Annotated in this window: 30 protein-coding genes, 1 tRNA gene and 6 pseudogenes (1 of these 37 running past the window's edge); 24 read left to right on the top strand and 13 right to left on the bottom strand. The window is 65.1% G+C overall.

What is annotated here, in order from left to right:
* The 5 genes from dxs to XAXN_RS13725 form a co-directional block, all read right to left on the bottom strand.
* On the bottom strand, nt 1–1,867 hold the 5' portion of the coding sequence (gene dxs / locus XAXN_RS13745; protein ID WP_054319952.1) for a 1-deoxy-D-xylulose-5-phosphate synthase. The gene continues 50 nt to the left of window position 1, outside the view; only the first 1,867 of its 1,917 coding nucleotides appear in the window; it begins with the start codon at nt 1,865–1,867; its stop codon lies off the left edge, out of view.
* A gap of 438 nt (nt 1,868–2,305) precedes the next feature.
* Nucleotides 2,306–2,962 (bottom strand): HNH endonuclease, encoded by a 657-nt coding sequence (locus XAXN_RS13740; RefSeq protein WP_054319948.1) that lies wholly within the window; start codon nt 2,960–2,962, stop codon nt 2,306–2,308.
* A gap of 202 nt (nt 2,963–3,164) precedes the next feature.
* Nucleotides 3,165–4,958 (bottom strand): acyl-CoA dehydrogenase C-terminal domain-containing protein, encoded by a 1,794-nt coding sequence (locus tag XAXN_RS13735; RefSeq protein ID WP_054319947.1) that lies wholly within the window; start codon nt 4,956–4,958, stop codon nt 3,165–3,167.
* Between the two features lie 37 nt (nt 4,959–4,995).
* The gene (locus XAXN_RS13730) at nt 4,996–5,472 is read right to left on the bottom strand and encodes an LEA/WHy family protein (protein WP_054319946.1); all 477 of its coding nucleotides are present in this window, start codon (nt 5,470–5,472) and stop codon (nt 4,996–4,998) included.
* 115 nt (nt 5,473–5,587) lie between these two features.
* On the bottom strand, nt 5,588–6,124 hold the full coding sequence (locus XAXN_RS13725) for a lipocalin family protein (RefSeq protein ID WP_054319945.1): 537 nt from the start codon (nt 6,122–6,124) through the stop codon (nt 5,588–5,590).
* A gap of 180 nt (nt 6,125–6,304) precedes the next feature.
* Here XAXN_RS13725 and XAXN_RS13720 point away from each other — a divergent pair.
* Both XAXN_RS13720 and XAXN_RS13715 read left to right on the top strand, forming a co-directional pair.
* Nucleotides 6,305–6,380: transfer RNA gene (locus XAXN_RS13720), tRNA-Phe, on the top strand.
* A 245-nt stretch (nt 6,381–6,625) separates the two neighbouring features.
* Nucleotides 6,626–6,901, top strand: coding sequence for a hypothetical protein (locus XAXN_RS13715; protein WP_054319951.1), 276 nt, complete (start codon nt 6,626–6,628; stop codon nt 6,899–6,901).
* A 156-nt stretch (nt 6,902–7,057) separates the two neighbouring features.
* Here the strand turns inward: XAXN_RS13715 and XAXN_RS23210 are convergent.
* Together XAXN_RS23210 and XAXN_RS13705 are read right to left on the bottom strand one after the other, a co-directional pair.
* Nucleotides 7,058–7,314: pseudogene (locus tag XAXN_RS23210) on the bottom strand (endonuclease); the annotation flags it as partial.
* A gap of 446 nt (nt 7,315–7,760) precedes the next feature.
* On the bottom strand, nt 7,761–7,961 hold the full coding sequence (locus XAXN_RS13705; protein ID WP_054319943.1) for a KGG domain-containing protein: 201 nt from the start codon (nt 7,959–7,961) through the stop codon (nt 7,761–7,763).
* 374 nt (nt 7,962–8,335) lie between these two features.
* Here XAXN_RS13705 and XAXN_RS13700 point away from each other — a divergent pair.
* A pseudogene (locus tag XAXN_RS13700) lies at nt 8,336–8,908 on the top strand (hypothetical protein).
* 130 nt (nt 8,909–9,038) lie between these two features.
* Complete coding sequence (locus XAXN_RS13695) at nt 9,039–10,661, top strand: hybrid sensor histidine kinase/response regulator (protein ID WP_054319942.1); 1,623 nt, start codon at nt 9,039–9,041, stop codon at nt 10,659–10,661.
* Nucleotides 10,662–11,034: 373 nt separating this feature from the next.
* Here the strand turns inward: XAXN_RS13695 and XAXN_RS13690 are convergent, their stop codons facing one another.
* The 4 genes from XAXN_RS13690 to XAXN_RS13675 all read right to left on the bottom strand — a co-directional run bounded on the left by XAXN_RS13690 (nt 11,035) and on the right by XAXN_RS13675 (nt 15,299).
* The gene (locus tag XAXN_RS13690) at nt 11,035–11,310 is read right to left on the bottom strand and encodes an oxidative damage protection protein (protein ID WP_054319941.1); all 276 of its coding nucleotides are present in this window, start codon (nt 11,308–11,310) and stop codon (nt 11,035–11,037) included.
* 23 nt (nt 11,311–11,333) lie between these two features.
* Nucleotides 11,334–12,407, bottom strand: coding sequence for an A/G-specific adenine glycosylase (gene mutY, locus XAXN_RS13685; protein WP_054319940.1), 1,074 nt, complete (start codon nt 12,405–12,407; stop codon nt 11,334–11,336).
* Between the two features lie 341 nt (nt 12,408–12,748).
* A complete protein-coding gene (gene ftsY / locus XAXN_RS13680) occupies nt 12,749–14,377 on the bottom strand; it encodes a signal recognition particle-docking protein FtsY (RefSeq protein WP_054319939.1) in 1,629 nt (542 codons plus the stop codon).
* 205 nt (nt 14,378–14,582) lie between these two features.
* Nucleotides 14,583–15,299, bottom strand: a complete 717-nt coding sequence (locus XAXN_RS13675; protein ID WP_134812516.1) for an AraC family transcriptional regulator — start codon at nt 15,297–15,299, stop codon at nt 14,583–14,585.
* Between the two features lie 159 nt (nt 15,300–15,458).
* Here XAXN_RS13675 and XAXN_RS13670 point away from each other — a divergent pair, with 159 nt between their 5' ends.
* The 13 genes and pseudogenes from XAXN_RS13670 (at nt 15,459) to XAXN_RS13610 (ending at nt 32,952) form a co-directional block, all read left to right on the top strand.
* Nucleotides 15,459–16,397 carry a proline racemase family protein gene (locus tag XAXN_RS13670; RefSeq protein ID WP_054319938.1) on the top strand — a complete coding sequence of 313 codons (939 nt, stop codon included), beginning with the start codon at nt 15,459–15,461 and terminating at the stop codon, nt 16,395–16,397.
* Between the two features lie 122 nt (nt 16,398–16,519).
* A complete protein-coding gene (locus XAXN_RS13665; protein WP_174515546.1) occupies nt 16,520–17,680 on the top strand; it encodes an NAD(P)/FAD-dependent oxidoreductase in 1,161 nt (386 codons plus the stop codon).
* Nucleotides 17,677–17,922: a 2Fe-2S iron-sulfur cluster-binding protein gene (locus XAXN_RS13660; protein ID WP_054319936.1), complete on the top strand. Its 246-nt coding sequence runs from the start codon at nt 17,677–17,679 to the stop codon at nt 17,920–17,922. Before XAXN_RS13665 ends, XAXN_RS13660 begins: the two co-directional genes overlap by 4 nt.
* Nucleotides 17,915–19,228 carry an NAD(P)/FAD-dependent oxidoreductase gene (locus tag XAXN_RS13655; RefSeq protein ID WP_174515544.1) on the top strand — a complete coding sequence of 438 codons (1,314 nt, stop codon included), beginning with the start codon at nt 17,915–17,917 and terminating at the stop codon, nt 19,226–19,228. Before XAXN_RS13660 ends, XAXN_RS13655 begins: the two co-directional genes overlap by 8 nt.
* Nucleotides 19,225–20,133: a dihydrodipicolinate synthase family protein gene (locus tag XAXN_RS13650; RefSeq protein WP_054319934.1), complete on the top strand. Its 909-nt coding sequence runs from the start codon at nt 19,225–19,227 to the stop codon at nt 20,131–20,133. Before XAXN_RS13655 ends, XAXN_RS13650 begins: the two co-directional genes overlap by 4 nt.
* Nucleotides 20,134–20,343: 210 nt before the next feature.
* Nucleotides 20,344–21,960 (top strand): aldehyde dehydrogenase family protein, encoded by a 1,617-nt coding sequence (locus XAXN_RS13645; RefSeq protein ID WP_054319933.1) that lies wholly within the window; start codon nt 20,344–20,346, stop codon nt 21,958–21,960.
* A complete protein-coding gene (locus tag XAXN_RS13640; protein WP_054319932.1) occupies nt 21,957–23,156 on the top strand; it encodes a M24 family metallopeptidase in 1,200 nt (399 codons plus the stop codon). The genes XAXN_RS13645 and XAXN_RS13640 overlap by 4 nt, the downstream gene beginning before the upstream one ends.
* Nucleotides 23,157–23,295: 139 nt before the next feature.
* Complete coding sequence (locus XAXN_RS13635; RefSeq protein WP_054319931.1) at nt 23,296–25,110, top strand: DUF885 domain-containing protein; 1,815 nt, start codon at nt 23,296–23,298, stop codon at nt 25,108–25,110.
* Nucleotides 25,107–26,960: a DUF885 domain-containing protein gene (locus XAXN_RS13630; protein ID WP_054319949.1), complete on the top strand. Its 1,854-nt coding sequence runs from the start codon at nt 25,107–25,109 to the stop codon at nt 26,958–26,960. The genes XAXN_RS13635 and XAXN_RS13630 overlap by 4 nt, the downstream gene beginning before the upstream one ends.
* A 64-nt stretch (nt 26,961–27,024) precedes the next feature.
* Nucleotides 27,025–28,611, top strand: coding sequence for an APC family permease (locus XAXN_RS13625; RefSeq protein WP_054319930.1), 1,587 nt, complete (start codon nt 27,025–27,027; stop codon nt 28,609–28,611).
* Nucleotides 28,601–30,940: a S9 family peptidase gene (locus XAXN_RS13620; protein WP_054319929.1), complete on the top strand. Its 2,340-nt coding sequence runs from the start codon at nt 28,601–28,603 to the stop codon at nt 30,938–30,940. The genes XAXN_RS13625 and XAXN_RS13620 overlap by 11 nt, the downstream gene beginning before the upstream one ends.
* A pseudogene (locus XAXN_RS13615) lies at nt 30,940–32,563 on the top strand (DUF5597 domain-containing protein). Before XAXN_RS13620 ends, XAXN_RS13615 begins: the two are co-directional and overlap by 1 nt.
* A gap of 92 nt (nt 32,564–32,655) precedes the next feature.
* Nucleotides 32,656–32,952: a hypothetical protein gene (locus XAXN_RS13610; RefSeq protein ID WP_054319928.1), complete on the top strand. Its 297-nt coding sequence runs from the start codon at nt 32,656–32,658 to the stop codon at nt 32,950–32,952.
* Between the two features lie 463 nt (nt 32,953–33,415).
* Here XAXN_RS13610 and XAXN_RS23205 read toward each other — a convergent pair.
* Both XAXN_RS23205 and XAXN_RS13600 read right to left on the bottom strand, forming a co-directional pair.
* A pseudogene (locus XAXN_RS23205) lies at nt 33,416–34,487 on the bottom strand (DUF5694 domain-containing protein).
* 443 nt (nt 34,488–34,930) lie between these two features.
* Nucleotides 34,931–36,425: pseudogene (locus XAXN_RS13600) on the bottom strand (S53 family peptidase); the annotation flags it as partial.
* A gap of 250 nt (nt 36,426–36,675) precedes the next feature.
* On the opposite strand from XAXN_RS13600, the gene XAXN_RS13595 reads away from it, so the two are divergent.
* From XAXN_RS13595 to XAXN_RS13565, 7 genes and pseudogenes are all read left to right on the top strand, one after another.
* Nucleotides 36,676–39,033 carry a glucosidase family protein gene (locus tag XAXN_RS13595; RefSeq protein ID WP_054319927.1) on the top strand — a complete coding sequence of 786 codons (2,358 nt, stop codon included), beginning with the start codon at nt 36,676–36,678 and terminating at the stop codon, nt 39,031–39,033.
* Nucleotides 39,034–39,503: 470 nt separating this feature from the next.
* Complete coding sequence (locus XAXN_RS13590; protein WP_054319926.1) at nt 39,504–42,320, top strand: TonB-dependent receptor plug domain-containing protein; 2,817 nt, start codon at nt 39,504–39,506, stop codon at nt 42,318–42,320.
* Nucleotides 42,321–42,724: 404 nt separating this feature from the next.
* Entirely contained in the window at nt 42,725–47,092 is a 4,368-nt protein-coding gene (locus tag XAXN_RS13585; RefSeq protein WP_054319925.1) for an Ig-like domain-containing protein, read from the top strand.
* Nucleotides 47,089–48,675, top strand: a complete 1,587-nt coding sequence (locus XAXN_RS13580; RefSeq protein WP_054319924.1) for a family 43 glycosylhydrolase — start codon at nt 47,089–47,091, stop codon at nt 48,673–48,675. The genes XAXN_RS13585 and XAXN_RS13580 overlap by 4 nt, the downstream gene beginning before the upstream one ends.
* 313 nt (nt 48,676–48,988) lie before the next feature.
* On the top strand, nt 48,989–51,388 hold the full coding sequence (locus tag XAXN_RS13575; RefSeq protein WP_054319923.1) for a S9 family peptidase: 2,400 nt from the start codon (nt 48,989–48,991) through the stop codon (nt 51,386–51,388).
* 471 nt (nt 51,389–51,859) lie between these two features.
* Nucleotides 51,860–54,746: pseudogene (locus XAXN_RS13570) on the top strand (TonB-dependent receptor plug domain-containing protein).
* Between the two features lie 145 nt (nt 54,747–54,891).
* On the top strand, nt 54,892–57,297 hold the full coding sequence (locus tag XAXN_RS13565) for a glycoside hydrolase family 127 protein (RefSeq protein WP_054319922.1): 2,406 nt from the start codon (nt 54,892–54,894) through the stop codon (nt 57,295–57,297).
* Nucleotides 57,298–57,671: the final 374 nt, after the last annotated feature.

The raw sequence follows: 57,671 nt of genomic DNA, 5'->3' as shown, positions 1-57,671 counted from the left end.
GCCAGCGCTTGAGCACGGCGGCGCGAATGCCCGCTTGGTCGATGCCTGCTTCCGCCAGCAGGTCTTCGCGGCTGGCGTGGTGCTGGAAGCTGTCTGGCAGGCCCAGGTGCAGCATCGGCAGGGTAATGGCTTCGGCGTTGAGCAATTCCGAAACGCCAGAACCTGCGCCGCCGGCAACCACGTTGTCTTCGATGGTGACGAAGCTGTCGTGGGTTTTTGCGAGCTCCAGCAACATCGCCTTGTCCAGCGGCTTGACGAAGCGCATGTTCACTACCGTCAGGCCCAGTTCGCGGCCAACCGCCTCGGCCGCATCCACCGTTGCGCCGAAGCCGAGCAGGGCAATGCGGGCGCCGCTGTGGCGCAGCTGCGCCTTGCCGATCGGCAACGTTGCAAGCGAGGTCTCCAGTGCTGCGCCTGGGCCGGTGCCGCGCGGGTAGCGCACCGCCGCCGGGCCCCGGTATTGCACGCCGGTGCTCAGCATCTGCCGGCATTCGGCTTCATCGGCAGGTGCCATCACCACCATGTGCGGCACGCAGCGCAGGAAGCTCAGATCCAGATTGCCGGCATGGGTGGCGCCATCCGGGCCGACCACGCCACCGCGATCGATCGCAAACAACACATCCAGTTGCTGCACCGCCACGTCGTGCACCAGTTGGTCGTAGCCGCGCTGCAGGAACGTGGAATAGATTGCGACGACCGGCTTGGCGCCCTGGGTCGCCATGCCAGCGGCCAGCGTGACCGCGTGCTGCTCGGCAATCGCCACATCGAAATAGCGCTGCGGATATTCTTTGCTGAAGCGCACCAGCCCCGAGCCCTCGCGCATCGCCGGCGTGATCACCAACAGCTTGGGTTCGGCGGCGGCCATGTCGCAGACCCAGTCACTGAAGACGTCGGTATAGGTCGGCTTCTTGGCGCCAGCCTTGGCCACCAGACCCTTGCTCGGATCGAACGGGCCAACGGCGTGGTAGCCGATCTGATCGCCTTCGGCCAGCTCGTAGCCCTTGCCCTTGGTGGTGATCACGTGCAGCAGCTGTGGGCCCTTGAGCGTCTGCAGGGTCTTCAGTGCACCGACCAGGCTGGGCAGGTCGTGGCCATCGATCGGGCCGGTGTAATGGAAGCCCATTTCCTCGAACAGCGTGGACGGCACGAACATGCCTTTCCAATGTTCTTCCCAACGCCGCACGAAACGCGCGGTGGGGTTGTTCTTCTTGTCGCCGAGGATCTTCTTGCCGCCTTCGCGGATCGCATTGAGCGTGCGGCTGCCGCTGGCGCGCCCCAGCATCTTGGTCAGCCCGCCCACCGCTTCGGAGATCGACATGCGGTTGTCGTTGAGGATCACCAGCAGGTTCGGCTCCGGATCCATGCCGCCGGCGTGGTTGAGCGCTTCGTAGACCATGCCGGCCGTCATTGCGCCATCGCCGATCACCGCCACCACCTTGCGCTCGTCGCCGTTGCGCTGCGCAGCGATGGTCATGCCGAGCGCGGCCGAGATCGAGGTCGACGAATGGCCCACCCCAAACGTGTCGTAGATGCTCTCTTCGCGCTTGGGAAATGGCGCCACGCCGTCCTTTTGCTTGACCGTGTGGATCTGGTCGCGCCGGCCGGTGAGGATCTTGTGCGGGTAGGTCTGATGCCCGACGTCCCACACCAGCTGATCGACCGGCGTCTGATATAGGTAGTGCAGGGCGACGGTGAGCTCGATCACGCCCAGGCCGGCCGCAAAGTGCCCGCCGCTCTTGCCCACCGATTCGATCAGATAGGAGCGCAGTTCTTCGACGATCGCGGTCAGCTCTGCTTCGTCGAAGCGGCGCAAATCGTCGGGAGTCTGGATGCGGGACAGGCGCGGATAGCGGGTCGTGTCGATCATCATCGTGTCAATCTTCTGAAGTCGTATTGTCCTCCCCATGCGAAGGCCCGGCAAGCAAACCGGTTCAGCTATCAGTGGGAAGTGATGGGCACGCACGCCGCCATGCCTGGGGCGCGCGACGCTTACCGACACCTGCGGCAATCTGCCGCACCTGATGATGTGCCGGTTGCGCCGTGTCTCCTTGATCACTTGGCCCCGCGCGCCTGCGTGGAGTGGCGGACACGCCGCGGTAGCACGGTGCTTATGCGTTGGATCGCCGTGGCCGGGTTCGACGTCACGTCGGACTCCCGGTGCGCCAATGAAGCCACCAATGCTGCTGCGCGAGTGAGCCCACGGCACGCGCGTCCAGACTCAACCACCCATTGCTGTCTTGGCGCGGTCATTCGAAAATTGGCGCGGCCACTGACCAGCCAGAAGCGCAACGCCTGGCCTGTCGGCTTACAACGACAACTTCGAGCGCTTGGGCAACTGCGCGCGCAAGAAGGCCATCTGATCGGACAGGATGTTGCGGTTGGACAGGATCAGGTGCTCGATCCAGCTCGGCCGGTAGGGCACCGCCAGCAGCGGCATATGCGCCTGTTGCGGCGTGCGGTTGGCCTTGCGCGAATTGCACTGGAAGCAGGCGGTCACCACGTTTTCCCAACTGTCGCGGCCGCCTTTGGACACCGGCATGACATGGTCGCGGGTCAGGTGCGGGCGGCTGAAATGCTGGCCGCAATACATGCACAGCTGCGAATCGCGCGCGAACAGCGCGGTGTTGCTGAGGGTCGGGGTCGGGTCCAGCGCGCGCGAACGGGCGTGCCCGCGCGCGGCGATGATGGGGTGCAGTTCCAGCGTGCTGCGCTCGCCGGTCAGCCGCGAGATGCCGCCGTGGATCTGCATGCACGGCTCGCCTAGCGTCCACGACACCGCGTCGCGGGCGTACAGGCAGGCAGCGTCTTGCCAGTTGATCCAGTTCAGCACGCGGCCGTGCGCGTCGAGCGACAGCAGGCGAAGCGTGGGGAGTTGGTGGATTGCAGCGACAGCGCCGCCCGCCTCCGGGGCAGCGCTGCCTCCGGGGACGATCACATCACGAGCGTGCGTGTCTGTCTCCATCGGGAAAACAGCTTATACCCGATCGTTGACAGTTTGTGTATCGCAGCGACCGGCTTTGGCAGGTGTCTCGAAAGCATTTGCTCAGCAAGTAACAACTTGGCCGCGATATCGATCGATACCCCCTGTCGCGGCCAGGTCCGCTCCACGACAGCGAGGGACTCGTACGGTTTTATCCGTAGGAGCGCACCCGGGCGCGATGCGCTCAGCCTTCGCTGAACAGTTCCGCTTCCAGCGACATCAGCGGTGCGGCGCCGCTGCGGATGGCGGCGGCATGGGTCAGGGTGCGCGGCAGGATGCGGGCGAAATAGAACCGCGCCGTCTCCCGCTTGGCGCGCTTGAAGTCCTCGCCGCGCGCCGATGCGTCGGCAGCGGCCACGCTGCGCGCCCACCAGTACGCCAGCACCACGTAGCCCGAATAAAACAGGTAGTCATGGCTGGCAGCGCCCAGTTCATCCGGGTTGCGCGCGGCGCGATCGAGCACATCGCGGGTCAGCATCGCCCACTCGCTGCACTTGTCGCGCAGCGGCTTGATGAACTCGGCCAGCGCGGCGTTGCCGTCCTGCGCGTTGGCGAAGGTTTCCACATCGGCCAGGAACAGCTTCAGTCCGGCAGCCTGGCTGGCGGCGGTCTTGCGGCCGATCAGGTCCAGCGCCTGGATGCCGGTGGTGCCTTCGTAGATGGTGGTGATGCGCGCGTCGCGGGCCAGCTGCTCCATGCCGTATTCGCGGATGTAGCCGTGGCCGCCGAAGCACTGCAGGGCGTGGTAGGTGTTCTCGATCGACCATTCGGTCTGACAGGCCTTGGAGATCGGGGTGAGGAAGCTCACCAGGGTCTCGGCATCGGCGCGTTCGCGTTCGCTCTCGCCACGATGGGCCACGTCCACCAGGCTGGCCGCGTGCAGCGCGAGCAGGCGGCTGCCTTCGGTCAGCGACTTGATGGTCAGCAACATGCGGCGCACGTCTGGATGCACGATGATCGGGTCGGCCGCCTTGTCCGGGAACTTGGCGCCGCTGAGCGCCCGCGATTGCAGCCGCTCTCGGGTGTAGCGCAGGGCGTTCTGGTAGGCGCGCTCGGATAGACCGATGCCCTGCAGGCCCACGCTCAGGCGCGCAGTGTTCATCATCGTAAACATCGCCTGCAGGCCCTTGTGCGGCTGGCCGACCAGGTAGCCTTGCGCGCCTTCGAAGTTCATCACGCAGGTCACCGAGCCCTTGATGCCCATCTTGTGTTCGATGGACCCGCAATGCAGCGCGTTGCGCTCGCCCACGGTGCCGTCGCGGTCCACCTTGAACTTGGGGGTGACGAACAGCGAGATGCCCTTGGCGCCGGCCGGTGCGTCCGGCAGCTTGGCCAGCACCAGGTGCACGATGTTGTCGGTGAGGTCGTGCTCGCCGGCGGTGATGAAGATCTTGGTGCCGGTGATGGCATAGCTGCCGTCGGCACTGGGTTCGGCGCGGGTCTTGAGCAGGCCCAGGTCGGTACCGCAATGCGGTTCGGTCAGGCACATGGTGCCGGTCCAGCGGCCGTCGATCAGCGGCTTGAGCAAGACCTCCTGCTGCCAGGCCTCGCCATGCTGGCGCAGCGCCTCGGTGGCGCCATGCGAGAGCAGCGGGAAATTGCCCCAGGCCAGGTTGGCGGAGTTGATCATTTCGTTGAGCGGCACGCCCAGCAGGTGCGGCATGCCTTGCCCACCGAATTCCGGCTCGGCGGTCAGCCCGTTCCAGCCACCCTCCACGAATTGATCGTAGGCGGCGCGGAAGCCGGGCGGGGTGGTCACCGCGTGTGTGCTCTTGTCAAACGCGCAACCGATCTCGTCGCCCACGCTGTTGAGCGGCGCCAGCACCTGCGAGGTGAAGCGGCCGGCTTCTTCGAGCACGGCGTCGATGATGTCGGTGCTGGCTTCGGTGTAGCCAAGCCGGGCGAACAGGGCGTGCGCGCCGAGCACGTCATGCAGGACGAAGCGGAAATCGGTCAGCGGGGCGGTATAGCTGCTCATGCGCAATCCTTGGAAGCGGGTGCGGGAGACGTGCGCCTTAGCGCAGCACGCCATTGAGGCCGGGGGCCGGGCTGAGCGTATTGCGCGATTCCACACTGAACTCGCGTTGTTTCTTGTCTTGCGGGGTCGCCCAGACGGTGCCCTTAAGCGTGTATGGGAACGAGCGGCCGCCGGCTAGCACGTCGGCCACGGTGATGCGGCCCAGCGAGGTAGGTTGCACGGTGACGGTGACCACGTCGGCGGTTTCCGGGCCGATCGACATGCCCACTGCCTGGTCGAGCTTGCCGGCCAGTTGATCGCCAGCAGAGATTTCCAGTGCCACGCGTTCGAACTGCATCGGGATGCTGCTGTAGTTCTGCAGGCGCAGGTCCACCGACCAAGAGCCGTCGGCGCGCACGGTCAGTTGCTGGATGCTGGCGGCCGGCTCGGACACCCGGCGAACTGCGCCGCCGCAGGCGCTCAACAGCAGCCCGCAGGCCAGCGACACAAGAAGAAGGAGATAGGCACGACACATGGACTCGGGTCCTTGGCGGAATGAGGCGGCGCCAAGAATACTACGCAGTACGGTCGCCGCTGCTGAGCGCGCGAAGCGGCGGCGCCGGATCATTACGCCGGGCCCTACGCAGGCCTCATAACAACGGCGCGGCCACAATCAACGGCGACAGGTCGTAGCCCATCTCGGTTGCCTGCGCCTTGAGCCGTTCCAATTGTGCGCGCTGCATCTGTGGCGAGCGCGACAGGATCCACAGGTACTTGCGGTCCGGCTCGCCGACCACCGCCCATTGGTAATCCGGATCGAGCGCGATCACCCAATAGTCGGCCCACACCAGCGTCAACCAACCCAGCCACTCGGGAGCAAAGCGCACCTGCAACTGCCCGGGTCGGCCGGCGACCGGGCGCGCTACGCCGTCGGCCTGGGTCAGGCTGCCATCGGCGGTGCGGCAGCCATTGCGTACGCCGATCAAGCCGTCGTCGCGCAAGGTGTAGCTGGCGGTAATGTCGCTACGGCACTTTTTCTGAAACGACACCGGCAGGTGCGCAATCTCATGCCACTGGCCGGCATAGCGTGAGATGTCCAACTGCGGCACCGCGCGCACCGGCTGTTGCGCAAACGCTGTCAGCGGCAGCAGGGCGACGAACGACAACAGCAGGCGGGGCAGGCGCATGGCAATCTCCGGCGGACGCGCGCAGGCTAGGCCATGTCCCCGGCCGCGCGGCGTGAAGCGGTGCAAGAAACGCGGCCCTCACCGCGGCGGGCACAAAGTTGCTCGCAACGCTTGCCCAAACTGCGCCTGCTCGCTATAGTGCGCGTCCTCGCAACGCAGGCATCGTGTTGCAGGTTAAGTGGCCGAGTAGCTCAGTTGGTAGAGCAGGGGATTGAAAATCCCCGTGTCGGCGGTTCGATTCCGTCCTCGGCCACCATATCCAAGCCTTCATTCGCAAGGCTTCCCGGTTCTCACCGGATCTGTTGCTCTCTCTTGCGCTCGCTCGATTGCACACACGGTGCACACAGTGTGCGTGCTGCATGCGCGCTAATCTGATGTGATCCAGCGTGGACGCAGACTTGCGCGTTGATTCGGCTGCGCGGTCGCCCGCGGAGGTCCAACGTGCGCACGATGCAATCGATTTCGACGTGGTCTTCAACTGTGCATGGCGATACTGCGCACATGACGCACAAGACACTTCGACGCCCCCTGATCCACGGTTGCTGCGGTGAATTCCGCGTGGAGACCCTGGAAAGCCAGGCGCCTGGCGCGACGCTGTGGCTTTCGACCGCGTTCGTTTACCACCGCGATCGCGCCGCGCCCGTGGCCACGATCGAGGGCGCAGGTCAGGGCGAATACCGGGGCGACGCACGCGAGCAGGCGCTGCGCGTGGGCTCCTGCCTGGCGGAGTTTCTGGACCCCAAGGAGTACCGCAGCCGCGAGCGGCAGAGCGGCTGAACAATCGCAGACTCTCGCGTGTGCTTGGAGATCGTAGGCAGCGGGACGGTGATTGGCGAGGCAACCGGACAGGCCGGCGGCACGTCGCGCGATGCCTCGCATGGACTCAGCACGTACTGCAGTTGCCGAACCGCGCGAGCCTGACATGTGTTCTGCCTACAGCAACACCACGTTGTGCAGATGCGTTTGAAGGCTCTTGCGCAAAATCCGGTCGCAATCGCGATCGAAGTCGCCGGGTGCGGTCCTCAGTTTGCGGGCAGCAGCCAGCGAGGTGGCGCTGCCCAGATAATGCCAGTTGCGCAGCACGTGGAACTGGCGCAACTGCTTACCCTCTTCCTTTAATGCCACCGCGCCAGGAAACGGCCACACGGCCTGTTCCAGGTGCTGGGGGCCGCGCGTAGACGCATCTCGTGGAGGCTTCGCGTGGCGTGCGAAAGTGATACATCACCCGCACCCGCAAGTTGACGCTCTTGCCGATGTACAACGGCAGTTCGCTGTCCTGGCCGTGGAACAGATACACCCCGGCAGTCGTTGGCATGGTATCGAGCGTGCTGCGCAAATGGTTGGGGTAGGCATATTCGACCGCACCGAGCCCACGGCGAACGCGTTCACTGCGGGCCACGGTGGCCCTTGGTCTGCTGCGTCAGCGTATCGACGCGTGCGCAACCCTCCAGATGGCCTGGCGCCGCCGCATGCTCGGTGGCGTGTGCGTGTGTGCGGACAATCGTTCTCATCCGGCAGTAGCGTGCCCATGTGCTGTCGCATCAGCTGAGACGCCGCACGATTCTTGAAAAGAACGCGCTTCCGTAAGAGCTGCAGCCCTTCCGGAAGCGCCGTGGTACCTGCAATGCTGCTCAGCTCAGCGGTTGTTGCCGCCACCGCTCGCTTGGCCGCCTTTCTTGCCGGCCTCGCGTGCTTCTTCCGAGGTGAACTCGTGGGCGTTGCCGCTTTCATGAGCCGCCTTGCCGCCCTTGGAGGCGATTTCGCGCTGCTTGTCTTCGTCCATCGAAGCGAAGCCGCGGTTGCTGGTGCCACCCGTGTTGTCGTTCTGATTTGCCATTGCAGATTCTCGATTCGTCGGTTGGGGAATGCACCACTGGACGCCGTGGTGCGAGGCCAGCATCGCCGTGGAAGCATCAATCGGACGTGGGGATTTCGACTGCCAGGCGTGAGCCGGCAAGCGGGCTTGACGAGCGATCTTCACTGGCAAAAAACGCGGCGTGGCGAAGCAATGCTGCGGGCGCTCGACAGTATTGCGACCCATCGTGCGTGTGCCCCGCAGGGCATGCGGCGACTATGCGACGACATGGCCTTACGTCCTGCAATCCGATGCCGATGCGCGCGACAGGAACGGCCGGCTATGCTGGCAGCCTCGACGCAGACCAGGACACAGCGATGACGACACGATGCCGATGGTGGGTAACAGTGCTGGCAATGACGGCGCCGCTCGCCATGCCAGCCGGCGCCGCCACGCTGCCCGCCGGCGCTGCCAAATTGTTACCTGCCGGGCAGTCGGTGATAGGTGTCGCCAGTGCAGATCTCACCGGCGATGGCCAGCTGGATTATGTGGTTGCGTTGCGTGCATCTGCAGAACAAACACTGCGTGGCCATGGCCATTGGGCACCGCCGCGTACCCTGCTGGTGCTGGTTGCAAACGCCGACGGCGGGTTTGTCGAAGCCGCGCGCAATATGCGGGTGATCTTCAACGCCGACGAAGGCGGGCAGTGCGATCCATTTCTGGACAGCGCCCCGGGCCTGGTCGCGAAGGGCGCGTATTTCACCGTGCAAAATGGGGTGGCGTGCGGACAACACTGGACCGACTACATCACCTTTTCGTTACGACCGTCGCCGCGGCGCTTTCGTGTTCCACAGCGCGTGATCGAAGCATGGGAAATGAACACCCAGGACACGCCCGATACCGATGCGCTGCGCCTGAGCGAGCACAAAGAAATTGCCGCCGACCCGCGTAAGCCGGTCCTGCTCTCTGCCCATACGCCTGCACCGTGATGGCGCAAGCGCAGCGCATCTGGTTCGATGGCGGGCGCGGCCGTAAGGGAAATGCTCATGGATGTGACGAATCGCCTCACCGGACCCAACTAGACTGTGGCCACGGGAATGGCCCCGCGGAGAACATCACTTGAACGATCCCGGTCACGGAGAGCTGCGGGCGCCTCACATCGGCGAATCTCGCAGCCTGCCTGTCGAGAAGCACCGCTCGGATATCTTCTTTGCCGCAGTGGAAACCACGCGCATGCCGATGACGGTGACTGACCCCCATCTTCCGGATAATCCCATTGTGTTCGCCAACCGCGCGTTCCTGGAGATGACCGGCTACGCCGCCGATGAGGTCATCGGCAACAACTGCCGTTTCCTGCAGGGGCCGGACACCGATCCGGCCAGCATCAGCGATGTGCGCGAATCGATCGAAAGCCGCAGCGAATTTGCCACCGAGGTGCTGAATTACCGCAAGGACGGCTCATCGTTCTGGAATGCGCTCTTTATCTCGCCGGTGTTCGACGACAAGGGCAACCTGGTGTATTTCTTCGGCTCGCAGTTGGATGTGAGCCGACGCCGCGATGCCGAAGATGCGCTGCGCCAGGCGCAGAAAATGGAAGCGCTGGGCCAGCTGACCGGCGGCATTGCGCACGATTTCAACAATCTGCTGCAGGTGATGTCTGGACATCTGGAGGTGATCCAGATGATGGCCAGCGCTGGCGGCGGGAACGTCGAGCGCATTGCCTTCAGTGCCCAACACGCGGCGGCAGCGGCTGCCAAGGCGGCCACCTTGACCCAGCAATTGCTGGCGTTTTCGCGCAAGCAGAAATTGCGCGGGCGGGTAGTGAACCTCAACGGGCTGGTGGCCGGCATGACCAACATGGCCGAGCGCGCGCTGGGAGGCGGCGTTAGCCTGCGCCAATCGCTGGAAGAAGGGCTTTGGAACTGCCAGATCGACACCACCCAGGCTGAGGTGGCGCTGTTGAACGTATTGATCAACGCGCGCGACGCGATGGCGCAGGCCGAGCGCAAGGAAGTCACGGTGCAGACCCAGAACGTGGAGATCACAGGCCACGACCTGGCGATGTACCACCAGCTGGCACCGGGCCGCTATGTCAGCATCGCCGTGACCGACACCGGCTCGGGCATGCCGCCGGAGGTGGTCAGCCGGGTGATGGAACCGTTCTTCACCACCAAGGAGGAAGGGCAGGGCACCGGCCTGGGCTTGTCGATGGTGTACGGATTCGTCAAGCAGTCCGGCGGCACCGTGCGCATCTACAGCGAGGTCGGCGAGGGCACCACGGTGCGGCTGTATTTCCCCGCCTCCAGCGAATTCGAAAACGAGTTGCAGACAGCCAAGAGCCGAGCCATCGACAAGGGTGGCAACGAAACCATCCTGGTGGTGGAAGACAAGCAGGATGTGGCGGTGGTGGCGCGGATGTTTCTGGAAAACGCCGGTTACCGCATCCTGTCTGCGTCCAGCGGACGCGAGGCGGTGGAGATCTTGGAGAAGACCCCGGAGGTGGATGCGTTGTTCACCGACCTGATCATGCCCGGCGGCATGAACGGAGTGATGCTCGCCCGTGAGGCACGCCGCATGTTGCCGAAGATCAAGATCCTGCTCACCACCGGTTACGCCGACGCCAGCATCCAGCGTACCGATGTAGGCGGCGCCGAGTTCGATGTGGTCAACAAGCCCTACACGCAAAAGGAATTGCTCAAGCGCATCCGCATGTTGCTGGATGGGCCGACCGGGGTTGGTTGAGGCCGATCGACTGCCAAGTGCGATGCCGTTGCGGCATCGCCGTGCAGCCGCTGCTGGAGCTTCAAGATTGCGTCAGTTCGCCAGCGCAGCGCCGCCCGCTGCAGACATCGGGAGCAGCGTGGCAGCCGTGAGGCCCGCAGCGCTGGGCGCATGTCGCGCCCGGCAGATCACCCGCGTCATGCGCGGAGCATTGGCCAGACAAGTGAGCCTGTCTTGCGGGGAAAACAGTCAGGTCATGTCGGCGAACGGCCTGCCATTGCGGCACTCGCTGCACCAGAAGCAGCTTCCACTCATCACTTCTGAGACGCATTGAGTGCAGCAAAGCTGCTACTGCTGGTGCGAATCCCGACTCCGTAACCCCACATCCGCGCGCTCAGTCACCCAGCGGCGCCACATAGCCTTCGGGTTTGTCGGCATTGCGCTCGAACAGGAACTTCTGCAGCTCGGCTTCGAGAAAAGCGCGGTGCTTGGGGTCGCGTGGCGACAGCCGGTTTTCGTTGATCAGCATGGTCTGATGCGCCAGCCACGCTTGCCAGGCGGTCTTGCCGATCTGCGCGAAAATGCGCTGGCCAAGCTCGCCCGGATACGGCACGAAATCCAGGCCTTCGGCGTCGCTTTGCTGGTAGCGGCAGAACACGGTGCGGGACATGCGAATTCCTTTGGAGGACGCGCTTATAACGCGTCGAGCAACTTGCGGATCGGCGCCGGCAGACCTAGCGATGCAAGATCGGCTGGCGCGACCCAGCGTAGATCGTCATTGTCGCGCACCGCTGGACGCAGCGCGACCTTGCGCAAACGCAAGGGCTGCAAATGCAGCCGGTAATGGCTGAAGGTGTGCACGATCAACGGCATCTCGTCGGCGTGCTCGTAGGTGCCGTCGATATGCGCTGCGAACCAGGCGCGCATGCCGCTGTCGGTATCGGCCTGCGGCAGCGTCCACAGCGAGGCCCAGATGCCGGTTGGCGGGCGTCGCTGCAGCAGGATGTGGCCGTCGGCATTCTGCAGCAGCAGCGCAGCGGCCTCGCGTTCGGGCAGCTGCTTGCCGGGTTTGGGGGTGGGCAACGCCTCGGCCAGACCATCGCGGCGTGCGATGCAATCGGCTTGCAGCGGGCACAGCACGCAGGCGGGCTTGGCGCGCGTGCACAGCGTGGCGCCGAAATCCATCTGCGCCTGGGTGTAGTCGGCCAGGCGGCCAGCCGGGACGTGTGCAACATGGGTGGTGGCCAGTTGCCACAACTGTTTTTCGATCGCCGGCAGGCCGGGATACCCGGCGATGCCGTGGAAGCGCGTGAGCACGCGTTTGACGTTGCCGTCCATGATCGCGAAGCGATCGTTCCAGGCCTGGCTCATGATCGCGCCCGCCGTGCTGCGGCCGATGCCCGGCAGCGCAAGCAGTGCATCGAAGTCGCGCGGCACTTGCCCGCCGTGCAGCGCGACGCATTGCTTGGCGGCAGCATGCAGATTGCGCGCGCGGGCGTAGTAGCCAAGTCCGGCCCACTGCGCCATCACGGTGTCGTTGTCGGCCGCAGCCAGATCGGCCAGCTGAGGGAAACGCGCCATGAACTTGTGGAAATAAGGAATGACCACCGCGACCTGGGTCTGTTGCAGCATGATTTCCGACAGCCACACCCGGTAGGGCGCGCGTGGATGCTGCCAGGGCAGATCATGGCGGCCATGGCCGTCGAACCAGTGCAACAGGCGGCCGACGAAGGCATCAGCGGAGGGCGTGGCGTGGTCGGCTGGCATGAGCTGTGCTGGCGATGGAGGGCGGGGCGACGGTGGCGGGACGGTGAGCGGATCGACTGCGCGCGTCATGCGGCGCGTCCATCACCGCAGCGGAAACGTGATTCCGACCAGGCGCCGTTCGCAGCAAAATCCTGCGTCGCCAGGCCATGCAGTGCTGCCGGCGCATGGAAGTAGACCATTGACGCATCCGCGCGACCTTGCTTTCTGAGTCCTGCGGGCAAGGGCTGGGCAAACTCGGTACGCCTCTTGCCTGCAACCATCCATGTGACACCTGCCGCACGGCGCAACCTGCCTGTGGCGCCTACGCGCACAGCGGTTGACATGCGGGCAGGCACCTTCAGTCAACCGCCCAACGCATCCGGCAACAGCGCGTCGACGAAGGCCACCGGGTCGAAGACGCGCAGATCTTCCGGGCACTCGCCGATACCGGCAAAGCGGATCGGAATATTGAACTCGCGCGCCAGCGCGAACACCACGCCCCCCTTGGCAGTGCCATCGAGCTTGGTCACGACCAGGCCGGTGACGCCCACGGCAGCATGGAACTGGCGCAGCTGCGAGATGGCGTTCTGGCCGGTGGTGCCGTCGATGACCATCAAGACTTCGTGCGGCGCGGCGGCATCGATCTTGCCGAGCACGCGGCGGATCTTGCCAAGCTCGTTCATCAGACCGGTCTGGGTGTGCAGGCGGCCGGCGGTATCGGCGATCAACACATCGGTGCCGCGCGCCTTGGCGGCCTGCAGCGCGTCGAACGCCACCGAAGCGGCATCGGCGTTTTGGCCCTGCGCGATCACGGCCACGCCATTAAGATCGCCCCAGGCCTGCAATTGCGCCACCGCGGCAGCACGGAAGGTGTCGCCGGCTGCGAGCATCAGGCTGTTGCCCTCGTCCTTGAAGCGCTTGGCGAGCTTGCCGATGGTGGTGGTCTTGCCAACGCCGTTGACGCCGACGGTGAGCACGACGAACGGTTTGAGTGAGCGGTCGATCACCAGCGGCTTGGAGACCGGGTGCAGCAGCGCGATGAGATCGGCGCGCAAGGCCTTGAACATCGCCTGGGCGTCGACGAATTCGCGCGACTTCATCCGCTTGCGCAGGCCGTCGATCAACGCGGTGGTGGCGCCGATGCCGACGTCGGCGGTGATCAAAGCGGTTTCGATCTCATCGAGCAGGTCGTCATCGAGCTTGGGGTTACGCGAGAACAGGCCGCCAAAACTGCGTGCGAAGGTGCTGTTGCGCAGCCGCTCGCGCCAGCCGGGTTTTTCCGCCGGCGCGGCAGGAAGGGCGTCGCGCTGGCCGACGATGCTGTCGTCCTGCGTGCTCGGCAGCGGTGGGCTGACGATGGCCGGCGCGGTGACCGTCGGCGCGGCACTGGTTGGGGACGCGCCGACTGGAGCTGCAGCAGCCGGTGCAGCGACTGCTGCAGGCGCTGTAGCGGGCGTAGCGACGACCGGCGGTGCGACGACGGCAGGCGTTACTGGCAGTGCAGGCGCAGCGTCAGATGCCGGTTGCGGAGTCTGCGGCTGCACCACCAACGGCGGCGGCGGCACCACTGTGACCGGCGCGTTGGGCGCGCTGGCGGGTATCGGGTCTGGCAGCGCCTGCAATGCGGTGGGCGCGGGCGCGGCAGGAGCTGCGGGCGCGCTGGGGACGGCGGCAATACTCTGCGCCTGGCCGGTGCGTGCTGCGATCTCCTGCGCCAGCTGGTCGGCTGGCGCGGCGGTGGTCTGCGGCGGTGTCGGCGCAGCGGGCGCTGCAGGCTCGCTGCCCGCCGGAGCAGGCGTAACGGACGCAACAACCGACGTTGCGGCAGTCTCTTGCCCCGGCTCGGCATTCGGCATGGCCTCGAGCGGCGATGCCGGAGTGGCGGCAGACGGCGCGGTGGGAAATGCGGCTGCCAGTTCTTCCAGGCTGTAGCGCGAGGTACGCGAGCTGTCGGGCGTGGTTGGCTTGTGACGGCGAAAAAAGCTGGCCATTGGCAACGCAGTAGGGGAAACCCGAAATTCTATCATCTGGGCCTGCCGACACCTTGACGCTGCCGTTAGCGCAACTCCGCGCCCGGGCGCATTGCATGCACCGCACTGTTGTCGGTATGGCAACCCACCTCGCCGCGCCAGAGTGTGGCAAATCCTGCCGAATTCGGCATTTGTGCCAGCGATGTGTCAACGCGAAGTTCTGTCCTCATAACTGACCTTTGAGCGCACGGTAATCGCGCGGCGTCATGCCGACGGTGGCCTTGAACTGGCGCGCAAAGGCACTTTGGTCGGCGAACCCGCAGCGTTGCCCGATGCTGGCGATGCTGTCGTCGCCGTACAGCAGCCGCATCGCCGATTCGATGCGCAACTTGGTCAGCAATTGCTGCGGGGTCACCTGGAACACGCGGCGGAAGTGGCGTTCCAGCTGTGCCACCGACAGCCCGGCCAGGTCGGCCAGGCTCTGCACGCGCAGGTTGTCGCCGAAGTTGGCCTGCATGTGTTCCATCACCTGGCTCAAGCGTTCGTACGCGGAATGACGGCTGTCGGGCTGGCCCAGGTCGCGCGAGATGCCGACCACGCCGATCACCTCATTGGCCTCGCACAGCGGGCGTTTGAAGGTCAGGCACCAGCCCGGCAGGCGGTTGGGGTACAGATGCACTTCAAGCTGGTTGTCGATGAGCTCGCCGCACAGCACGCGGCGGTCCTGCATCATGTAGCTGCCGCCCAGCGGCAACGGGAACACTTCCAGCGGCGAGCGGCCGATGATTTCGCTGCGCAGCTTGCGTCCCAGCCGGCGCACCAGAGTCAGGTTGCAATGGGTGTAGCGGCCCTCGTTGTCCTTGATGAAGAACACCACATCCGGCAGTGCATCGAACAGCGTCTGCATTTCCAGGGCGGGCAGGTTGAGGTCCATCAGGGTCATGGTAGCGGTCACGATTAGACGGTTGCACTACGGTGCAGCCCAGCAATGATCCTAGCGCAAACGCGTGGTTGCGATTCGGGTGGTGATTGTGCGGATTTCCGCATTTTCACTTGGTATTGAACGCTAGTCGTCCGCAGGTCGGCAGTGGGAGCATGGGCCATGCACACCATCGACGTCATCGACTCCCACACGGCTGGCGAGCCTACCCGCGTGGTCCTTTCCGGTTTTCCAGATCTGGGCGATGGCGATCTGGCGCAGTGCCGCGAGCGCTTTCGCAGCGAGTTCGACCACTGGCGCAGCGCCATCGCCTGCGAGCCGCGTGGGTCGGACACCATGGTGGGCGCACTCTTGCTGCCGCCTTGCGACCCGGGCGCCTGCACCGGGGTGATCTTCTTCAATAATGTTGGCTACCTGGGCATGTGCGGGCACGGCACCATCGGGGTGGTTCGCACGCTGGCCGAGCTGGGGCGCATCGGGCCGGGCCAGCACCGGATCGAGACACCGGTGGGAACGGTGGGGGTCGCGTTGGCCGACGACGGCGCGGTATCGGTGGACAATGTCGAGAGCTATCGTTTTTCCAGCGGGGTGGAGGTGGGGGTGCCCGGGCATGGCCGGGTGCGCGGCGACGTGGCCTGGGGCGGCAACTGGTTCTTCATCACCGAGCATGCGCCGTGCGCGCTGGATCTGGCGCACCAGCGCGAGCTGACCGCTTATACCGCGGCAATTCGGCTGGCCCTGGAAGCGGCCGGGATCACCGGCGAGGCCGGTGGCGAGATCGACCATATCGAAGTCAATGGCGCCTCACCCGACGGTAGCGGCGTGGCGCGCAATTTCGTGCTGTGCCCGGGGCTGGCCTATGACCGCTCGCCGTGCGGCACCGGGACCAGCGCCAAGCTGGCCTGCCTGGCGGCGGACGGCAAGTTGGCCGAAGGCGAGCGCTGGGTGCAGCAAGGCATTCTGGGCAGCGCCTTCGAAGGCAGTTATCGGCTGAGCGGGCGCGGCATCGCACCGCGCATCAGTGGGCGGGCGTACATCACCGCGCGCGCGCAGCTGGTGATCGACCCGGCGGACCCGTTCGCCTGGGGCATCGTGCCCTGATGGAGCCGCAGCGGCCCACACCGGTGCTTGCGTCGGTCACGCCGCCTGGCGCAGCAATGTCTGCTGCGATGGCAGGGACTGCTGCTGCAACGCCTGCGTCGGCATCGGCATCGGCGCTTGGCGTGGCTGCGGTGATCGAATCCGAGTCCGCCGCGTCTGGCGCATGCACGCGACGCAGTTACGACCTGATCGTGATCGGCGCCGGCATTGTGGGTGCCGCTTGCGCGGAAGCGGCGGCGGGCGAGGGCCTTCGCGTGGCGATCGTCGAGCCGGGACCGATCGGCGGCGGCTCCACCGCCGCGGCGATGGGGCATTTGGTGGCGATGGACGACGACCCGGCCGAGCTGGCGTTGTCGGCGTATTCGCTGCGGCTGTGGGAACGCTTCGCCATGCTCAACGAAGCCGAATTCAGCCGCTGTGGCACGCTGTGGGTGGCCCGCGATGCGCGCGAACTGGCGGCGGTGCCAGCCAAGATCGCGCGCCTGGCAACGGCCGGCCTGCATGCCGAAGCGATCGATGCCGCGCAGCTGTATGCGCTGGAACCACAGCTGGTGCCCGGCTTGGCTGGCGGCATGCGCGTGCCCGATGAAGCAGTGGTGTATCCGCCGCGGGTCGCGCGGCACCTGGTGGGCGTGGCCTGCAAGTCCGGTGCGCGCTTGTTTGCCGGCCGCCGCGTGGTGCAGCTGCAGGAGCATGCGGTGCGTCTGGACGATGGGCAGATGCTCTCCGGACCGGTGCTGGTGGCCAGCGGTGTGGCCTTGCCGCAGTTGCTGCCCGAGCTGGCACTGCGCCCGCGCAAGGGCCATTTGGTGATTACCGACCGGCACCCGGGGCTGATCCGGCATCAACTGCTGGAACTGGGTTATGCGGATTCGGCGCATGGCGCCGACGACACCAGCGTGGCCTTCAATGTGCAGCCGCGGCCCACCGGGCAGATTCTGATCGGTTCCTCGCGCCAGTTCGGCGAGCACGACCGCGCAGTGTCGATGCCGGTGCTGCAGCAGATGTTGCAGCGCGCCTTTGCGTACCTGCCGGTGCTGCGTGAACTGCAGGCGATCCGTGTGTGGACCGGTTTGCGCCCGGCCACGCCGGACGGGCGCCCGTATTTGGGGGGTGTGCCCGGCCGGGGCGATGTATGGGTGGCCGCCGGTCACGAGGGGTTGGGCGTCACCACGGCGCTGGGGAGCGCACGGGTGATCGTGGACAGCCTGCTCGGCCGCACCCCGGCCATCGACCCGGCGCCCTATGCACCGGCGCGTGCCGTGCAAGGAGTGCCCGCATGAGCGCGACGGTGCGTCTGCACGTGGATGAGCGCATGGTCCAGGTGCCGGCCGGTGCCAGCGTGGCGGCGGCAGTGGCGCAGGCGACGTTGCAGTTTCGGCAATCGAGCAGTGGGCAAGCGCGCGCGCCCCTGTGCGGCATGGGCGTGTGTTTCGAATGCCGCGTGCGCATCGATGGCGTCGGGCAGCAACGCGCCTGCCTGGTGGATGCATGCGATGGCATGCAGGTGCGCACCGATGGCTGAGCGCGTGCTGCATTTCGATGTGTTGGTGATCGGCGCCGGCCCGGCCGGGCTGGCGGCGGCGCAGGCTGCGGCCAGCCAAGGCGTGCGCGTGGGTGTGGTCGACATGCAGCCACGTACCGGCGGCCAGGTGTGGCGCAGTGATGTGCAACACGGCGCGCCGGCCGATGCGCGCGCATTGCTGCAGCAAGTGGCCGGCAACGCATCGATCACCGTGCTGACGCGCACGCAGATTTTGCTGGCGCAACCGGGCTGGCTCCTGGCCGATGGCCCCGACGGCACGCTGCAGCTGCATTACGCCGCCTTGGTGCTGGCCACCGGTGCGCGCGAATTGCTGCTGCCATTCCCGGGGTGGACCTTGCCCGGCGTCACCGGTGCCGGCGCGGCGCAGGCGCTGGCCAAGCAGGGCTGGCCGCTGGCGGGCAAGCGCGTGCTGGTGGCCGGCAGTGGTCCGTTGTTGCTGGCCAGTGCGGCCACATTGCAACGGCATGGCGCGCGAGTGCTCGGTATTCACGAACAAACCTCGCCGGCCGCCTTGCGCCAGTTCGCACTGCAATTGTGGCGTTGGCCGGGCAAGGCCGCGCAGGCGGTGGCGTTGCGCCTGCAGCTGCGTGCAGTGGCGTATCGCGCCGGCAGCGTTGTGATCGCCGCGCATGGCGACACGCAGCTGCGCGAAGTCGAAATCGAAGGGCCCAGCGGCCGCACGCGGATTGCCTGCGATCAACTGGCGGTGGGCTATGGCCTGGTACCCAACACCGAGCTTGCGCAATTGCTGGGTTGCCAGTTGCAAGCGTACGGCGCGCACCAGCAGGTGCAGGTAGATGCGCTGTTGCGTACCAGCGTCACCCAGATCTTTGCCGCCGGCGAAGTCTGCGGCATCGGCGGGCGCGATTGCGCGTTGATTGAAGGTGCGATGGCCGGACATATGGCCGCCGATGCACCGGATGCGGCGCTGCGCCTGCAGCCACGGCGTCATGCCGCGCGTGCGTTTGCCGACCTGCTGCAGCAGCAATTCGCGCTGAATGCACGCATCCGCACGCTGGCGCAGGCGGACACGTTGATCTGCCGCTGCGAAGACGTGCCGCTGGCCGCCCTGGACAGCTTCACCGATGCGCGCGACGCCAAGCTCGCCTCGCGCTGCGGCATGGGCGCCTGCCAGGGGCGCATCTGCGGCGCCGCGCTGGCCGAACTGGGGCGTTGCCCGCCCGATCTTTCCATCGACGCCGGCCGCCGGCCGCCGTTGTTCCCGGTCCGCCTCGCGGCGCTGGCCGACTCGTTCACTTCCGACTCGCAAGGGAAACATCCATGAGCAATGCTGCGTTCTGGCACGGCGTGCTGCCGGCCATCACCACTCCGTTCACCGCCAATGGCGATATCGACCACGACTTCCTCGGCAAGCACGCCAATCAACTGGTGGATGCCGGTTGCACCGCGATCGTGCCGCTGGGCTCGTTGGGCGAGGCCGCGACCCTGAGCGTGGAAGACAAGCTGGCGATCCTGCGCACGCTGGTCACCGCCTTGAACGGCCGCGTGCCGGTGGTGCCGGGCATCGCCAGCCTGGCCACGGGCGAAGCGGTGGCGCTGGCCAAGGCGGCCAAGGACATCGGCTGCGGCGGCTTGATGGTGCTGCCGCCGTATGTGTATTCCACCGACTGGCGCGAAATGGGCGCGCATGTGCGTGCGGTGATCGGCGCCACCGATCTGCCGGTGATCCTGTACAACAACCCGGTCGCCTACAAGACCGATTTCGGCCCGGCACAGATCGCCGAGCTGGCCGCCGAATTCCCGGACCTGCAGGCAGTGAAGGAATCTTCCGGCGACGTGCGCCGCTTCGCCGCGCTGCAGGAGTTGCTGGGCGATCGCCTGGCGCTGCTGGTGGGCATGGACGATGCCATCGTCGAGGGCCTGAGCATGGGCGCCAAGGGCTGGATCGCTGGCCTGGTCAATGCGTACCCGAAAGAATCGGTACGCCTGTTCGAACTCGCCCGCGATGGCGGTTACCCGGCGGCCAAGGAGCTTTACCACTGGTTCCTGCCGCTGCTGCGCCTGGACACCGTGCCCACCTTCGTGCAGCTGATCAAACTGGTGCAGGCCAAGGTAGGCATGGGCAGCGAGCAGGTGCGTGCGCCGCGCCTGGTGGTGGCCGGCGCCGAGCGCGATGCCGCGTTGAAGGTGATCGACCATGCCATTGCCACCGCGCCCACATTGTCTTGATGGCGCAATGATGCTGCCCTGGTCCGTCCTGCCTGTAGGTAAGCACAGGGTGCCAGTTGTGCCGATTCGTACCATGCGCCTTGCCTGCGTGTGGTGCGATGCGTTGGCTGATGCGGATGTGGCATCCAGTGCTGCATCCTCATCGTCTTGTTGGTCGGCCCCCAGCGCACCGAGCGCAGGCCCTGCTTCCCTGTCACCGAAGGTGCCGCAATGAACGACACGAACCACTCCAATTCCGCGGCAGCAGCCGAGATCCTGCTGGGAGGCCAATGGCAAGCTAGCCGCGCGGCGACCGGCAGCTTCCGCGCTGCCGACCCGGCCACCGGCGAGCCGATCGGGCCGCACTTTCCGGTCAGTGGTGCGGACGATGCGGAAGCGGCCGTGGTGGCGGCGCAGGCAGTCGCGGCGGAGTTGGCGGCTGCACCGGTCGAGCGGATCGCTGCCTTTCTGGAAAGCTACGCCGACGCGCTCGATGCCGATGCCGACACCCTGGTCGCGCTGGCGCATGCCGAGACGGCGTTGCCGGCGCCCACACGCTTGCGCGGTAACGAACTGCCGCGCACCAGCGGGCAGCTGCGGCAGGCCGCACAGGCCGTGCGCAGCTACAGCTGGACCCAGCCCATCATCGACAGCGCGGCAGATCTGCGTTCGCACCTGGCGCCGCTGGGCAAACCGGTTTTGGTATTCGGCCCGAATAATTTTCCGTTCGCCTTCAATGCGATTGCCGGCAGCGATTTCGCCTCGGCGATTGCCGCGCGCAACCCGGTCATTGCCAAGGCGCATCCGTTGCATCCGGCCACCAGCCAGCGCATGGCGCAGCTTGCGCATCAGGCCTTGGTCGCGGCCGGTCTGCCTGCAGCGGCGGTGCAACTGCTGTATCACTTCGACAATGCCATCGGCGTGCGATTGGCGGGCGATAAGCGGCTGGGCGCGATCGGATTCACCGGCAGCCGTGCCGGTGGGCTGGCACTGAAGGCGGCGGCAGACGCGGCGGGCGTGCCGTTTTATGCCGAACTCTCCAGCGTCAACCCGGTGTTCCTGTTGCCCGGGGCGCTGGCCGAACGCGGCGATGCGCTTGCACAGGAATTCTTTGCGTCCTGCACGCTGGGGAGCGGGCAGTTCTGCACCAATCCCGGCGTGGTGGTGGTGCCGCACGGCGCGGCTGGCGATGCGTTCGTTGCGGCCACCAAGGCGCATTTCGAGGCGGCCATGCCGATGGTGCTGTTCTCCGCCTCTGGTGTGGAAGGCGTGCAACGTGGTGTGGCGAGCCTGCGTGCCGCCGGCGCCAGCATGCTGGCCGGCGGACACACCGGCGAGGATGGCTGCCGCTATGCGCCGACCTTGTTGAGCGTGGATGCGCACGCCTTTCTCGCCAACCCGCACGCCCTGCAGGCCGAAGCCTTCGGCCCGGTGAGCCTGCTGGTACGCGCAGCCGATGTGGCGCAGATGGCACAGGTGGCTGCCGCGTTCGAAGGCAACCTGACCGGTACGTTGTACCGCGCCGCCGACGGCAGCGACGATGCCGCCTGGCAGACCATCGCGCCGGTGTTGCGCGCGCGGGTGGGGCGGTTGATCAACAGTAAGATGCCAACCGGCGTGGCCGTGAGCGCCGCGCAGAATCACGGTGGTCCGTTCCCGAGCACCGGGCATCCGGGCTTCACGGCAGTGGGCATGCCCGGCGCCATCCGCCGTTTTGCTGCCTTGCACAGCTACGACGCGGTGCCCGATGCACTGCTGCCTGCCGAACTGCGCCAGCGCAATCCCGGTGGTGTGGCACGTTTGGTCGACGGGCAATGGAGCACGGCCGATCTTGGAGCCGGCGCATGAGCAGCCAGATCGGCGGGCTGTCGCTTGCGCAAGCGCGTGCGCAACTGGCGCCGTGGACACAACGCGCCGCGCCGATCGCCGCGGACGAATACGAGCGCCGCATCGAGCGTGCACGCAGCCTCATGCGCGCGCATGGCGTGGATGCGCTGTTGATCGGCGCGGGCACGTCGCTGCGCTATTTCACCGGCGTGCCGTGGGGGGCGAGCGAGCGTCTCGTCGCGCTGCTGCTGACGCTGGATGGCGACCCGGTGTTGATCTGCCCCGTGTTCGAGGAAGGCTCGCTGGATGCGGTACTGAAGATCCCGGCGACCAAATACCTGTGGGAAGAGCACGACGACCCGTACGCACTGGTGGTACAGGCCATGGACGAGCGCCATGCGCATGCCCTGGCGCTGGACCCGGGCATTACGTTCGCCGTGCACACCGGTCTGCGTGCGCATCTGGGCAAGGCGATTCGTGATGCCGGCACGATCATCGATGGCTGCCGCATGTGCAAGTCGCCGGCCGAGCTGGCATTGATGCAGCAGGCCTGCGACATGACTCTGCTGGTGCAGCAGCTGGCGGCCGGTATCGCACACGAAGGGATCGGGACCGATGAACTGGTGCGCTTCATCGACGAGGCGCATCGTGCGCTGGGCGCCGACAACGGATCGACCTTCTGTATCGTGCAGTACGGCCACGCCACTGCGTTTCCGCATGGCATCCCGGGGGTGCAGCACCTGCGCGAAGGCGAACTGGTGTTGATCGACACTGGTTGCACCGTGCAGGGCTACCACTCCGACATCACGCGCACCTGGATCTATGGTGCGGCCAATGACGCGCAGCAGCGCATCTGGGACCTGGAGCAGGCCGCGCAGGCCGCGGCATTTGCAGCGATCCGCCCGGGCGTGGCATGCGAGGCGGTGGATCAGGCGGCACGCAAGGTGCTGGAAGCAGCCGGGCTCGGGCCCGACTACCGGCTGCCCGGGTTGCCGCATCGCACCGGTCACGGCTGCGGCCTGGCGATTCATGAGGCGCCTTACCTGGTGCGCGGCAATGCACTGCCGTTGCAGCCGGGAATGTGTGCCAGCAACGAGCCGATGATCGTGGTGCCAGCCCAGTTCGGCGTGCGCCTGGAAGACCATTTCTACGTGACCGACGATGACGTGCAATGGTTCACACCGCCGTCGGTGGCGATCGATCAACCGTTTGCGTGAGCCTGTACGAGCCCGTGAGTGGGCAGGCGCGCGTTGCGCGCGAGGGGCTTGTCGATAATGCCTTTCGCGCACAAGCGCGCTCCTGCCGCGAGCTTTTTAGCATGCGATGATGGCGCACCGTTTCTTTTGGAGTGAATGCATGAAACACCTGCGTCCTGTTGCCATTGGTCTGCTCGCCGCCACGTTGTTCACCGCCTGCAAGCCGGCGCCGCCCGCAGCGGAACAGGCCAAGCCTGCCTCCGCCTCGACCGGCGAGCAGGCAGCCAAGGCCTTCGATGCGCTGCTCGACAAGCAGTGGCAGTACCAACTGCAGCACAACCCCGAGTTCGCCAGCATCATCGGCGACAAGCGCTACAACGACCGCTGGAGCGATTATTCTCTGCACGCCGTGCAGGCCCACCGCAACGCCACTGCCGAGCTGCTCAAGCAGTTCGAAGCGGTGGATGCCAAGACGCTGGACGTGGAACGTCAGCTTAGCCTGCAGATGATGCTGGGTCAGTTGCGCGACGAGCTGGAAGGTATCGAACTGAAGACCTACACGATGCTGCTGGAACCCATCGGCGGCGTCCAGTTGTTGCTGGCCGGGTATGGCGACCAGTTCACGTTCGAAAACGCCAAGGATTACCAGGATTACATCAAGCGCCTGCAAACGATTCCGACTGTGATCGAGCAGGTCATTGCGGTGTCGCGCCAGGGTGCAAAGGATGGCCTCACCCAGCCACGTTATATTCTGGAGCGCCTGCCTGATCAGATCGACTCGATTGCCGCGCTGAGCGGCGAGCAGAGCCCGTTCGCTTCGCCATTGAAAAAGCTCGATGCAGCCGTGCCGCCCGATCAACGCGACGCGTTGCGCAAACAATTGCTCGCTGCGATCGACCAGCAGGTTCGCCCGGCCTACGGCAAATTGGCCGCGTTCGTGCGCGACGAATACGCCGCGCAAGGGCGCGCGCAGGAGGGCCTGTGGTCGCTACCCGATGGCGAGCGTCGTTATCGCTATGCCATCCACATGCACACCACCACCGACATGGCGCCGGAGGAAATCCATCAAATCGGTCTGAAAGAGGTGGCGCGCATCGAAGGCGAGATGACGGTGATCGCCAAGGCACAGGGCTTTGCCGATTTGGCCAGCTTCCGCAAGGCAGTGCAAACCGACAAACGCCATTTCGCCACCTCGGGCGAGCAGATTCTGCAGCAGTACCGCCAGTACATCGCGGCGATGGAACCGGAGCTGCCCAAGGTGTTCGGCCATCTGCCCAAGACGCCGCTGGAAGTGCAGGCAAGGCCATCGTTCCAGCGCCATGCGCCCAACGCCGAATACTTGCAAAGCAATCCCGAAGGCACTAGGCCAGCGATCGTGAAGGTCAATACCAGCGACTTCGCCAGCCGCACGCTGATCAATATCGAAACCATTGCTTACCACGAAGGCGTTCCGGGCCATCACCTGCAGATCTCGCTTGCGCAGACACTGCCGTTGCCGCCGTTCCGCCAGCAGGCCGGCTACAGCGCCTATATCGAAGGATGGGCACTTTATGCCGAGCGACTCGGCAAGGAGATGGGTTTCTTCAAGGATCCGTACAACGATTACGGGCGCCTGTCCGCCGACTTGCTGCGCGCCAACCGGCTGGTGCTCGATACCGGGGTCCACTACAAACACTGGAGCCGCCAACAGATGGTGGATTTTTTCCACGCACATCCGGCCGCCGACGAGCCCAGCATCCAGGCCGAAACCGACCGATACATCGTGTGGCCCGGTCAGGCACTGAGCTACAAGCTCGGCCAGCTGCAGATCCTGGCGTTGCGTGCGGAAGCCGAGAAAGAACTCGGTGAGCGCTTCGATGTGCGCGCCTTCCACGATGCGGTGCTGGGCGGCGGCGCGATGCCGCTGGCACTGTTGCAGCAACGCGTGCGGCAGTGGATCGCGCAGGCCAAGGCGGCGCCGGAGGCACGTCAATGAGCACCATCAGCGCGTTACGCGCGAGCACATTGACTCTGTTGATCGCAGCCAGCCTGGGCGGCCTTGCGTTGCCTGTGCACGCAGCAGAGGTCGCGGCTGCGGCCACGCAGAACACCGCAGCGGCACGCTTCAAGGCCTTGTACACACGCGAGTGGCGCTGGCGCCAGGCGCAGGCGTCGGGTGCGGTGGATGAAGACAACCAGGCCACGCAAGAGCAACAGGCCGACCATCTGCCCAAGGTCGATGTCGCCACGCAAAACCTGCGCACGGCCTATTGGCAACAGGTGTTGAAGGAACTGGATGCCATCCCGCAGGCGCAGCTGTCGGCCGAAGATCAGGTGAGCTACCAGGTGTATCGGCAGCAATTGCAGGTGTTGCTGGACCAGCAGCATTTTCGCGCCTGGGAAATGTCGTTCAACAGCGACTCGGCGTTCTGGAGCGACCTGGGCTTCAGCGCCGAAGCCACGCTGCGCACGCGCGAGGATTGCCAGCGCTATCTGAAAATGCTGGCCGACATCCCGCGCTATTTCGTCGAGCACACCGACAATATGCGTGCCGGGTTGGCGCGCGGTTTCACCCAGCCGCGGGTCACGATGACCGGGCGCGACCAGTCCATCGCCGATGTGGCGCAGGCCAAAGGCGAGGCCAACCCGTTCTACGCGCCGTTCAAGCAAATGCCGGCGACGCTGCCGGCCGATGTGCAGGCGCAACTGCGCCAGCAAGCAGTCAAGGCCATCGATACACAGGTGGTGCCGGCGTACGCCAGGCTGCTGGACTTCATCCGCCATGAGTATCAGCCGCGCGCACGCACCACGCTGGCCGGAGAAGCGTTGCCGGACGGGCAGGCGTATTACCGTGCGCAGATTCGTGAGTTCACCACGCTGGACTTGAGCCCCGATCAGATCCATCAGATCGGCTTGCAGGAGGTGGCCAAGCTGCGCACGCAGATGGACCAGACCATCGCGGCAAGCGGCTTCAAGCCGCCAGCCGGGCAGGCGGTGTTCCCGGCGTTTCTGCATTTCCTGCGTACCGACCAGCAGTTCTACGCCAAGACGCCGGAAGAGTTGCTCAAGCAGGCGGCGTGGATCGCCAAGCGCGTGGACGCCAAGGTGGGCGATTACATTGGCCGGCTGCCACGCCGCCGCTTCGCCATCGAACCGGTGCCGCCGGAGCTGGCACCGTTCTACACCGGCGGTCGCGGTGGGCCGGGCATCTATCTGGTCAACACCTACAACCTGCCGTCGCGGCCACTGTACAACCTGACCGCGCTGACCTTGCACGAATCCTCGCCCGGTCACGCATTGCAGATGCCGCTCGCGGAAGAGGCGCAAGGCTTGCCGGAGTTCCGCCGTTACGGCTTCATCTCCGCCTACGGTGAAGGTTGGGCGCTGTATTCGGAGTATCTGGGTCAGGAGATGGGCATGTACGACACGCCCTATGACCGTTTCGGCTACCTGACCTACCAGATGTGGCGTGCCTGCCGTCTGGTGATCGACACCGGCATCCACCACAAGGGCTGGACGCGCGAGCATGCGCAGGCCTACCTGCGCGACAACACCGCGCTGAGCGAGCACGAAGTCACCACCGAGGTGGACCGCTATATCGCCTGGCCGGGGCAGGCGCTGTCGTACTACCTGGGCGAGCTGAAGATACTGGAACTACGCCGCAAGGCAGAAGCCGCGCTGGGCGAAAAGTTCGACCTGCGCAACTTCCACGATGCAGTGCTGCAGACCGGCTCGGTGCCATTGCCGGTGCTGGAAGCGCGCATCGACCACTTCATCGCTGATGGCGGTGTGTCGCCGTATCCGCAGGAGGATCAGGCAGAGGCGAAGGCCTCCGCCAGCGACTGACACGTGCACGGCACGTGATGGCTTTGAGTGCAGTAACTGCGCTTTCCACGCTTCGGGGCGACGTATGACCACACACGCTGCGACCACGCAAGGCAAGTTCCAAAAGCGCCTCAGCCTGACCGACCTGACCTTTATCGGGCTGGGGTCGATCTTCGGCTCCGGGTGGTTGTTTTCGGCCAGCCACGTCTCATCGATCGCCGGACCGGCCGGCATCGTGTCGTGGATCCTTGGTGGCATCGCGGTGCTGTTGCTTGGGCTGGTGTATTGCGAACTCGGTGCGGCATTGCCGCGCGCCGGCGGGGTGGTGCGCTACCCGGAGTATTCGCATGGCGCCTTGCTCGGTTCGCTGACCGGCTTCATCACGTTGATCGCGTTCTCCAGCCTGATCGCCATCGAAGTGGAAGCGGCACGGCAATACGCAGCGGCGTGGTTCCCGTGGTTGAGCCAGCCAGACAGTACCCATCCCAGCCTCTTGGGTTGGCTGGTGCAGATGGCCTTGCTGGTGCTGTTCTTCGTGCTCAACTATTTCAGCGTCAAGACCTTTGCGCTGGCCAACAACATCGTCAGCATCTTCAAGTTTCTGGTGCCGATCCTGGTGATCGTGCTGCTGATGCAGCACTTCGATGCCGGCAATCTGAGCGTGCATGGGTTCGCGCCATCGGGCATGGCGGGCGTGGAAGCGGCGATCTCGGCCGGCGGCATCATCTTCGCGTACCTGGGATTGACCCCGATCGTGTCGGTGGCCAGCGAAGTGCGCGACCCGCAGCGCAATATTCCGATTGCGCTGATCCTGTCGGTGGCGCTGTCCACGGTGATTTACGTGTTGCTGCAGCTGGCGTTCCTGGGCAGCATCCCGGCCGCGCAGCTCGCACCAGGCTGGGCGGGTATCGACAAGGCCTTCTCGCTGCCGTACCACGACATCGCCTTGGCCTTGGGCATGGCATGGCTGGCAGCGCTGGTGATCTGCGATGCGATGGTCTCGCCCAGCGGCACCGGCAACATCTACATGAATGCCACCCCGCGTGTGGTGTATGGCTGGGCGCGCAGCGGCGGGTTCTTGCCGGTGCTGACGCGGGTGGACACGGCGTCGGGCATCCCGCGTCCGGCACTGTGGTTGAGCCTGGGCTTGTCGATCTTCTGGACGCTGCCGTTTCCCTCGTGGGAAACGCTGATCGGCGTGGTGTCGGCCGCCTTAGTGCTGAGCTATGCGGTGGCGCCGGTCACGGTAGCGGCGTTGCGTCGTAGCGCGCCGGACTTGCCACGCCCATTTTTCGTGCGTGGCCTGATGGTACTGGGGCCGCTGTCGTTCATGGTGGCTGCGTTGATCGTGTACTGGTCCACCTGGCCGACCTTGTCGTGGTTGCTCGGCTTGCAGGTGCTCGCGTTCCTGCTGTATGTGCTGTACCGCCTGCCTTCGCGCGAGGGCCGCGCGCACCTGGGCCGGCAGGTACGCGCATCGTTATGGCTGATCGTGTTCTTCGTGCTGGTGATGTTGGTGTCGTGGGCCGGCACGTTCGGCGGACATGGCTGGATCGCACACCCATTCGATACGCTGGCTGTGGCGGCCATTGCGTTCTTCATTTATCACTGGGGCGCACGTAGCGGTTTGCGCAGCGACGAGCTTGCGCTGGAGGAGGACGATGGTGAGTGATGCGGGCCGCAGCGCATTTGGTTTACGTCGATGGTCTGCGCTGGCCGCCTACGCGATGCTGTCGTCGGGTGCTGTGCAGGCTGCGCCCAGCGTTGCCGATTACCAACGCTCGCTGGGTTTGCGCGAGCAGTGGATCACGCTGACGGAGAATGTCGCCTGGCCGGCGCAATGGCAGGACAATGGCAGGTTCCATTACCGCAAGACGGTGCCGGGCGGCTTTGCGTTCGTCAGTACCGATGTGGCCACCTTGCAGAAGCAGCCGGCCTTCGATCAGGCGCGACTGGCGCAGGGCCTGAGTGCGGCAACCGGAAAGCCCTATACGCCGCTGCGTCTGCCGTTCGAGCAGTTTTCGTTTTCAACCGAGGGCGAACGCAGCGATGGCGCCATTGTCTTCGCACTGGAAGATGCGCCCTGGCGTTGCACGCTGACCACCTACCACTGCGCGCCCGATGCACGGCTGCAGCCGATGTCACGCCCACGCGGTTTCGGTGTGGTGCGCGATCTGCTGGTGCCGGCCGACACCACGCCGCGTCGCTCGCCCGATGCCAAGTGGGAGGTGCTGGCCGATGGTTGGAACCTGGTGTTGCGCCATGTCGCCGATGGGCGGGTCACCCGGCTCAGTAGCGACGGCCGTGCAGATGATTACTTCGATGTGGAGAGTGTTGCCTGGTCGCCGGATTCGCAGCAGCTGGCGGTGTACCGCGTGCGTCCGGGGCTGGCTCGCCGTGTCACCCGCGTTGAAGCCGCGCCTGCCGGCGGTGGGCAGCCGGTGGTGCATACCCAGCTGTATCCCAAGCCGGGCGATGCGGTGGATGTGGAGCGGCCGGTGCTATTTGCGCTGGATGGCACACGTCGCGACGTGGACACGGCGTTGTTCGACAACCCGTATTCGTTGTCGCCGCTGCACTGGCGCAGCGATGGCGGCAGTGTCGCGTTCGAGTATGTGCAACGCGGCTTCCAGCGGATGCGCGTGATTGCGGTGGATGCCCGCACTGCGCGCGCGCATGTGGCCGTTGATGAAGACACCCGGACCTTCGTGTATGCCGACCGCAGCTTTCGCCACGACGTAGACGGGCGTGGCGATGAGGTGGTGTGGATTTCCGAACGCGATGGCTGGCGACACCTGTATCTGTTCGATGGACGCAGCGGCAAGGTGAAACGCCAGCTCACCCACGGGCCGTGGGTGGTACGCGATGTGCTGCGCGTGGACGATGCGCAGCGCCGCATCTGGTTCACGGCCAGCGGCATGGATGCGGGCAAGGATCCGTACAACAGGCAGCTCTACAGCGTGGATTTCGATGGCCGCCGGTTGACCCGTTTGACCCGCGCCGAGGCCGACCACGATGTGGCGATTGCCGACGACGGCCTGCATTACGTCGATGTCTATTCGCGTCCGGACCTGCCGCCGGTGATGGAACTGCACGCCATCGATGGCCAGCTGCTGCACACCGTGGAGCGCGGCACGATCGACAAGCTGCAGGCGGCCGGCTGGCGCGCGCCGGAGAGCTTCGTGGCCAAGGGGCGCGATGGTGTCACCGATATCTGGGGCATGGTGGTGCGCCCGCGCGACTACGACCCGCGCAAGACCTATCCGGTGATCGAGAACATCTATGCCGGGCCGCACGACTCCTTCGTGCCCAAGACATTCTGGCCATTCGGTTATCACTCCGGGGGCGACAAGCAGATCGGCATGCAGGCGCAGGCCGATCTGGGTTTCATCGTGGTGATGATCGACGGCATGGGGACCGCCAACCGCTCCAAGGCATTTCATGATGTCGCGTGGAAAAACCTGGGCGACTCCGGATTTGCCGACCGCATTGCCTGGCATCGTGCGCTGGCGGCCAAAGATCCCTCTTACGACATCAGCCGCGTCGGCATCTACGGCGCGTCGGCGGGCGGCCAGAGCACGCTTGGGGCACTCGAACGTCACCCAGAGTTTTACAAGGTGGGCGTGGCCTTCGCGGGCTGCTACGACAATCGCATGGACAAGATCAGCTGGAACGAGCAGTGGATGGGCTGGCCGGTGGATGCGCGCTATGCGGAAGCGTCTGGCGTGGTCAATGCGAGCAAGCTTCAGGGCGACCTGCTGCTGATCGTCGGCGAGCAGGACAGCAATGTGGATCCGGCGTCCACCGCACAAGTCGTCGACGCCCTGATCCAGGCCGGCAAGGAATTCGACCTGCTCAATGTGCCAAGTGGCGAGCATTCGGTTGGCCGCTCCAGCGGGCCGATCGATTACGTGCAACGTCGCCAGTACGACTTCTTCGTTCGCCACCTGCGCAACGAATCCACGCCGCACTGGAACTCCCTGCCATCGGAGGCGCAATGATGCGTTTGTTTGCTCGATTCAAGGCACAGCGGCGCGGCCGGGTGGCGGGTCTGCTGTGGTCGCTGGCGTTGCTGGCCGGCAGCACGCCGTTGCTTGCTGCCGAGCAACTGCCGCGCTTCGTCAGCAAGGATGGCCGTCACGCGGTGTTTGTCGACGGTGCGCCGTATACGATCCTGGCCGCGCAGTTGCATAACTCCAGCGCATGGCCAGCGGTGTTGCCGCAAGCCCTGGACGAGGTGGTCGCGCTGCATGCCAACACCGTGGAAGCACCGGTGTACTGGGAGCAGTTCGAGCCGACGCAGGGCCGCTTCGATACCACCAACGTCGATGCACTGATTGCCGGGGCCCGCAAGCGTGGCCTTGCTGTGGTTCGGCAGCTGGAAGAACGGGCAGATGCATTACGCGCCCGAGTGGATCAAGCGCGATGAGACAACGTACCCGCGCATGCGCGATGCCAACGGCGAGCCGGTGGATGTGCTGTCGCCCCATGTGGCCGCCAACATGCAGGCCGATGCGCGTGCGTTCACAGCATTGATGCAGCACCTGCGCAAGGTGGATGGCGACCGCCATACCGTGATTCTGGTGCAGGTGGAAAACGAGCCGGGTGCGATCGGCACCGTGCGCGACCATGGCCCGGCCGGCGAGGCAGCGTTCGCACAACCGGTGCCGGCCGATATTGCGCGTGCACTAGGCAAGCCGCAGGGCAGGTGGCAGCAACTGTTCGATGCTGAAGCGGCCGAAGCGTTCAATGCGTATGCCACCGCCGCGTACATCGAACAGGTGGCCGCCGCCGGCAAGCGTGCGTATCCGCTGCCGCTCTATGTCAACACCTGGCTGCGCTACAAGGGCAAGCGCTATCCGGGCATGGATTATCCCTCTGGCGGTGCCACGGTGAACATGTTCGCGCTATGGCGCGCGGCCACACCGTCGATCGACTTCATCGGCACCGACATCTACACCAACGATTACAACGAATACACCAAGGTCATCGGCCAGTACGCGCGGCCTGACAACCCGGCATGGGTCTCGGAGACCGGCTTCGAAGCGGCCACCGCGCCGTATCTGTTCCATGTGCTGGGGCAGGGCGGGGTGGGCTTTTCGGTGTTCGGCATGGATGACAACGCGGACAGTGAGGCCAACCGCGCAGCGGTTGCAGCCCATGCGGCCAACTTCACACTGCTCGCACCGATGCAGCGGATTCTGGCGCAGGCGGCCTTCGACGGCCGGCTGCAGGCAGTGGCCGAGCAGCCTGGCGCGCCGCAGCGGACGCTGCGCTTCGGCGACTGGGAGGCCAAGGTGACGTTCGGTGCGCCCATGTGGGGCGATGCGCCGCCCATTTTGCCCGGCAACGACGACCACGCCGGCAGGTTGCTGGTGGCCCAACTGGGGCCGGAGGAGTTTCTGGTGACCGGTATGGCTGCGCGCATTGAATTTTTCCGCGACGCGGCCGATACCCGTCATGGACAACTGTTGCGGGTGGAGCAGGGGCGGTATGTCGAAGGGCGCTGGCAGATGGAAAAGCAGCTCAACGGCGACCAGACCGACTACGGCCTCAACTTCGGGCGTGTGGATGCGGCTGGCAATGTGCCCGTGGTGTTGCGGGTGCGGGTGGGTACGTACTGAGCCTTGCTGATCGTGTCGTTGCCGCCCTCTGCCTGTTGTCTGCAATGGATCGGGCCTTGTTCGAATCCCCTCACATACACACCGGAGCCATCATGAGCATCAACAGCATCGCCAGTTCCGGAATGCAGGTGGCCGCACTGCGCCAGCAGGTAGCCGCCAGCAATGTGGCCCGTCAACCAGTGGACGGCAGCCCGTGGCAGTCCGTTGCCGCCAGCACGCAGGCCAATGGCGGCGTGGCCGCCAGCGTAGTCGATGCCAACGCCGACCCATCTGCGCCGGCCACCGATCTGTTGGAAGGGCTGTCGGCACGCAACGATTTCCAGGCAAATGCCACCGCGCTGCGGCGCTCCGACGAGATGTTGGGTAGCTTGCTGGACGTGTTGACCTAAGCGGTGCGGAGTGGATGACTGCCCGTGTCGTCCTGATACACCGGGTACACGGCTGTGGGTGTGGTCGCGCACCCGGCGACATCCGTTTGCTGCTTGGCTGCAAGGACTAGCGGGGATGGCCGGTGCGCAGCTTCTTCAATAAGCGACCGGCAAACCCGCGCTTGACGTCCTAGCGTCTGCTGCAGGGCCCTTGCCCGCCCACCATCGCGGGACACGCTGCAAGTACGTCCACGTAAGCTCCGTGGCGGCATCCATGCCGCCAAGGGTCCCGCGACGGTGGCCGTGCAAGGACCAGTCAAGTTGGTCGGTGCGCAGAGTTTTCAACCAAGCAACTATCAGCGCTCTGCTGTGGCGTCTTGGTTCTTCAATGAAATTACCAGCCAACTGTCTGGTGCGGTGTCCTCGCCGATTGCGGGACCGTTGGCGGCATGGATGCCGCCATCGAGCCCCCATGGAACCGCTGTCATTGCTCTTCGCCGCCCAACACCTGCGCCGCGTCCACGATATCCACGCCCTGTAGTTGGCCTAGCCACTGATCGAACCAGGGCTTGTGCATGGCACCGACCACTGCCAGCACGCGTGCACCGGGCTATTCGGCAAAGCTGGCGCGGACATTGGACAGCATGCGCAGGTTGCGGATTTCCCAACCGGAGACGTAGCGATAGCCGTAGTGCTGCGGCGAGCTTTCGCTCAGCGCAGCGCGAAAAGCCACCGCGATGGCCAACTGCTGGCTGGCCGGTAGATTGATCGCGCGGTAGAGCTCCAGCAGTCTGCCTTCGCCAGCCAGTGTGTCTTCATGCGCACGCATGGCACGTGCACGTGGTGCGGCCTTGTCCCGGGCTGCCTGAATCGCCTTGCCGTAGGCGGCCGGATCGCCCGGATCGACGTTGTCGCAGGTGTGATCGTCGGCCGGGTACACGCGCTGTAAACCAAGCCGTGCCGCCAGCCGCGCGGCGATCTGGTTGCTCTCGTTGGGGGCGGTCCTCTGCCTTGCGCAAGTGTGCGACCAGCGCGGCATCCAACCCTTCGCCGGCGTGCTGTTCTGCGTGCGCCAGCTGCAGCCATTGCACGAGCGCAGAGCAGGGATCGCCTGCGGCCAGAAACAACGCCGCCAGCTGGCGACGTTGTGCCGGCGTCGGTGCGTCCGGCCAGGACTTCAGTGCGGTACGCGTCTGGCCAATGGAGGTTGGTACATCCAGACCTGTGGTCCGCGCGGCGTCGGTGGTGTCCGGACAATAGGTGGTGGTGTCATCAGGCAGATAGACCGCGGGGTGGCGGCGCATCAGATCGCAGGTTTCGCCAGGCAGGTTTTCGATGGTGATGATGGTGGGCTTGTAGGCCGCCAGCCGGTCTAGCAACGGTTGCAGGCGCGCGGCAGAGACATCGCTGCCCTTGGGTAGCTGCGACAGGTGCACGCTGCAAAGAACCAGCACCTGCGTGCGTGGCGCGGCCATCTCTGCCTCCAGCTGCGACAAGTCCACCTGTGCCTGCGCGATGCAGGGCGTGATGAGCGTGAGCACCGCCGACCACAGCACGCGACGTCGCAGGCGAGTGGGCACGAGCGGTGATGGAGCGGAACGTGCATTGGCTGTTTCGCCGCGGCTTGCTTTGGGATGGAAGGGAATCTGCATGAGGTTCCTTGTGGAATGCGCGCGTCCGCGTTGACGCAAGCGCACGCCTCGGCAGTGGACGTGCGGCGAGTGTGGCCGAGGCAGCACGCGTCGGGCCCGGCCGGAAAGTCATGCGGTCAAATGGCAGGGGGCGCTAGCGTGCGCAGACCACTACGCGCCTGCCTGATGCTGAAACATCGCCCGCGCGGTACGCGCCGAGCGCAAGTCGCCTTCGACTGCGTCAGGCAAGCCTGCAGAGAGCCGAGAGGGGAGCGGCGCACGCGACGGCAGTCACCACGCTTAGACGCGGGCGTTGGTGCTGGTCCTGTGCGCCGTGATGCCCGCCCGCGGTATCACCCGCCGTGCTCTCAGTCTGGTCGCAGGGCGTCGGCCAAGCGTGCACCGTCGGGCACGCCCAATCCCGTGTTGGCATCGCAGCCGGCGGATGCATGGAAGCCGGCGTTGTCGCCGGCAACGATGTCGCGGAACGCATCCGGCCGCCCGTACAGGCGCGGCAGCACGAAGTGGGGTTGCATCCCGTTTGCACCGTAGATGCGCGCCAGCAAGGCGGCCGATAACGGTGCGGCGGTACTGGTCCCGCCCATCACGGCCGGCTGCCCGTTGATCGACAGGTAGTAGCCGGTCTGCGCATCGGCATTGGCCGCCACATCGGGGACGCCGCGCATGCGCAGTTGGCCAGATTGCTGCTGCGCATCGGTGATGCGCAGATCCTTTTGCCAGGCAGGGCGAGCAAAGAACCTGCTTTCTCCGCCGCCGCCGTTTGTCCAGGCTTGTTCGTTGGCGCTATCTGCCGTCACCTGGAGCCGAGTGCCGCCGCAGGCAAGCACGAATGGGCTGGATGCGGGAAAGCAGACATTCAATCCTGGCTGGCCGTCGCTGGCGCCATCGTCGCCAGCGGCAATGCACACGGTGATGCCCAGCAACGCCGCTGCCTGAAACGCGCAGTCGTAGGCCTGGCGCGATTGCGGCGTCCATTGCGCTTCGGTGAAGCCCCAGCTGATGGCGATGATGCCGGGGCAATGCTCGGTGTCGTGGATGGCGGCGTTGATCGCTTCCAGAAAACCGTTGTCGGTGTTGGGCGCGAAATACACCACCAGTTTCGCGCCCGGCGCGATGGCCCCGGCGATCTGGATATCCATCTGCGCTTCGACATCGGCGTCTGAATTGCCGTTGCTGACGGTATTGGTGGCACCGGGCAATGGCACATCCACCAGCATGGGCATGGGCACACGTAACTGCGCGAAATAGGCGGCCATCTGCTCGCGTGCGTAACCGCCGCCCAGCACGATGATGGCGATGCACTTGCCCGTGCCCGTCGTGCTCGGGAAAGCCGTACAGCTGCGCCAGCTGCGGCGGCGTGTATTGCATGATCGGGCCATCCTGCGTGGCGGCAGGCGCGGGCGGCCGCGGCGAGGTGGGCGAGGCCGCAGAGAGGGCAGGCGCGCTGGGGAGCGTCTGCGCCTGCGGACGCGCGTCCAGCCCGAGCACGGCGGTGACGATGCCGGCCAGTGGCTGCGGAATCGACACCGGGCCGGTGCGGCCGCGATAGCGCAGCGTGCCATGGACGTATTCGCGCAAGCTGACCTGAAATGCGGCCTCGCACTGCTGCACCGTGCCTTCCAGAATCACGTTGCCGCTGTCCGCGTGCGTGCGCTCGACCGTCAAGCCATAGCTGTTGGCAAAGTCGGCGACAGCCTGCAGATCTGAGGCGCTGGCGGCGAAGCGTTCGCTGAACTCCGCGCGCGTGAACGCAACCGGCAGCGTGTTGGCTTGCAATTGCATCAGCACCTCGGCGGCGGCATTCAATGCCGGCATCCGCACCGCGAGCAGCACGCGCAGGCGCTATGGCACGCAACAGCACTGGGGTACAACAAGGTCAGCATCGCTCTCGCGCGCCTCAGATCCTGCGACAGCGCGACGCGTGGTTTGCAGGGCCAGCGTCCTGCCGCACCCAGGGCCGCCGCGGGCACAACGGTAAGCGGTCCGAGCGCCGGGGCGATGTGCACATTTCCGCACGGGTGTCCGACCGCTGTCACAAGACGTCGTGCATGAACCCGCGCACGATGGGCCACGATCATTCGAGGGCGCAACGATGGACCGTAGAACCTTTCTGCGTCAGGGCATGGCGGCCACCGCGGCGGTGGGTGCAGGTGCCGCACTGGCAATGCCGGCCACAGCCGCCGCTGCAACCGCGCTGCCTGCGCCAGCACTTCCCCGACTGGAACCGCTGCCGTCGGCCGCGCATGTCGGCAGCACGCTGTGCAGCTTCACCCACCTGCAACAGCACTGGACCATCTACGAGCATCTCGACGACTCCCAAGGCCAGCTCACGTTGTGGACCGACAGCGGCATGCTGCGGCTGGACAAGCGCACCGAGCCGGCCTATCCGGCGGATGGCAAGCCGTACTTCGGGCTGCCGCTGGCCGAAGTGGCAATGGCCGAAGCCGACCTGCTGGCCGACCGCCTGCTGCGCGATGGCGACCCGGACGAGGCGCAGGTACGCGACGTAGCGCCGCCGCCCGCGTCCTTGCTCGACCCTAAGGACAACGGCGGCCGCTGGCCGTGGACCACCTTTGTGGGCACACGCGAAAGCCTGGACACCATGCCCATCCTCCCCAACGGCCGCAGCCGCACCTCCCGTCCGGAACATGCCTTCGCCGAACTGGGCGAGGAAGCGCTGATCAAGCACCGCGAAGAAGGCATGCTCGGCGGCTGGATGCCGGCGGTGCGCAAGGTGATGCGTCGCGAGGGCGAGCCCGACAGCTGGTACGACTTACTGGTATTTGCCGACGTGCGAGCACGCGATCGCTTCGTGGTGCAGACCTGGCACCGTACGATGAAGGTAAAAGCCGGCGCCATCGTCGCGGTGCACTACACGCACAGCTACCCCGAATTTGCGCCCTCGCGCAGCGCCGCCACGGCCAAACAGTTCTACGCCGCGCTGATCGATTTCGCCGCGTATTGGCAGCAGGCGCTGGAGGGCACCGTGCAGGCGCAGTTTCCCGATGCGAGCTGGAACGACATGGCGCAGTTCGCGTTTGCGCGCGAGCTGGTGGTGCGCCCTGGCGGCGATTACCCGAAGTATGGCGCGGTGGAGCGCGACTACTACGGCAACGAATACGACGGTTTCCAGGACACGTTCACCAGCTCGTTGTACGCCAACCTGGAGTGGGGGCGCTTTGCACAAGCGGCAGCGGTGCTCGATAACTACTTCGACGCGTTCGTGCAGGACGATGGCCTGCCGAACATGCGCGGGCCGGAGGTCGGGCAATTCGGGCTCACCTTGTCGTTGCTGGCGCGGTACTTGCGTTACACCGGCGATGCGCCACGGCTGCGTCGCGTGCTGCCCAAGATCGCCGCCACCGCGCAGGTGTTATGCGCCTTGCACGACCAGGCGCTGGCATTGCCGCGCACGGCGCCTGGCCATGGATTGCTGCACGGCTGGAACGAATCCGATGCCTGCCTGTTTCCCGATCCATCGCTATGGTGGAAGCCGTATTACGCCAATAGCGCGTTGAGCATCCGCGGCTGGGAAGACATTGCACAGGTGTGGAGCACACTCGATGGCGACGCTGGCCAGGCCACGCAGTGGCAACGCCGCGCCAAGCAACTGCGTGCGCGACTGGAGGCCAGCCTGCGTGCCAACGTGCGTCGCGATCTCTCGCCGCCATACGTGGGCCCGTTGCCCGGCACCAAACTGACCTTCCGCCAATCGCTGCTGCAGGAAAAGCCCAGCGAACAGCAATGGCCGCACCGTGCGTATGCCGAACTGCTGCAGGCCGATGTGTTGCCGGACGACCTGGCCCACTTGGTGATCGATTGCCTGCGTGGCCACGGCGGCACCAGCATTGGCGTGGTGGCCAACATCGCACAGCCGGAGCCGGGCAGCCGCGATCTGCTCGGTTTCATTTCCTATGGCTATGCGCAACAGCTGCTGCGGCTGGATCGCATCGAAGAATATCTGTTGTTCGTCTACGCGCACCGCTATCAAGTGCACACGCGCGGTAGTTGGACGGCCGGCGAAGTGAGCGGCATTACCGGTGGCATGCCGTTGTTCTGCATACCGGCGCAGATGACCATCCCGTTGCTGCTGCGCTGGATGCTGGTCAGCGACGACAGCGCGGGCGAGCAGTTGTTTCTCGCGCGTGCGGTACCGCGCGCGTGGTTGGGCAGTGGTGCGCCGGTGGGCATCACCGCAGCGCCCACGCGCTGGGGCACGGTCACCTTGACGCTGCGCACCGACACGGCGGCGCATTGCATCAACGCCGATGTGGAGCTGCCGGAGCGCGCACCCACGCGCACCTGGCTCAGCCTGCGCGCACCTGCAGGCACACGCTTGCAGCACGTGCTGGTCGATGGCAAACCGGCGCGCGTCCAGGGCCTGCATGCAGATCGGGTTGCCTTGCCTGGTGCTGCTGCGCTGGTGAAGGTGCAGGCGTGGTACGCCTGAAAACGGCGAGGCGATGAACAAGCGTCGCCATTGTTGCAGTGTTGCTGGACATGGCGCACCACAGTGCCGCCTTGCTATTGGATGCAGGTGCTTTGGTCGATCGCAGAGACCAGGGTGCATCGGATGATCGTGCCGAGATGTTGCCGCTTGGGCAATGCAGGCATGCCCGAAAGCAGGCGCAAGCACGCGATTTTCCGCATGAACCCCGACTAAATTCGTCAAGACGGCGCAGCGGCGTTGCCGCAAGATTTTTTTAACGTAACGCGTGTGCCAAGGCATGTGCTCTCATGGGAGAGCGGTGTCGTTGCAGTTGCCTTTCTTGCATGCGTAGAGAGCTGCCGTTGAGACGGCAGTCCGGTGCAGTCTCTATCGTGATCGATCTCCCATCTATGCGCTTTGCCGGTGCGGCTTGGCTGTGCGCGGCCGTGCAGGAAGGTGCGCCGTACCCTGTGTCAGCACGAGGATTTCCGATGTCGCCCAGCCGCACTGTTGCTTTTCCCAAACGACGCGTCTTGCAGACCACCAGGCTCGTCAACGCGCTGCTGTTTGCACTGGCGGTTGCCGCCGTGCCGGCCGCCGCGCAACAGCATGGCGATGGTGCAGACGATGCCACGCAGACCTTGGATCAGGTCAACGTCACCGGCACCCATCTGCGCCGCGTCGATGCCGAAACCGCCAGCCCGGTCGTGGTGATCGACCGGCAGCGTATCGAAGACAGTGGGCAGAACACACTAGGGCAGCTGCTGCAGCGCTTGCCGATGATGGCCGGCTTCCAGACCGGGCCTGCACTCAATTCCAACTTCAGTCACGGCCGTGCGCTGGTGTCGCTACGCAATCTCGGGCCCGAGCGCACGCTGGTGCTGGTCAACGGCCATCGCATGGCAGGGCCTGCCAGCAGCGTGGCGTCGGCGCCCGGCGTGGACGTCAATGCAATCCCCGCAGCAATGGTGGAGCGCGTGGAAGTGCTCACCGACGGTGCGTCGTCGGTATACGGCTCCGATGCGATCGGCGGGGTGGTCAATGTCATCCTCAAGGACAAATACGACGGATTCGCCGCAACCGCGGACTACGCACAGAGCACCCACGGCGATGCCAATCGACGCACGCTCGGGCTGGAATGGGGCAAGACCTGGGACCGCGGTGGGCTCATCCTGGGCCTCAGCCAAAACTCGATGAACCCGGTGTTCAATCGCGATCGCAGTTATGCGGCAAAGCAGGTGGAATATCTCGATGGGCAGGTCAGCGAAGTTCGCGGCGCCAACACCCGTGCCTTCCTGACCGATGGGCGCGTGCTGACGCCGGTGGCCGGTGTCGCGCCGGGTCCGGTCGGCGAAGAGGCTTTTCGCCCCTACAATCGCGCCACCGACAGCTACAACGTCTACGACGCGCAGTACCTGATCACCCCGATCAAACGCACCAATGCCTCGCTGCACGGCAGTCTCGACTTCACCCCCAGCGTGCAGGGCTACATGGACGTGTTCTGGACGCGCAGCAAGACGGTCTCGCGCTTGGATGCCTACGGGCTGGAAATGGCGGACGCGGTAGACAACTACTACAACCCGTTCGGCGATCAACTGGACGCCTACTATCTGCGCTCCCCGCAGGCCAATACGCGCGTCTACACCTCCACCATGTTCCAGACCAATGTCGTGGCTGGCTTGCGCGGGCGCGTCGACGGCACCAGTTGGCAGTGGGATGCGGCGGCCGGCCATGCACGCTACAAGGACACCTTGGTGCGTACCGGTTTTTCGATCACCTCGGCGTTGAACAACGCAGTCGGTGCCTCGTTCCTGGACAGCGATGGCGTAGTGAAGTGCGGCGCGCCTGGCGCAGCGATCGCCGGTTGCACGCCGATCAATATTTTCAACCCCAACGACCCGTCCACCATCGCCGCATTGCGTGGCACGCAGCGGCCGGTGGACCTGATTGACAAAAGTCAGATGCGCTTTGTCGACATCAGCGCCAATGGCGATCTGTTCAAGCTGCCGGCCGGAATGGTGCAGGCGGCCGTCGGCCTGGCGTATCGCACCAACACGTTCGCGCAGGGCACGACGAGCGAGGTGGCCGCTGCCGATGCCGATGGCAATTGCGACTACAACGATGGCTGCATCCTAAAGCAGGGGCGCGACGAGTCGGTCAGGGAAGCCTATGCAGAATTGCTGGTGCCGCTGTTGAAGGATGTGCCGTTCGCCAATGTGTTGAACCTGAGTCTGGGCTCGCGCTATTCCAACTACGACGCCTGGGGCAGCACCGCCAACAGCAAGGTTGCGATCGAGTGGCGGCCAATTGCGAATCTGCTGGTGCGCGCCACTGGCTCGCAGGTGTTCCGGGCGCCGGCGTTGGGCGATTTGTATGGCTCGCCCTACAACGGCGTCGTCGACAACACCGGCGACTTCGAGGACCCGTGCACAGGCTTTACCGGCACGCCAAATCCGGCCTGCGCGAACGTGCCCAACGATGGCAGCTTCACCAATACCGCGCAGTTCAACGTGGTGACTTCCGGCGCCAATAACGTGGGTTTCAAGCTCAAGCCCGAGCGTGGCCGCTCCTACAATGTGGGGTTGGTCTACGACCCGGATCAGGTGCGCGGGCTGTCGCTCAACGTGGACAGCTGGCGAGTCGTGCTGGACGACATGCTGAGCGGTGTCGGCTATCAGCAGGTCGTCAGCGATTGCTTCGACGGCAGCGAAGCCGCGTTCTGCCCGCTGATTCAACGCGATGCCACCGGACAGTTGACGCGGGTGTCGGTGCCGTTCGCGTACAACAGCGGCAAGGTCGATATTCGCGGCTACGACGCTGGCATTCACTACACGCTGGCCGATACCGCCTGGGGCACGTTTGCGCTGGGGCTGGATGCGACGTTCTTCTCCAGTTATCGCTTTGCGGGCGATCCGCATAATTACGTTGGCGAAAATTCCAGCTGGGGCAACATGCCGCGCTGGCGCGCCGTGGCTAATCTGGCCTGGGACAACGGCCCGTGGCATGCGAGCTGGAACACCCGTTACCTGGGCCGCACGGTCAACGGTAGCCAGTACGAAAACTTCTGCGTCGACACCAATGCCGATGGCAGCTGCGCCTATTTCCCAATCGGCTCGGTGGTGTATCACGACGCCTCGCTGAGCCGGAAGATCGCATCGCTGCATAGCACGCTGGCGGTGGGCATCGACAACCTGGGCGACCGCAAGCCGCCACGGTTCTACAGCTACTCCAATGCGGCCAATACCGAAGCGAGCACCTACGACACGCTCGGGCGGTATGTCTGGAGCCGGCTGCGCGTAGAGTTTTAGAGCAGCTAACAAGGCAGCAGACAGGTGTCAGGCAGCGTAGGCGTCGCATCGCACCTGGAACGCAGTGGGCGCGCGGTACATGCCGCACCGAACAATGGCGCGCCTACGTGGCGGAAAGCTGGGGTTGGCCTGCATGGCCTGCGTCAGCCGGTAGGTTCGCGGCCGGCGGTTCGCGTCATCTGTCGCCACGGTCGCTGCGCGTGGTGGCAGACGACGCGCAGCAAGGTTCGCTGTGCATCGCTGCACTTCGTGTTGACGCAGGTGTTGCCGGCGCAAACAACTATGGTGAGACGGCTGCATTACATCGCTTGCGATGCAGTGGGGAGTATCGCAGCTGTCTATTGTCCGATGCACACCAGCCGCCGCATCGATCGCGCTGTCTTGCACGCTAATGGGGTGGATGCATGAGGAATTCACGCTGGAAGTCGTTCCTGGCGCGGCACCGGCGCTGGTTGCGTTTGACCCGACGCACCGGCGCTGCTGCGCTGTTGTGGACATGCGTCATGCTGGGCTGGCCACTTGCAATCGCACAGGAAGCCCCGGTCGCCCAGCCCAATGCGATGATCGGCGAGCCGCTGTTCCGCGGCCTTGACCACCCGATGCCTCCCAGCGCGGTGCCGTTTGCGCCCGGCGGGCAACTGGCACGGATCTACGCGGCCGATGTCGCGCATGGGGCAGGGCAGGCGCCGGGAAACGATTTCTGGATCGACCGCATGCTGGTGCGCGAGGGAACCGGCGGCGGCTGCGACGATCGCAACGACTGGTTGTTTACACGTGGTCGCGCCGCGTATCTGACCTATCACGAGCCCGATGCGCCGGGCTTCGTCGGGCAGGTGGCGTATTGGCATACCACCGATTACGACGCGCTATTCCACATCCACTCCACGCTGGGCAAGCGTCGTATCCACTGGAAGGAGCTTTCGCAGCAAAGGCGACAGACGCCGAGCTATTTCAGCACCGTGTTCGAAGCTGCCGACGCCGGCGTGCGCATGCGCCTGGTCAAGTACATCACCGAGCAGAATGTGGCGGTTGCCAGCGTCGTGCTGTCCAGTCTGGATGGCACGGCGCACACGCTATCGCTGCAAGCGGTGTCGCCGATCGCGCAGCATGCCGACGGCAACGAGCTGACCGGTGCATTTAACGCCTACAACCACATCACGACGGTCTTCCCCCGCCTTTCCGGCGATGGCTTCCGCGTCGAGGGGCAGCGTCTTGTGCGCGATGTGGAGATCCCCGCCAGCGGCGAAACCGCGGCGATCAAGCTGCAGCTCGGCATGCTTACCCGCGAGTTGCCCGAAGCCCGAGCAGAGTACATGCGCATTGCCGCGCAAACGCCGCAGCAGGCCTACCAACAGCACGTGGCCAGCTACAACCGCTGGTGGGTGGACAACCTGCCGTACCTGGACACGCCCAACGAGAACATCAGCAAGAGCCTATTCTATCGCTGGTGGGTGCTGCGCTTCAATTTTCTCGATGCCAATGTGCCCGGTAACGACTATCAGTTCCCGGTCGCCATCGAGGGCGTGCTTGGCTACGACAATGCGATCGTGCTGACCGCCGGGATGTTCCTGGACGATCTGAAATACCTGCGCAATCCACTGTATGCCTATGGCACCTGGCTCAGCGCGGGCGAGACCGCCGGCGGTGGCAAGTACACCGACAACCCTGGCTCGCCGGAGAACTGGTCCAATTCCTATGCGCAATACATCACGGCCGCGGCATGGCGGTCGATGCAGATCCACGGCGGCCCGGCGGCGCTGGCGGGCAAGCTGGCGCGCTATGGCAGCGGTGACGTGGACGATGTACTGGCTGCCTACGATCTCAATCACAATGGGCTGATTGAATACGACTGGGCGGCGATGACCGGCAACGACGCCGATGCGGTGTCGTTCGGTTGGGCCGACCAGCACGGTCAGATCCGCATGGATCGCACCGAGAGCGCCTACGTCTACGCCAACGCGCAGGCGGCGGCGCAGGCCGCGGCGCTTGCGGGCGATACCGCCACCGCGCAGCGCATGCAGGCCACCGCGCGCCGCATCCGCAAGGCCTTGCTGGAGGTGCTGTGGCAGGATCACAGCGACGCCCCCGACTCGGTCGGACTGTACGGCGATCTGCTCAAGCATCGCCAGGCCGACGGCCCGCGGCTGGCGGTCGATTGGAAGGAAACCAACAACTACTATCCCTTCAGCGTGGGTCTGATGCCCAAGCAGGGCGATCCTGACTACGCCCCCAAGTATGTGCGGGCGTTGCGGCTGTTCGCCGACGCAGCGCAATACCCGCTGTTTCCGTTCTACACCGCCAACCAGGTGGACATGCAGGCGCGCGGCAGCGGCGCCGATGTGGGCAGCAATAATTTTTCCACCATCAATGCGACCGTGGCATTTCGTCTGTTCGGCTCGGCCTTGCGCGATTACCCCAGCCCGTATCTGAACGCGCAGAGCTACCGCAAGCTGCTGTACTGGAACGCCTGGGCGCCCTTTATCAATGGCGACAACCGCTACCCCGACCAGAACGAATTCTGGGCCAAGGGCAGCGCCAGGAACGGTGGCAAGATTGGGTATCGCTCGTGGATCCACCATACCCAGCTGGGCGCGACCAACTTCACCATGATCGAGGATGCGATGGGCTTTCGTCCGCGCAGCGACGGCAAGATCGAGCTGTATCCGATCGATATCGGCTGGGACCACTTCGCCGCCGACAATCTGCGCTATCGCGACCGTAATCTGAGCATCGTCTGGGATCGCGATGGCAGCCATTACGGCGGCCGGCTGCCGAAGGGCTATAGCGTCTATCTGGATGGCCGCCTGGCATTTCGCGTGGACCGGCTGGCACACGTGATCTACGATCCGGCCAACGGGCAGGTCAGTGCCGCACCGGATGCGGTCAACCGCAATGGCGCAGCGCAAGTGCTCGAAGCCCATCCCGCGACCTTGGCATCGATGACGCTGGTGCCGTTTGCTGCGGGCACGCGGGTGGCGCAGATCCTGGCCAAGGCCGGTGTGGATGTCGCGCTGCCGCCAGCGCATCGCCGCAACCTGGCGCAGGGTGCGCGTGTCAGCGCCAGTTTCGCCGCCGCCGGGTTACCAGCGACGGCGGCAGTAGACGGCAGTACTGCCAGCACGCCGTTCTGGGGCACTGCCGGCTCGCCGTCGGCCAGCGACTGGATCGCGCTGGACCTGGGCAGCATGCAGACCCTGGATCAGGTCGTGCTGTACTTCTATCGCAGCTCGTCGCCGGGTGGCGACCAGAACGGCTTTCCCTCGGGAACGCGGCCTGGCTACGCGGCGCCGTGGATCTACGCCGTGCAATATCAGGATGGCAGCGGTGTCTGGAAGAACGTTCCCGGGCAGGTGCGCGATGCCACATTGGCGGAGGGCAATCGCAATCGGGTGCGCTTTCCGGCAATCCATGCCACGGCGCTGCGCGTGGTGGTGACCCACGCCGGCACGGCGCGCACCGGCATCAAGGAAATTCAGCTGTTCGATAGCGGCTTGCCGGCGCCGGCATTTGCGGGCAACGCGCCGCCGCAGGTGCAGGCATGGCAGCTGGACACCCCTGGCGCTGATGGCGCTGATGGCGCGGTGGCGGTGCAGGGGCGCGTCGGCGATGACGGCTTGCCCAATGGCACGCTGCAGGTGCGCTGGCGCGTGCAGCAGGCGCCGGAGGGCGGCGATGCGGTGTTTGCCGATGCCGCCGCGCTACAGACCTCGGTGCGTTTCACCCGTCCCGGGCAATACACCTTGCGTCTGGTGGCCAACGACGGGGCGCTGATGGGGCATGCCGATGTGCCCGTCAGCGCAGCCGCCTCGCGGCCGCTGCAGAGCATTCCATTGCAGGCCATGGCCAGTGTCAGTGCGCAGCTCACCGGCATGCAGTACCGCCTGCAGGCCTTGAACGATGGCTTCATCCCGCAGGCGGGCAGTTTTCCCAGTGGCAGCCTGCGCTGGGGCAGCTACGGGCTCGACCAGCCGGCAACGGTGTGGTTGCAGTATCAATGGCCACGTCCGGTGCGCTTGTCGTCGAGCACGCTCTATCTATGGAACGACCAGCCCAATGGCGGCGTGGCAGCGCCTGCCGGTTGGAAATTGCAGATGCTGCAGGACGGACGTTGGCAGGACATCGTCAGCAAGAGCGGCTACCCGATTGCCGCGGGGGCGACGGGTGCGGCGAGCACCGCCAGCTTTGCGCCGATCGTGACCACCGGGCTGCGGGTGGTGTTGACGACGCAGACCAAGGGCGACGGACAGGCCGCCATCGGTGTGGACGAATGGCAGGCACTGTCTGATCTGCCCAAACAGGTGGAGGCGATCGATCTGCGCACTGCCCCCGGGCAACTGCCGACGCTGCCGCAGGAGATCACCGCATTCTTTGCCGATGGCAGTGTGCTGCCGGTGGCGATGCAGTGGTCCGAGCTGGCCGCCAGCCGTCTGGGCCACGAAGGTGCGGTGGAACTGCAAGGCTTGGTCGAGGGCGCGATTCCCGTCAAGGCCACCATCTGGGTACGCGCAACGCCGCCCGGGCAGATCAACACCGTGCAGCCGTTGCCTGCGGTGAGCGCAGTGGTCGGGCATGCACCGACGCTACCGGGCTTTGTGACTGTGCAATACAACGACGGCTCGCGCGAACGCTTGCCGGTGCAATGGCCCACGTTGCAGCCTGCGCGTTACGCTCAGCCTGGCGAGATCCAGCTCACCGGCACCGCGCAAGGGCGTGCACCCACCGGACACGTATCGGTGCCGCTGGTGGTGCAGATCAAGGCGGCTGCGCCATGATGCGCACGTTCTCACGGTTGCTGGTGCTGACGTGCGGGTTGTTGCTGGCCAGCGCTCCGGCCTGTGCCATGCAGCCGCCGCAGGCAACGCGGCTGCGTGCACCCGGCAATCCCATCCTCGCCGACGGCAGCACGTATTCTGCCGACCCGGCGCCATTGGTGGCCGATGGCAAGCTGTACATCATTGCCGGCCGCGATACGGCTCCTCCCAATCTCAATGCCTTCGTCATGCCCGGCTGGCAACTGTTCGTCAGCAGCGATCCGGCCAGCGGCGACTGGACCCACTACCGCGATCTGTTGCGGCCCCAGCAGGTCTTTGCCTGGGCATACAAGCGTTATGCCTACGCGGCGCAGATCGTGCAGGGCCCGGATGGGCGCTATTACCTGTATGCGCCGGTGCAGCAGCGCGATTCACCCAATGTCGACCCATTCGCGATCGGCGTGGCGGTGGCCGACAATCCGCTCGGACCGTGGACCGACGTGCATCCGCAGGGTCCGGTGGTCTCGCAGTCGGTGCCGTATCGCAACGACATCCAGAACATCGACCCGACCGTGATGGTCGACGACGACGGGCGGGTGTATCTGTATTGGGGCACCTTCGGCGCGTTGTACGGTGTTGAGCTGCAGCGCGACATGGTCACCTTCAAAGGCACGCCGGTTCTGGTGGACACGCTGGACGGCTATTTCGAAGCGCCCTGGCTGTTCAAGCGCAACGGCACCTACTACCTGGCGTATGCGGCCAACAATGCCGGACGTCTTTCGCCATGCACGCCCACGCTGTATCACGCCTGCATTGCCTACGCGAGCGCGCCAACTCCGTTGGGCCCGTGGACATACCGCGGCATCGTGTTGCCACCGGTGTCTTCCACCACTTCGCATCCGGGCATCGTTGAATTTCAGCGACAGTGGTATCTGGTGTACCACACGGCCGACGCGCACGGCGGCGGAAATTTCCGTCGCAGCGTGGCGATCGACCGGCTGGAATGGGACGACAGCACGCAACCGGCCAGCATCCGCACCGTCGTGCCGACGCGGCGTCCAACCCCTCCCGCGCCGCCTATGCGCAATCAAGCGCCATCGGCCTACGCAACCGCGTCCAACGGTCCGGATATCCCGGTGCAATACTGGATCGCTGCGCTCAACGACGGCATCGTCAAGGCCAATCCTTTGCCGCCGGAAATGTGGGCCAGCTGGACGGAGAACAATCCACCGCAGCAATGGCTGCAATACAGCTGGGCGCAACCGATTACCGTGGATCGCACGCGCATCGTGTTCTGGGCCGATCACCCGGCCGGTGCCGACGTCGGCGTGGCACCGCCAGCGCGTTGGCATCTGGAATACCGGAACGCGGGGCGATGGCAGCCTGTGCAGCCGAGCCATGGGTATGGCACGCGGACCGATCACTATGAAGCGGTGTCGTTCGCGCCGGTGACAACGCGCTGCGTGCGTGTGGTCATGGACGCCTCCGGCAACGCGGCCAGCTACGCCGCACTGGCGGTACAGGAATGGGAAGTGCTGGCGCCACAGCCGCAACGCCTGCCATCTGCCACGGCCGCCGACAGCAAGCGTTGCGATGCGCCGTGAAGCAACTGACAAGGCGCCGCATGCGGCAGTCGAACGATGGCTGAGGGCGCGCAGGCAGTGGGGTGCACTGCCGGGGTACGACGAATTGGCTTGCGCGCACTGGCCGCGTGTGGCTTGCGAACGTGGCCCATGCGTTTCAGTCGCGCTGACGCGCTTCACCCCGGATGACCGGAGATGTACCGCATCCGTGCAGACGGCGCGCCTGCGCCCCTGGCGGCTTGCCGCGGCGTACTTGGTATATGTCTGCCGCAGCGATTGCGGTCAGCAGCTCGGCCATCGTCCATCAACGCCACACTGTCTTTCCAATGCTTCCATGAGGTCGCAGGTGCCACACATTCCCGTCATGCGTTTTCGCACCATCGCCACCTGGTGCATGTCTCTCGCCCTCGCGCACATCGTGTCGGTGACTGCGGCGCCACTAGCCGCTCCCACGCCGGCGCAGTACACGCAAGCGATGGGCTTGTCCGATCGCTATGCCTCGCTGGTGGACCGGCAGCCTGCGGCGCCAGTGTGGGTGGATGCCGGGCATTTTCTGTATCGGCGTGGGGTGGCGCGCAGCAACCAGTTGCCGGTCATCGAATACCGCCTGGTAGAGGCGGCCAGTGGCCGCAACACACTGGCCTTCGATCACGCGCGGCTGGCTGCAGCATTGACGCAGGCTGGCGCCAGGGCGGTCGACGCAGCGCGACTGCAGCTTGATGAGCCCACCCTGGAACAGCAGCGCCTGAGCTTCCAGTTGGCGAAACTGGGCTGGCAGTGCGATCTGCTGCGCTATCGCTGCGCACATCTACCCGAACGCGACGTGCCGGCCGAATCGATGGACATGCGGCTACCGTTCAAACAGGGCGAGCAGCAGGCCAAGGTATCGCCGGATGGCCGCTGGCGCGCCTGGGTGGAGCAGGCCAACCTGGTCATCGCGCCGGTCGGCAGTCACGAGCGCAGCGTGCTCAGCCACGATGGCAGTACGCAGGATTACTACGCACTCGACAGCGTGGTGTGGTCGCCGGATTCGCAGCATCTGGCGGCGTATCGGGTCAAGGCACCGCCGCCGCGGATGGTCTATTACATCGAGTCGGCGCCCGCTGATCAGCTGCAACCCAAGTTGCATCAACAGGTGTACCCCAAGCCGGGCGATGTGCTGCCGGTGATGCAGCCGGTCTTGTTCGACATCGCCACGCACGCAGCGCATCCGGTGGCGATGACCTTGCTGCCCAATGCCTTCACCTTGAGCGAGATGGTCTGGTGGAAGGACAGCCGCGGCTTCACCTTTGAATACAACGCGCGCGGGCACCAGCTGTATCGGGTGATCGAGGTGGACGCACGCACCGCCGCCGCGCGCACGCTCATCGAAGAAACATCGCCCACCTTCATCGAATACTCCGAGCTCAGTGGCGAGCATGAAGACGGCGGCAAACACGCGCGCCAGGATCTGGACGATGGCGCGCAGATGGTGTGGGCCTCCGAGCGCGACGGCTGGGAGCATCTGTATCTGTACGATGGCCGCCGCGGCGAGCTGATCCGCCAGATCACCCGCGGCGACTGGGTGGTGCGCAAGCTCGATCGCATCGACGAAGCCGCAGGGCAGGTGTACTTCACCGCCTCGGGCATGCAGCCCGGCGAGGACCCGTACTACCGCCACGCGTATCGCGTCGGCCTGGACGGCAACGGGCTCACTGCGTTGACGCCGCTGGCTGCCGATCATGAGGTGCGCTATTCGCCGGATGGAACGTGGCTACTGGATCTTTACTCGCGCGTGGATCTGGGCCCGGTGCTGGAGTTGCGGCGCAGCGCAGATGGCGGCCTGGTACGCACGGTGGAGCGTACCGACCTGACCCGCCTGCTGGCGGCAGGGTGGCAGGCGCCGCTGCCGTTCCACACCACCGGGCGCGATGGCAAGACCGAGATCTGGGGCGTCATCCATCGCCCGCAGCAGCTCGATCCGCAGCAGCGCTACCGGGTCGTCGAAGACATCTATGCCGGCCCGCAGGGCGCATTCGTCCCCAAGCGCTTTACCACCGCCACACCGTCGCTTACCGGGATGGGATTTGCGGTGGCGCAAATCGATGGCATGGGCACCAACAACCGCTCGCGCGCTTTCCACGATGTAGCCTGGCGCAATCTCAAGGACGCCGGGTTGCCGGATCGTATCGCCTGGCACAAGGCCGCCGCAGCGCGGTACCCGTGGTACGACATCGGTGGCGGTGTCGGCGTCTACGGCACCTCCGCCGGCGGGCAGAACGCATTGGGTGCGCTGCTGTTTCATCCGGACTTCTATGTGGCGGGTGTGGCCAACTCTGGGTGTCACGACAACCGCATGGACAAGATCTGGTGGAACGAGCAGTGGATGGGCTGGCCGGTCGGCCCGTGGTATGCCGCATCGTCGAACGTGGAGAATGCCGCGCGTCTGCAGGGGCATCTGTTGCTGGTCACCGGCGACATGGACATGAATGTCGACCCGGCCAGCACGTTCCAGGTCGCCGACCGCTTGATCAAGGCCGGCAAGGATTTCGATCTGCTGGTCGTGCCGGGCGGCGATCACGGTGCCGGTGGCGACTACGGCAGGCGCCGCCTGCTGGATTTCTTCCTGCGCTGGATGCAGCAGGCGCCAACGCCGGAGTGGAATCGCACCACAGCAGCGCCGGCCGCCCCGGCGCCACAGCAGCGCCGGCCGCCCCGGCGCCGTGATGCGCGCGCTGCGGGTCGCGTACGTTGATTTGATTGCGTGCGCGGCACATCGAACCCGATGCATCGGTCCGCGCGCTGATCCTTGTCAGCTTGATCTGCACCCAATCGCCGCCCAGCAGTGCGCATGCGTGCGGACGCGAGCGCGCTCGTGCCGCCACGCATGATCGTTCAGTTGCGAACCATGCTGTTTTCCGCATGCGCGTTCGCCAAATGCGACAAGACGTAGCGTCTGCGCACGGGCACATTGTGACCAACTGATGAAAACTGGAGCGCATACGCGCATCCAGTGTGGACTGCACCACCGTTCTGGCAACACGCATTGCTGCGCGACTGTTCAGTCGCCATGGCCGCACGTTGTCTGCGTGTCTCCAACACGACCGTTGCCAGCGGTTTCGCTGCAGCAGCGTGCGTCTGCCATCTACGTCGCCCTGCGCCGCTGTACGCCTGCACGGGCAGGTATTGCCCACTGTTTGTCTTTCGTCGCACTCAGGAGCCTTGCATGCCGATGTTGCCGTTGCCTCTCTCCCGCACGACCAGCGCCAGCATGCGGCCGTTGCCGAGCACGCTCACCACCGCGCCGTTGTTGGCGCTGTCGGCAGGTGCGGTTAGCCCGGTGGCTGCGCAGCAGGCGACTGGTGGCGATGCGACGCAGACGCTGGACAGCGTGGTCGTCACCCGCTCGCGCCTGCGCCGGGTGGATACCGAAACCGCCAACCCGGTCGTCACCGTCGGCCAGCAACAGATTGCCGCCACTGGGAAGGCGACCGTGGGCGATCTGCTGCAGGAATTGCCATCCATCGCCGGCAATGCCACCAATCCCTACACCAACAACGGCGGCGGCACCGGCGCCTCGGCGATCTCGCTGCGCGGCCTGGGCGACAAGCGCACCCTGGTGCTGGTCAATGGCATCCGCCTGGCCTACAACGACGTCAATGCCATTCCTTCCAGCATGATCGGACGCATTGAGGTGCTCAGCGATGGTGCGTCTGCGGTGTACGGCATCCGATGCGATCGGTGGCGTGGTCAATTTCATCCTGCGCTCGCGCTTCGACGGCGTGCAGTTCAGCAGCGACTTCGGCACCAGCAGCGAAGGCGATGGCAACCGCCGCAACTTCACCTTGACCGCCGGCAAGACCTGGGAGCGCGGCAGCCTGATCGGCGGCCTGTCGTATCACAATATCGATGCCGTATCGGCAGCGGCGCGCGGCTACTCCAAGGACGCGCTCGCGCTGACCAATGGTCAACCGGTGAAGCAGGGCTCCTCGCCACGCCAACCGGCTTCAATGACGGGTCGGATCAATCGCAGCTGCTTGCACAGTCCAACGGCTGCGGGCGCGTCACCCTCAACAGCGGCGTCAGCGGGCGCGCTGGCCTGGGCGATTTCCATTGTGATAACGCTGCTGCAGATTCCTACAACTACCAGCCGTTCAATCTGTTGCAGACACCGCAAAAGCGCACCAATGCCTTCCTGCTGGGAACCTACCGCTTCAGCGACAGCGTCGAGGGCTATGTCAATACCTGGTTCAGTAAAACCGAATCGGCCTCGATCATTGCGCCGATTCCGATCTTTTCCAACGGCGACAGCATCCTGGTGTCGGCGCAGAGTGACTACAACCCGTTCGGCGTCAACGTCGGCACCGACCGCACCACCGGCACCTCCTACAACGACCTCAATACGCGTGCCAACGTGCTGGGCAATCGCCGCTACCAATACAACACCTACAACTTCCAGATCAGCCCGGGCCTGCGCGGTCGCTTCGGCGACAGCTCCTGGCAGTGGGATGCCACCTTCAACTACGGCAAGGTCAAGCAGAAGTCGATCAATAACGGCTTTCTCGACTATGCCGCGTTCAATCAGGCCATCGGGCCATCGTTCCTGGACAGCGGTGGCACGGTCAAGTGCGGTAGCGCGGGTGCAGCGATTGCCGGCTGCACGCCGTTGAATTTCTTCAACCTCAACGACAGCGCCAACCTGGCCACGTTGCAGGGCATGGTGGTCAACCCCATCGTGACCAGCGTGTACACAGTCAAGCAATTCGAGTCCAATGCCAAGTGCACGCTATTCGCGTTGCCGGCCGGTGAGGCCAGCCTGGCAGCCGGCATTTCCTACCGCAAGGAACGCTACAGCACCGCCTCGGATCCACTGTGGACCGGCGATGAAAACGGCCTGTGCGGGGCGATCGAATTTTGCTCGTCCAGTTTGAGCGGCAGTTTCGACGTCAAGGAAGCCTATGCCGAAGCACTGTTCCCGCTACTCAAGTATCTGCCCGGCATCAATGCGCTGAACATCACCGTGGGCACGCGCTTTTCCGACTACAGCTCGGTGGGCAGCAAGACCAATAGCAAGCTGTCGCTGAAATACCGCCCCATCGAAAATCTGCTGCTACGCGGCACCGTCTCGCAAGTGTTTCGCGCATCGAATATCAGCGAACTTTACACCGGTGTGAGCGGAGATTCGGCAACCGTCAACGATCCGTGCAATGGCTACACCGGCGGCAACACGGTGGCGTGCGCCAACGTGCCCACCGATGGCAGCTACCAGCAATCGGACGGGCAGGTGTCGGGCAAGGCCTCCGGTGCGGCAGTGGCCGGCTACCAGCTCAAGCCGGAAACCGGCAAGTCCTACGACGTTGGTTTCGTGCACGACCCGCAATGGGTCGATGGCCTGTCGCTGAGTGCGGACTGGTGGCGCATCGATCTGGAAGACACCATCACCACGGTGTCGGCACAGACGGTGCTCAATCAATGCTTCGCCAATTCGGCCAGCGCGTTCTGCGCGCTTATCCATCGCAACGGCAACGGCACCATCAATTACATCGCCGAGCCCACCGTCAACCTGGGCAAGCTGTGGGCCAAGGGCATTGACTTCAATCTGACCTACCGCCTGCCGGCGACCGCCTGGGGCAATGTCACCGCCGGCCTCAACGGTACCTATCTCACCCGTTACGACGTGCTGCCCGACACCACCGACCCCAGCTCGGTCACCATTCACAACGTGGGCCGCTACACCCAGGCCTACGGCAATTTCCCGCGCTGGCGCGCATTGGGCACGGTCAGCTGTGCATTGGACGATTGGAGCGCCACCTGGCGCATCCGTTATGTGGGGCATACCGCCATCGGTAATTCGGATCCGGACCAGAGCTTGTCGGCCGATTCCAGCGAACCGACGGTGGTGCGCAACATTGGCGCTTACGTCTACAACAACCTGCAGCTTTGCTATAACGTGGAGCCGTGGCATACGCGCTTGGAAGTCGGCGTAGACAACATCGCCAACAAGCAGCCGCCGTTGTATTACGCCAACAACGTGGGCAATGCGAACACCGACGTGGCAGACCTACGATCTGCTCGGGCGTTTTTACTGGGCACGTCCAACGGTGAAGTTCTGAGGGTCCTGGCGTGTTGCGGCGCTGCGCGGCCGAATGCGATCGTTCGTGCAGATGCCATGTCACGGCCAGCGTTGCTCGGGCAGTTGCGATCACGTTGTTGCGACCACGCGCATGCGTGCGCGCTTTCAGGAGTTAAGCTGATCCCATGACGGAAGCGCACCCAAGCGAATCGATCTGCAACCACACACCGTCGTTGTCACGGCGGCGCTTTCTGGCCTGGAGCAGCCTGGCAGTTGCCGCCGGGTTCCTGCGCTTCCCGGCCCAGGCCAACGCTGCGCAACCGGGCAGTGTGCACGCGGTGCCGCTTGCGCAGGTCAGGCTTACGCCGTCGTTGTTCCTGGATGCGCTACAGACCAACCAGCGCTATCTGATGCGGCTGCAGCCGGACCGGCTGTTGCACAACTTCGTGCTGTATGCCGGCCTCGCCCCGAAGGTGCCGGCCTATGGCGGCTGGGAAGCAGACACCATCGCCGGTCATACGCTCGGCCACTATCTCAGTGCGCTGGCACTCATGCATGCGCAGACCGGCGATGCGCAATGCCGCACGCGCGCGGCCTATATCGCCAGCGAACTGGCCCGCTGCCAGGCGCACGCCGGCGATGGCTACGTGGCCGGCTTCACGCGCAAGAACGCAGCCGGGCAGATCGAAAGCGGGCGCGCGGTCTTCGACGAACTCAAGCGCGGCAAGATCGATCCGGCGCCGTTCTATCTCAACGGCAGCTGGGCGCCGCTATACACCTGGCACAAACTGTTCGCCGGTTTGCTCGACGTGCATGCGCATTGCGATAACGCGCAAGCGCTGCAGGTCGCGGTGGGTTTGGCTGGCTACCTGCAAGGCATCTTCTCCGCGCTCGACGACGCGCAATTGCAAAAGGTACTGTCGTGCGAATTCGGCGGCCTCAACGAATCGTTCGTCGAACTGCATGCGCAAACCGGCGACGCCCAATGGCTGGCGCTGGCGCAGCGCCTGCATCACCACGCCGTGCTCGACCCGCTGGTCGCACAGCGCGACGAATTGGTACACCAGCATTCCAATACCAACATCCCAAAGCTGATCGGCCTGGCCCGCGAGTACGAAGTCACCGGCGATGCCGCATCGGGCGCCGCGGCGCGCTTCTTCTGGCACACCGTTACCGACCACCAAACCTATGTGATCGGCGGCAACGGCGACCGCGAGTATTTCCAGCAGCCGGACAGCATCTCGAAGTTCCTCACCGAGCAGACCTGCGAGCATTGCGCCAGCTACAACATGCTCAAGCTTACCCGGCACCTGTATCAATGGGGCCCGCAGGCGGAGCTGTTCGATTACTACGAGCGCACCTTGCTCAACCACGTGATGGCGCAGCAGCACCCACGCACCGGCATGTTCACCTATATGACGCCGCTGCTGGCCGGCGAAGCGCGCGGCTGGTCGTCGCCGTTCGACGATTTCTGGTGTTGCGTCGGCAGCGGCATGGAAGCGCACGCGCAATTCGGCGATTCCATCTACTGGCAGGACGGGCAGGGCGTGTACATCAATTTGTACGTGCCTTCCACGGTGCGCGACGCCGCTGGGCTGGACATGACCTTGCACAGCGGGTTGCCGGAACAGGGCAGCGCCTCGCTGCGCATCGATGCCGCGCCGCCAGAGCAACGCACGCTCGCACTGCGCGTGCCAGGTTGGGCGCAACAGCCGCGTCTGCAACTCAATGGCCAGCCTGTCGATAGCACCGCCAGCGATGGCTATCTGCGGATCACGCGCATCTGGCAGCGCGGCGACACACTGAGTCTGGCGTTCGACATGCCGCTGCGCCTGGAAGCGACCCCGGACGATCCCGCCTGGGTCTCGGTGCTGCGTGGGCCGCTGGTGCTTGCCGTGGATCTGGGCGATGCCGCCAAGCCATGGTCGGGCAAGACCCCGGCATTGATCGGGGGGCAAGACATCCTGCAACGCCTGCAGCCGATGCCAGGCAAGACAGCCTTCGTCTACAGCGATGGCGCGCAGCAGTGGCAGTTGTCCCCGTTCTACGCCCAGTTCGACCGCCGCAGCGCGGTCTACCTGGAACACCGCGACGCCGCTGCATGGCAACAACGCCAGACCGAACTGGCGGCAGCGGCGGTGGCGCAAAAAGCACTCGACACCCGCGCGCTCGATCGCATCGTGCTAGGCGACGATGCCTCTGAAAAGGCACATGCCCTGCACGGGGAAAATTCCAACCCGCTCAGCTACCGCCGCCGGCCCGGCCGCGACGTGCGTAGTGGCGGCTTCATGGCCTTCACCCTGCGCAATACCGCCCAGGCCCGCATCCTGCGCCTACGCTACTGGGGCGACGAAACCCGCCGCCGCTTCCGCATCCTCGCCGACGGCGAACTCATCGCCAACGAACGCCTTGACGGCAACCGCGGCCTGGATTTCGTTGATGTGGACTACGCACTCCCAGCAGCAGTCGCTGGCCGCGACAACTTGCAGATCCGCATCGAGCCGGAGACTGGATACTCAGCCGGGCCGGCGTTTGGGTGTTGGGTGTTGGGTGTTGGCGTCGGCGTGAGCGCTGGAGCGAGTGCCTCTTGAAGGTACAACGAGGTCCTTGCGCGACCTCTGCAGAGCGCATGGCACCGCAGAGCGAAGAAACCGCGCCCGCAGCTACACGTAAGAACTCAGACATGCAACATCAAGCCCTTCTCCCCGCGGGAGAGGGGTGAGGGTACGGCGGCGAAGCCCCTGTGCAGTTTCAGCAGTGCAGAAATTGCACTGCTGATTCGCGAGCTAAGAAAGGTCTGATCAACGCGGCCGGACGACACTGCGAGACACATCGGTCGCGTTGACCGCGCTCAGACCTTCGATTTTCCGCCGTTTCCGGCGCATTTTCGGGTTGTTTGCCCCATTACAGGCACACCTTCCCCACGGCCAGGCATCAACTGCTTTCGCTTCATCCACAGGTTCGA

Origin of the sequence: Xanthomonas axonopodis (assembly GCF_001304695.1) — a bacterium.
Lineage (GTDB): Bacteria > Pseudomonadota > Gammaproteobacteria > Xanthomonadales > Xanthomonadaceae > Xanthomonas > Xanthomonas axonopodis.
The sequence above is the reverse complement of the archived record's forward strand: the minus strand, read 5'-3'. Positions and strand labels throughout refer to the sequence as shown.

What these genes read in the sequence shown, in the direction of transcription:
- XAXN_RS13740 (WP_054319948.1), bottom strand. Translation starts at nt 2,962, where the DNA reads ATGGAGACAGACACGCACGCTCGTGATGTGATCGTCCCCGGAGGCAGC.
- XAXN_RS13735 (WP_054319947.1), bottom strand. Translation starts at nt 4,958, where the DNA reads ATGAGCAGCTATACCGCCCCGCTGACCGATTTCCGCTTCGTCCTGCAT.
- XAXN_RS13730 (WP_054319946.1), bottom strand. Translation starts at nt 5,472, where the DNA reads ATGTGTCGTGCCTATCTCCTTCTTCTTGTGTCGCTGGCCTGCGGGCTG.
- XAXN_RS13725 (WP_054319945.1), bottom strand. Translation starts at nt 6,124, where the DNA reads ATGCGCCTGCCCCGCCTGCTGTTGTCGTTCGTCGCCCTGCTGCCGCTG.
- XAXN_RS13715 (WP_054319951.1), top strand. Translation starts at nt 6,626, where the DNA reads ATGACGCACAAGACACTTCGACGCCCCCTGATCCACGGTTGCTGCGGT.
- XAXN_RS13705 (WP_054319943.1), bottom strand. Translation starts at nt 7,961, where the DNA reads ATGGCAAATCAGAACGACAACACGGGTGGCACCAGCAACCGCGGCTTC.
- XAXN_RS13690 (WP_054319941.1), bottom strand. Translation starts at nt 11,310, where the DNA reads ATGTCCCGCACCGTGTTCTGCCGCTACCAGCAAAGCGACGCCGAAGGC.
- mutY (WP_054319940.1), bottom strand. Translation starts at nt 12,407, where the DNA reads ATGCCAGCCGACCACGCCACGCCCTCCGCTGATGCCTTCGTCGGCCGC.
- ftsY (WP_054319939.1), bottom strand. Translation starts at nt 14,377, where the DNA reads ATGGCCAGCTTTTTTCGCCGTCACAAGCCAACCACGCCCGACAGCTCG.
- XAXN_RS13675 (WP_134812516.1), bottom strand. Translation starts at nt 15,299, where the DNA reads ATGACCCTGATGGACCTCAACCTGCCCGCCCTGGAAATGCAGACGCTG.
- XAXN_RS13670 (WP_054319938.1), top strand. Translation starts at nt 15,459, where the DNA reads ATGCACACCATCGACGTCATCGACTCCCACACGGCTGGCGAGCCTACC.
- XAXN_RS13660 (WP_054319936.1), top strand. Translation starts at nt 17,677, where the DNA reads ATGAGCGCGACGGTGCGTCTGCACGTGGATGAGCGCATGGTCCAGGTG.
- XAXN_RS13655 (WP_174515544.1), top strand. Translation starts at nt 17,915, where the DNA reads ATGGCTGAGCGCGTGCTGCATTTCGATGTGTTGGTGATCGGCGCCGGC.
- XAXN_RS13650 (WP_054319934.1), top strand. Translation starts at nt 19,225, where the DNA reads ATGAGCAATGCTGCGTTCTGGCACGGCGTGCTGCCGGCCATCACCACT.
- XAXN_RS13645 (WP_054319933.1), top strand. Translation starts at nt 20,344, where the DNA reads ATGAACGACACGAACCACTCCAATTCCGCGGCAGCAGCCGAGATCCTG.
- XAXN_RS13640 (WP_054319932.1), top strand. Translation starts at nt 21,957, where the DNA reads ATGAGCAGCCAGATCGGCGGGCTGTCGCTTGCGCAAGCGCGTGCGCAA.
- XAXN_RS13635 (WP_054319931.1), top strand. Translation starts at nt 23,296, where the DNA reads ATGAAACACCTGCGTCCTGTTGCCATTGGTCTGCTCGCCGCCACGTTG.
- XAXN_RS13630 (WP_054319949.1), top strand. Translation starts at nt 25,107, where the DNA reads ATGAGCACCATCAGCGCGTTACGCGCGAGCACATTGACTCTGTTGATC.
- XAXN_RS13625 (WP_054319930.1), top strand. Translation starts at nt 27,025, where the DNA reads ATGACCACACACGCTGCGACCACGCAAGGCAAGTTCCAAAAGCGCCTC.
- XAXN_RS13620 (WP_054319929.1), top strand. Translation starts at nt 28,601, where the DNA reads ATGGTGAGTGATGCGGGCCGCAGCGCATTTGGTTTACGTCGATGGTCT.
- XAXN_RS13610 (WP_054319928.1), top strand. Translation starts at nt 32,656, where the DNA reads ATGAGCATCAACAGCATCGCCAGTTCCGGAATGCAGGTGGCCGCACTG.
- XAXN_RS13595 (WP_054319927.1), top strand. Translation starts at nt 36,676, where the DNA reads ATGGACCGTAGAACCTTTCTGCGTCAGGGCATGGCGGCCACCGCGGCG.
- XAXN_RS13590 (WP_054319926.1), top strand. Translation starts at nt 39,504, where the DNA reads ATGTCGCCCAGCCGCACTGTTGCTTTTCCCAAACGACGCGTCTTGCAG.
- XAXN_RS13585 (WP_054319925.1), top strand. Translation starts at nt 42,725, where the DNA reads ATGAGGAATTCACGCTGGAAGTCGTTCCTGGCGCGGCACCGGCGCTGG.
- XAXN_RS13580 (WP_054319924.1), top strand. Translation starts at nt 47,089, where the DNA reads ATGATGCGCACGTTCTCACGGTTGCTGGTGCTGACGTGCGGGTTGTTG.
- XAXN_RS13575 (WP_054319923.1), top strand. Translation starts at nt 48,989, where the DNA reads ATGAGGTCGCAGGTGCCACACATTCCCGTCATGCGTTTTCGCACCATC.
- XAXN_RS13565 (WP_054319922.1), top strand. Translation starts at nt 54,892, where the DNA reads ATGACGGAAGCGCACCCAAGCGAATCGATCTGCAACCACACACCGTCG.